Raw genomic sequence first — 56,181 nt, forward strand, 5'->3', positions numbered from 1 at the left:
AACCCGAACCAGCGCCGAGCTGACCCCGGCGGAGAAGGACGCGGACTCCCACCGAGGCCGAGCCCTCCGCCTGCTCCTCCCCGAGCTCCGCAAACTCGCGAGCTGAGCACGCGATTTTTCCCGGTGACTCAGCCGTCGAGCGCGCCGTCCTTGACGGTGCGCAGGAACGCCTGCCACTGAGCAGGAGCGACGGCTAAGTACCCACCATCGCGATCCTTGGTGTCCCGAACTCCGACGGCGTCATAGCCGAGCCCGACCTCGACGCAGTTGCCACCACTGGCCGAGCGGCTGCTCTTGCGCCAGCCGACTTCGACGCAGTTGTTGTTGTTCGGGCTGTAGCTGGACTTCCGCCAGTTCATCATCGCTGGCCTCCGAGACTTCATCGAGCGAACTCGTCAGCGACGCGCAGGATGAACTTCTCGGATTCGACCGGGTCTAGCGCAGCCGCGACGAGCTGTTGCCACAGCAGAGTGTATGCGTGGACGTCCTCGTGTCCGTCCAGGTAGCGGCCGTCTGTGAAGTCTTCGACGTAGACGAATTCGAGTGGTCCGGCGTTGCCCGGCGATGGCACTCGGAGCAAGTTGAAGTCATGCGTCGCACGCGGTGCGGTCGCTGCGTCGAAGGGAAGTACCTGGATCTGCACGTTCTTGAGACGTGCGATTTCGGCCATGTGACGGAGTTGCGCTGCCATCAGCTCACGGCCGCCGACGTGACGGCGCAGCGATGACTCGGACAGCACGAAGCTGACCTGCGGTGCGTTCGGCTTGGTCAGGACTGCCTGCCGCTCCAGACGCGCTTCGATCGCATCCTCTGTGGACTGATCGCTGAGCTGGAGCTGGGCCGTGGTGAACAGCGCCCGGATGTAGTCCTCCGTCTGCAACAGGCCGGGCACGATCTCGGTCTGGTACTGGAAGATCGCGGAGGCGTCGGCTTCGAGGTCGACGGCCATCCGGAAGTACTTGGAGTACACGGAGCGGTAGCCGGACCACCGACCGCGATCTTGGCTGCCCCGCGCCAGATCGAGGAGTTCGTCCAGATCGACGACGTTGGGCACGTGCTGCTCGTAGGCATCCGCGAGCTTCTTCAGCATGTGCTGCGGCAGCGCGGTGTGCCCGCGTTCGATCCTGCTCATCGTGCTGTTGGTCTTCCCGATGAGCTTCCCGGCAGCGTCGAGGTCGAGACCGGTCTGCTCCCGCGCGTGCCGCAGGAGGTGGCCCACGAGAAGTCGCCGGACGGTCGGAGTTGGCATGCCGTAGAGCATCGCACCTGCGTTGGCCAGCAGGGTTACACCCTTTCGCGTGGCAGATGATCGTTCCCCTTGCGCTCCAACTATCCCATCAATCACATTAAAGTGGGATTGCAACAAGTTGGGAGACGGCGATGGCTGGAAGCTTCTCCGAAGTGGACTGGTTCTGGCGCCCGGTCGGCGTGGGGAGGCATGCGTTCGGCGTGGCCGCGAAGCGGGCTGAGCCGCATGACTCGGTGTCCTCGTACTGCGGAGTCGAGGTCGAGGCATGTCAGGTGCAACGGCTTCCGCCGGAGACCGAGTGGGTCCGCGAGGAGACCTGCATGGAGTGCTGGGCACTGATCAGCGCTCGGTGGTCCTGAGTCCCGTGAGCGTTTTGTGGGGCTATGGCACCCCAAAACACTCACGGCAGTTGACCTGCACAAACACGACCTTCAGCGAATAGGTGATGAGGATGTTCTGGCTCCAGGTGTCCACGCTCGTGCTGGTCAACGTGCTGATCGCGAGCATGCTGTTCATCCGCCCGCCGCGAGCGGCACACAGCGGCGCCGGCGATGGCGCGCTCAACGTCTGGCAGCTGATCGACGAAGTCGAAGCCGAACGACAACGACAAGCCGAACCCACCGGCCGCCACCACCTCCGGTCAGGCCCCTGAACCGGTCCGGTGCCCGTTTGCCCCCGACCTCGCGGGCACCGGACCTCCCCGGTGGGCCGGGCGTCGACCCCTCCCCGCGCCCGGCCCACCACCCCGATCAAGCTGTTGTTTCCTGAGCTGTGCGAGCTGCCGGGTCGGTCGGGATATGCTGGTAATAGCTGTGACGGCGTAGCTTCCACAGCGCTTCGTGGTCGACTTGCGGGCGGTCCCGTGTCACGCGAGTTCCGCTCGGCAGCCGCTCAGCGCCGTCGACCACCGCATCGGGGTCTACCCGGACGGTCAGACCCTCGTTGGTCAGGCTCGACAGGTTCACCGCTCGTGCACCGACCAGATCGAGTTCCCGGAGTTCGGGAAGCACGCTGAGCACGCCGAACTCATCCGCCGCGGGTCTGACCTCGAGCGAGGTGAGCTTGGGAAGCAGGTCCAGGTTCAACTGGTCGAGTGCCGTCGTCCCGCTGAGTCCCAGGACTTGGAGGTTCGGGAACCGCGCGGCGATGAACTCCGCTGGTTGTTGTTCGGCCGACAGAATGATGAGCCTGGTCATCTGTTCCGGGCTCGGCAGCTTCGCTAGCGCATCGACGGTGCTGTCGGCTTCGAGCACCAGGTCTCGGAGGCTCGCGAGGTGCTCGAACGGTGTGGCATCGGCATCCGGATGAAGCCCGACGCGCAGGAATTCCAGCCCTTCCAACTCGGTCAGAAACCGGAGCGAGGAGAACCCGCCCTGCTGGTTGAGGAACAGTTTCGTGAGCTTCGGCATGCCGCGGAGCTCCCCCTCGTGTAGCAGTCGATCGCACACCAGGGTGAGTCGCCTCATCTGCGGGTGTCCCGCGATTCCGCGCGCTGACAGAACACGGTTCGTGTGGACCCGGAGGTGGCAGAGGTTCGGCACTTCCGAGGCGAACAGCAGGTCGCCGATGTTGTCGTCCTCGAAGTTGGCCACCGTGTGCTGGAGGTTCCGCAACTCGCCGAGGTGCGGCAGCAGGGTGGCCTGCTGGATCAGGACCGCTCGGCGATGCAGCGGCGCTTCGGCCAGCACTCTCCTCGCATACGTCTCCGGATCGAAGAGCGGCCAGGCGTCGATGAGCTCGTCCTGAACGTCGATCCGGCTGTCGTTCGCGTAGGTCTCCAGGAGCGACAAGGCTTTCGGCCCGTTCACCAGTGCTGCCGTGTACGCGCACGCTGCTGCCTGAGCAGCGGAGATCCCGGCGGTGTCGGTGGGGAGGCGGTTCAGGACAGGCTCGCCCACGGTGGCCAGCGAGCGGCTCTCCCGCGTAGAGCGCGGCGGGACCAACGAATCCAGGCAGTCATCGATGCGGGCGGAGAGTTCTTCCGGTAGTTCGTGCACCGACTCGCAGGCTGCGGCAGCGAGAAGGCGGAGCTTCCGGGCCGTCCTTCGACTGGACTCGTCGGCCCGATCGAGGATTCCGCTCAGCAGTTCAACGCGGCCGGGCCGGTTGAGCAGCCCTGCGGACATCAGGATGGTTTCGCGCCACTGATCGGATTGAGCATTGCTCAGCAGCAGTCCGACGTGGCCGTCGTCGGCGGCCTCGCGGGCGGCCAGGAACTCCTGGAAAGTCCGGTGGACGAAGTCGATGCGGCCTTCAACGGGTTCGCGAATGACGCCACTGCGTTCCACGAGGTTCTTGAGGCATGCCTCCGCATCGACGTCGGCTGAGGTCATCGTGCACATCTTGCGTTCGATGCGCTCGACTGCCGTTGCCCGGCCCAGCTCGGAGCGGCCATTGAGGTTCAGCCAGAACGCCAGGTCCTGCAGTATCAGGAGCTTCTCCGGATACCCCAGCGTGAATTCGCCGTCCGGTGCGATTCCGCGCACTGCGTCGCGCCGGTCCAAGAGCATTTCCAGCGCGGCGGAGTAGAGGTTCTTGCGGTCGCGGGGGAGGTCGCCGCTGCGGTCGAGGTTCAGCGCGCACAGCATGGCGCACATCAGCGGACTGCGTGCCAAGCTGCGCAGGTGCGCGCGGGCGTCCAGCTGGGCGAGCAGGCCGCGATGGCGCCCTTCCACCTCGGCTCGGCTGAACGGCAGGCTGTTCGAGTCGGCCTGGAGCAGGGCCTCGTGCCAGCGGCCGACGAAGTCCTGGATGTTGCTCGGCGTCATCGATTCCAGGTCGATGGACGTGAAACCCTCCGCCTGGAGCCATTTCGTCCCTGCAGCCGCCGGGCGGGAGGTCACGATGATGCGCGTGTTCGGATAGCTCTTGAGCAGTGAGTCCAGCCAGCGTCGGATCTTCGGGCGCTGGCCTTCGGTCAGTTCGTCCACGCCGTCTACCAGCAGCAGCACTCGACCGTCCTGCAGCTGTCGGTGCATCCAGCCGTCCGGGATCGGGCCGAACATCGGGCCGGTCTGGTCGAGGAACTGCTCCGGTTGCGGTAGCGGGGCCCCGCTGTGACTTCGCAGCTTGATCATGACCGGAACGCACCCGTTCCACGCCGCGAGCGAGCCTGTGAACTTCTCGCGGGCGGCTTGCACCACGATCCACCGCAGCAGCGTGCTCTTCCCCGAGCCCGCCTCACCGCGCACGAGAACTCGGTCTGACGCACTCAGGGCACCTTCGACCCGCATCGTGCCGCCGTGGTGGTCTCCGTGCAGGGACCACTGCGAATCGCCGTGGACGTCGCCGTTCACCGTCAGGCTCAGGTAGGCCACGGAGAGCTTGGTCTTGGGACGGAAGTTGCGGATGCTGACGCCGATCAGTTCCAGGTCATCGTGGTGCTTGGCGATCAGGTCGAGGTAGCGGTGGCGGAACTGGTCGTCGTGGGTTGTGCCGGTGGGGGCGTCGAGGCTGGTCAGGGGCATTCGGTCCAGGATCTGGTCGATGCCGGAGAGGGTTGCCGTTGCTCGGCGGAGGGATTCTTCGGAGAGGCGGGAGTCGAATTCCGGGAGTTCTCGAGCCAGGTGGACCAGTTGGACGCAGCTCAGGTCCAGAGCTCGGTCGAAGAGGGCTCGGGCGGGTTCGCTCAGGCCCGCTCGGGTCGGGGCGCTCGGTATCTGCCGCCGCACCTCCTTGGCGAGCTCGGTCGGGTCGAGGTCTGCGCCGAGGAGCGTTGTGTCCGAGAGATCCGCGTCGTCGAGGACGTCCACGACGGCGTCGAGGGCGGCGAGGCGTTCGTTCTCCGCCAGGGTCGAGAACTCTCGGGTGCAGAGTTCTTCGAGGCGTTCGCCTGCGATCTCGCCGACCTCTTCGAGCTTTCGGCGCAGGGCTCGGCGGTCGCGTTCGCGGAGGCCGGAGAAGCGCAGGGCGATCAGGTTTGTGAGGTCCGTGCCTCGGCGGTTCTCCGCCTTCTTCCTGGTCAGCCAGGTTGTTGCCACGTGCTTGACGACGGCGCCGCCGGTGCGGAGGAAGGCGGTTTCGAGTCCGGACATGAGACCCCCTCAGACAGACTCCGTGCGGGATCTTGGCGGAACTCGTCGCCGGTGGGCAAATTCGCTGGTCGGGTCAGGCGACCGCGTAGTCGCCGAGGGCTGGTTCGAGGAGGTCGAAGGCCGGGGGTGCTTCGGCCGCGAGCGTTGCGGCGATCTCGTCGTTCGTGCGTCCGGCGAAGGTGAGTTCCTGGATTCGCTGGAAGAGGGTGCGGTGCACTGCGCCTAGCAGGGCGGCGGCCGTGCGGACGGTGGTGTCGGTTCGTGGCTCGCCCACGGCCTCGGCGAGAGCTTCGGCGAGGGCTTGTTCTCGTTGGTCGTGGAGGCCTCGGAGGCAAGCGGACAGGGTGGGGCTTTCGGCGATCATGCGGCTGAAGTCCGGGCCTGCGAAGCCCGCCACCGGGTTCTGGGTGTCGACTGCCGTGTCGAAGGCCTTGCGGAGCGCGGTCAGCGCGGACTCGCCGGGTTGGCGGGTGACCACCGCGCGGGCCAGCGAGGCGGTGAACTCCTCCTGGTGGTCGAAGACCAGGTCTTCCTTGCGGGCGAAGTAGTTCGTCACCGTCTTCTTGGCGACTCGGGCGGCCGTGGCGATCTCCGCGATCGTCGTCCTCTCGAAGCCCTGCTCGATGAAGAGCTGCGTCGCGCGGTCGGAGATCAGCTCTCGCGTCTCCTGCTTCTTGGCTTCGCGAAGGCCCAGCTGGGCGGCGTCCGGCTCGACTCCCATCGGCAAACTTACCTCCGTCGTAAATTTATGTTGAACCATAGGTGGGTCTCGTTATAATATTACCACCGACGTAAGTTTCACCAGGGCGCGTTGATGAGGAGGGCTGCCTTGCCAGTCACCACCGAGCTCAGCTTCGTCACCCCGAACTGCGAACCGAGGAGTCACTTGACCTCACGCCCGTCCGCCGCTGCTCTGCCGTCTCTCGCTGCTCAGGCGGAGAACCTGATCGAGCTGGGTGTGCACGAGCTCGCGGGTGTGTCCACCGATGAGCTGCGCGCCTTCGCTGAGAGCGGGCAGTGCGACGGTGCGCTGCTCGCCGTGCACCCGGACCGGGCTCCTGCGTCCGCTCTCGCGCCGCTGCTCCGCCACGGTGGCAAGCCCGGATTCGTCGTCACCGACATGCCCGACGTCGACCGCTTCGCTCCTTGCGGCGTCGACGTGCCCGACTCGCCGCTCTACCTCGTGACCGGTGTGGACCGCGGCGATCACCTGGCCAACTGGAGTCCGGAGGAGGCTCTGCCCGCGCTCAGCGCGGAAGGGCGCACTCCGCTGCTGGTTACCGAGGGAATCCACTGGTTGCTCCAGCAGCCGTCGGCCCTCGAGCGCAACCGCTGCTTCATGACCATCGGCTCGCGGCTGCGCAAGGCCAACGGTGCTTACGACTCCCGCACCCCGGCGCTGTGGATCAGCAACGGCACGGGGCGGGACGGCAAGGAGCGGCGCAACGCGCCCAAGGTCGGCTGGTGCTGGTGGAAGAACCGCCACACCTGGCTGGGCTTCGCCTCCGCGACCGGCCGCGAGTCCTAGTCCGGACTTTGGCGATTTCGCGCGAAATCGGCGTTCGGCAGACGTGCGGAGAGACGATTTCGCGCGAAATCGCGTCACTCCGTCGGGACCCAGTTGCCGTGGAAGCCGTTCGGGACGCGGTCCGGGAGCTGGACCTCCGCCACCGTTTCCAGGGTTTCGGCGTCGAGGAGCAGGAGGTCGCTGCGGTGCTCGGCCGCCGAGTAGCGCAGGCCCATCAGGACGCCGTCGTCCTCCGCTGAATCGGCGGCGTTGGGCTCGAAGACGAACTCGCCGACCTGGTTGCCCTCGCCGAAGCTGCGGGTTTCGGTGCGTCCGGAGGCCAGGTCGTGCTTGAACAGGGTGTCGGCGCCGACCGAGTAGCCGTAGCGGTGCTTCTTGCCGAGCAGGCGCTCGTCGACGCGGGGGAACTCCTGCTCGCGGTCGTCCAGGCGCTCTTCGCGGACCCGGCCGGTCTTGAAGTCCACCGTCCAGCGGTCCAGGGTCGGGGCGCCCTCGGACGGGCCCGTCACGTCCGCGTCGAAGACCTTCGCGTGGCGGACCACGTCCAGCACGATGCCGTTCTCGGTGTCGTAGGCGTTGAGCGGGTGGAAGACGTAGCAGGGGCCGACGTCGAACCAGCGGACGTCGCCTCCGGCGCGCGGCATGACGCCGATCCGCGCCGGGTACCGGGGGTTCCAGCGGTACGGGAAGCCGCTGTTGGCCGGGGCGAAGCGGCCCATCCTGGCGGTGATCGGGTCGGGGATGCGGATCCGGCCGATCAGGGCGGACAGGACGAGCTGGGCGGGGCGGCGCAGCCAGCTCGGGGCGACGGTCGCGGTGGCCTGCCGGGCGTCGAAGGTGACCGGGAGGTCGTAGAACACCACGTGGTTCTCGGTCAGCGAGAAGTCGTGCATCATCGGGCTGCCGCCGACCTCGACGTCCACCGTGCGCCGGGCTCGGCCGTCCGCGCCGATCACCGAGTACTGAACGGTGTTGCCGCGGCCGAAGAAGTACGAAACCGCGTGCAGCTCGCCGGTTTCCGGATCGCGCTTGGGGTGCGCGGTGTAGCCGCCGGGCAGCGTGCCGTCGAAGCTGCACGGGCCGATCGTGTCGAGCTCGTCGGTCAGCTCGTAGTTCGTCGCGCCGGCTTCGACCAGGGCCAGGGTGCGGCCGGCGTGGCCGATGACGTTGGTGTTGGCGCCGAGCACGTCCAGGCCGGCGCGCGGGTCGCGGGGACCTGGCGGCTCGCCGAGCGCCCGGCTGACGTGCGGTGAGCGGATCCAGCGGTTGCGGTACCACTCCGCCCGGCCGTCGCGGAGGCGGATCCCGTGCACCATGCCGTCGCCCATGAACCAGTTGTAGGTGTCGGGGTCGATCTCGGCGCTCGGGTTCGGGCCGTTGCGCAGGTAGCGGCCGTCGAGGTGGTCCGGGATCCGGCCGACCACCGGGAGGTCCGCGCAGGTGTGCTCCTGCTTGACCGGCGCGTAGTTGCCCTGTGCGAACGGATTGCTCACGGGAACTCCCTCCGACGTTTGGTAACGGCGTTATAGGAAGATAACAGCGTTACCGAACGGAGTGCAACGGTTCGTCCCGGTGTGATACCGCTCGCCCCGGTGGGAACTTGAGTCGTTCCAGAAGCTAACTTCGGTGGTCGTGTTCACCGAATGGTTCGAGCCGGTCCTGCTCGTCGTGGTCGGCTTCCTCTCCGGCGCGATCAACGCGGTGGCCGGCGGCGGCTCGCTGCTGGTCTTCCCGGCTCTGCTGGCCACCGGGATGCCGCCGCTGGTCGCCAACGTGACCAACTCGGTGGCCCAGGGACCCGGCTTCGTCGGCGCCGCGATCGGTCAGCGCGAGGACCTCAAGGGCGCCCCTCGGCGGCTCTGGCTGACCTCGGCTGCCGCGGTGGTCGGCTCCGCGATCGGCTGCGTGCTGCTGATGGTCATGCCGGGCGAGGTCTTCGACGCCGTGGTGCCCGCGCTGATCGGGCTCTCCGCGGTGCTGATGGCCTTCCAGAACACCATTCGCAAGTGGCTCGGCACGCCCGACGAGAGCGCCCCGGACCGGACGACGTTCCTGGTCCTCGGGATCTTCTTCGCCTCGATCTACGGCGGCTACTTCGGCGGAGCGCGCAGCGTCATCCTGATCGCGATCCTGGTGCTGGCCGCGACCGACTCGATGCGTCGGCTGAACGCGCTCAAGAGCTGGCTGGGCATGATCGGCAGCGCGGTCACCCTGGTCGTCTACGCGCTGATCGCGCCGGTCGACTGGATGGCCGTGCTGATGCTGGTGCCCACCACGGTGCTGGGCGGGTACGTGGGCGGCAAGCTCGCCCAGAAGCTGCCTGCGACGCTGCTGCGCTACCTGGTCGTGGTGATCGCCGCGGGCGTCGCGGTCTACATGGTGCTGGACTGAGAAGGGGCACCGGCCGGGTCGGTGCCCACGTCGTCAGACGCCCAGGTCCTTGCGGAGCCGCTCGACGTGGCCGGTGGCCTTGACGTTGTACAGCGCCTTGGCGATCTTGCCCTCCGCGTCGACGACGAACGTCGAGCGGATCACGCCCTGCACGGTCTTGCCGTAGTTCTGCTTCTCGCCGAAGGCGCCCCACGCCGTCATGACCGACTTGTCCTCGTCGGACAGCAGCGGGAAGGTCAGGCCCTCGGCGTCCCGGAAGGTCACCAGCTTGGCCGGCTTGTCCGGGGAGACGCCGAGGACGTCGAAGCCCGCGTCGTTGAGCACCGCGAGGCTGTCGCGGAAGTCGCAGGCCTCCTTGGTGCAGCCCGGGGTGCTGGCCGCGGGGTAGAAGTAGACCACGACCGACCGGCCGCGGAAGTCGCTCAGCGAGACGGTGTTGCCGTCGGCGTCCGGCAGCGAGAACTCGGGTGCCTTGTCGCCGACCGAGAGTCGGTTCTGTTCGCTCATGCGCCCGACGCTAGCCGATGCCGCCGACGCGGTCCCGCCAGGTGGAGCGACGTCACTGCCCGCTGGCGCCCGCGGCCGGGACGAACTGCGCGACCTGAGGTGTCGGCGCCGGTGTTCGATCACTCGTCACGATGAACCCGCCGACCAGTAGCCCGGCGACCGCCGATGCGGTCAGTGCCAGCGCGCAGGTGGTGAAGAGGCGGATCGACACCGCGGTTTCCTTCCCGGAGAAGTGGATTGGGGCGTTCCGGGCTCGCACGAGCTCCTGGGAACAACGGGATGATCGGATCGGGCGGCTGGATCGTTACCGAACCGGCCTGCCGGGTGAGCGGGCTTCGAGTTGCGGGGGTGGTGACCCACGCGTAGACGGGTGGGTGGCCGTGCCGACAACCCCTCCGGAGGACCCGTCATGCCCACTGTCGCCGATCAGCTCATCGAAGTGCTCGTGCAGGCCGGCGTCCGGCGCATCTACGGCATCGTCGGGGACAGCCTCAACCCCGTGGTGGACGCGGTGCGGCGCACCGAGGGCATCGAGTGGGTGCACGTGCGCCACGAGGAGGTAGCCGCCTTCGCCGCGGGTGCCGAGGCCCAGATGACCGGGCGGCTCGCGGTGTGCGCGGGCAGCTGCGGGCCGGGCAACCTGCACCTGATCAACGGCCTGTTCGACGCGCACCGCAGCGGCGCGCCGGTGCTGGCGCTGGCCTCGCACATCCCGTCCGCGCAGATCGGCACCGGGTTCTTCCAGGAGACCCACCCCGAAGAGCTGTTCAACGAGTGCAGCCACTTCTGCGAGATGCTCTCGCAGCCGGAGCAGATGCCGCGCCTGCTGCGCACCGCCATCCAGACCGCCTCCGGACGTCGCGGCGCGGCGGTGCTGGTGCTGCCCGGCGACGTGGCGGAGAAGCAGGTCCCCTCGTCCAACGGCCTGGGCGTCATCGAGTGCGAGCCGCCCACCGTCGTGCCCTCGGAGGACCAGGTGGTCGCGCTGGCCGAGAAGCTGAACCGGGCGGAGCGGCCGATGTTCTTCTGCGGTGCGGGCACGCGCGGCGCGCACGCGGAGGTCATGGAGCTGGCCGCGCGGGTCAACGCGCCCGTCGGGCACGCGCTGCGCGGCAAGGAGTGGATCCAGTACGACAACCCCTTCGACGTGGGCATGAGCGGACTGCTGGGCTACGGCGCCTGCTACGACGCGATGCACCGCGCCGACCTGGTCGTGCTGCTGGGCACCGACTTCCCGTACGACAACTTCCTGCCGCAGGCCAACACCGTGCAGGTCGACATCGAGCCCGCGCACCTGGGGCGCCGCACGGTGCTGGACCTGGCGGTGCACGGCGACGTCGCCGAGACGATCCGCGCGGTGCTGCCGCACGTCCAGCAGAAGCACGACCGCACCTACCTGGACCGGATGCTGCGCGAGCACGCCGGTCAGCTGGAGCGGGTCGTCGACGCCTACACGCGCAACGTCGAGACCCAGGTGCCGATCCACCCGGAGTACGTCGCCGACGTGCTCGACGACCTGGCCGCCGAGGACGCGGTGTTCACAGTGGACACCGGGATGTGCAACGTGTGGGCGGCCCGCTACATCACGCCGAACGGGCGGCGGCGGGTGCTGGGGTCGTTCGTGCACGGCTCGATGGCCAACGCGCTGCCGCAGGCCATCGGCGCGCAGATCGCCGAACCGGGGCGCCAGGTCATCTCGATGTCCGGGGACGGCGGGCTGGCCATGCTGCTCGGCGACCTGCTGAGCCTGCGCACCCACCGGCTGCCGGTGAAGGTCGTGGTGTTCAACAACTCCTCGCTGGGCATGGTGAAGCTGGAGATGCTGGTGGACGGGCTGCCCGACTTCGGCACCGACCACGACCACGTCGACTTCGCCGCGATCGCCGCGGCCGCGGGGATCCACTCGGCGCGGGTGGAGAAGCCGGGCGAGGTGCGGGAGGCGCTGGCCGATGCGCTGGGCAGGCCAGGGCCCGCGCTGGTCGACGTGGTGACCGACCCGAACGCCCTGTCCATCCCGCCGCGGATCACCGGCGACCAGGTGAAGGGCTTCGCGCTGGCGGTGAGCCGGACGGTGCTGTCCGGCGGGGTGGGGAAGATGATCCAGCTCGCCCGCAGCAACCTGCGCAACGTGCCGCGGCCGTGATCGCGAGGGCCGGTGGGCGTCAGCCGGGGTGCGCCGCGAGCTCCTCCCGTTCCAGCTCGTGGTGCATGCGCAGGTCGAGCTCGGCTTCCAGCTCGTACAGCTTGGCCAGCAGCGGGTCGTCGTGCCCGAGCAGGTCGGCGGCCCAGCCGGTCAGCGAGTCGTCGCGGTGCGGGGTGGACCAGCCGAACAGCAGGGCGAGCATCTCCCGGTGGGACTCCCGCGGTTCGGACGCCGCGGTCAGCGCCAGCCACCGACGCTCGGCCCAGCGCTTGGCCAGCCGGTGGAAGACCGCCAACCGGTGGCGGGCGTCGGCCGGTTCGGTGGCTTCCCGGACTTCCGCGTGCAGCTGCGCCAGATCCAGCCCCAGCACCCGGCATCCGGCGTAGGCCCAGAAGTCGGTGCCGGTTCCGGCGCCTTCGGCCTCCCAGTGCGGATTCCACAGCAGACGCCGGAATTCGGCGGCGGCGTCCTGGCCGTGCATCGCGATGCCGAGGACGAGCCCGCCGCTGCAGTCCGTCGAGGCACCCCGCTCGCCCCAGGTCACCAGCCGTTGCAGCCACGACGGATCCTGCGTCTTCACCGCCAGGGCCGGGAGGAACTCGGGGAAGAACGGCTGCCCCTCGTGCTTCGCCAGGACGTGCGCGATGTCCTCGCGCACGCCGGTGCACGACAGGTGCAGCAGACCGAGTGCCGCGTGCTCCCCGGTCTCGTGATCCTCCGGGTCCGCGGCGTGCGTCCACAACAGTTCCTCGGCATTCTCCAATTCGAGAATCCCCAGTGCGCGCAGCACTTCCCCCGGCACTCCGGGGCGCAGGCGACCCGCGTCAGCGCACTCCGCCAGCAGGCGTTCGGCGAGTGCGGTGTCCCCGTGCCGGGCGAGCACGCGCACCAGTTCGGCGCGTTCTTCCGGGGCTGCAAGGAAGACGGGCAGCAGCGCCTCCGCATCGGCTCGGGACCCGTGCCGGACCACCACGTCCACAGCCGCCGATTCCCAGGATGTGATACCGGATGTGCGGCTCCCGGGGAAGGCGGCGGCCAGCGCCTGCGTCGTTCTGATCACCATCGGATGGTTCCTCCGGAGGAATTTCCTTACCCGTGCAGGTGTACTCCATCCCGGCGATGCTGACCCGTTCAGGGGGAGAACCGTAACCATCTTCGACCAGTATCCGATGTGCATCGAGGCCCCACCGGATCGGCCGGAGCGGGCCGCTCGGCCGGATGTCGTAAGGGTGATGGGGTGGTGACGCAGTGTGGACATCCGGGCAGGATGGGAAACATGACAGTCAGTCCCACGGTGCGTCGCCGCCGCCTTGCTGCCGAGCTGCGGCGACTGCGGGCGCAAGCGGAGGTCACCCAGCAGCAGGCTGCCGGGCACCTCGGCTGCACGCAAGCGAAGATCGGGCGGTTCGAGACCGCCAAGCGCTCTCCCTCGGTCGGCGACGTCTCGGCGCTGCTGGACTTCTACGGGGTCGAGGGGTGCGAGCGCGATCAGCTGATCAACCTCGCCCGCGATGCCCGCAAGCGGGGTTGGTGGCATTCCTACAGCGACGTCCTGCCCGAGTGGTACGAGACCTACGTGGGCCTGGAGGCCGAAGCGTCCTCGATACACACCTACGAGGCCGAGGCGATCCCAGGACTGCTCCAAACACGTGAATATGCGCACGCGATCACGAAGGCGACGCTCATCCGCGCGGATGAGTCGGAGATCAGCAGGCGGGTCGATCTGCGCATCCAGCGCCAGCAGCGGGTGGTGGGGGAGAACCCGCTGGAGTTGTGGGCGGTGGTGGGGGAAGCCGCCCTGCGCAGGCGCGTCGGCGGGCCCGGCGTGCTGCGCAGGCAGTTGGAGCACCTGCTGAAGCTCGTGCAGTTGCCGCACGTGACGCTGCAGGTGATGCCGCTGGACGCGGGCGCCCACCCGGCGCAGGCCGGACCGTTCGTCATCCTGCGCTACTCCAACCACATCGATCCGGACGTGGTCTACCTGGAAACTCACGTAGGCGGGCTCTACCTCGAACGTGAGATAGAGCTGTCGAACTACGTCACGATGATGGACCATTTACGTGCGCATGCGGTAGATCCGGACGGTTCCGTCGAACTGATGCAACAACGCATAGGAGAGTTGTAGAAGATGCCGAATATCACCGACTGGCGCACCAGCACGCGAACCCAAGGCCAGGGGCAGTGTGTTGAGGTCGGCTTCGGAGCCGACTGCGTCGGGGTGCGTGACACCAAGAACCGGGCCGCAGGACAGATCACTGTCGCCGTGCAGCGCTGGCAGGACTTCGTCAGCGGTCTCAAGCACGGCAGCTTCGACGTTCTATGACGCACGTTCCGTGAGTGCGCGACCGGGCTCCAGCGAGTCGCGCGCTCTCCGTGCTTTTCACCCTGGTTTGCGCGGCGGTGCGAGTGGCACCGCCGCGCAAGGCGTTTCAGCGCCGTTCCACGAACGGCGCGAGCAGTCCGGGAAGCGCTTCGTGAGCCAGTTCCAGGCCTTCTGACTCGTCGACGTCGTGCACCTCGTAGATGCTGCTGCCCGCGGCGGTCGTGGCGCCGACCGTCATCAGGCCCGCTCGCCGCTGGAAGAAGGTGCGGCTCAGCTTCCAGCCGATCACCCCATCGCGCTGCAGGACGACGGTGCGCCGGATCCCGCTGCCGTTGCGGGCGATCAGGTACTGCTCGGTCAGCGCGTGGCCGAGGTTGCGGTAGGCGTCCACCGCGAAGCCCAGGAACGCCAGGAGGGCGACGACGATCACGGCGACCGCCAGCGGCACCGGGATCCAGTCGAACACCAACGTCACGACCGCGGCGATCAGGATCGGTGCGGTGAACATCAGCGCCCAGTTGATCCGCCGCCGCAGCGCCGCGCGCGGGTGCCCGCGCAGCGGGACCTCCGACGGCGGCCGCGACTCGCGCAGCACCGCTGCCGAGGCCCGCTGCACCGCGGCGCGGGGTGCCGGTGGCATCAGCGTCTTGTTGTCCGGCTGGTTCTCCTCCTTCTTCTGCTTGAGCCCGGTGGCCACGGCGTTGAGCCGGGCGCCGCCGAACCACCGCAGCAGCAGGGGTTCCACCACCTCGACACCGCGCAGCCGCCGTTCCTCCAGCGAGATCGACCTCGTGGTGAGCAGGCCGCGCTTGACCTGCAGGGTGTCCCCGCGGTCGCGGCTCAGCCGGAAGCCCCACCACATCTCCAACGACAGCGCGAAGGCGCCGAGCACGCCGACCACCAGGGCGGAGCCGGCACCGATCGCGATGACCAGCCACAGCGCCGTGGTCTGCACGGTCTCGCCGACGGCGGCGAAGATCCCGGCCGACAGCAGCAGCTCGCGGAACGACCCGAAGGCCGAGGCGATCGCGCCCCAGACGATCAGGATCAGCGACACCGACAGCGCGGAGTAGCCCAGCCACCCCGGGTTGAGCCGGGCGAGCGTGCTGGTGTCCTCCTGCTCCGGTGCTTCGGCACCGGCCACAGTGGACGAATCGCCGAACAGCAGCTCCTGGCGCAGCGAGTCGGCGTGCTCCTTGGCGAGCGCGTCGAGCTTCAGCTCGCTGCTGTCGCCGCCCTGCCCGCCGGTGCTCACCTTGACCGCGGTGACGCCGAAGACGCGGTGCGCCACGTTGGCGGTGAGGTCGACGCTGCGGATCCGGTCGCGCGGGATCGAGCGGTGGCTGCGGGTGATGGCACCCGTGCGCATCTCGAAGCGCTCCGCGGTGATCCGGTACCAGGTGAACCACCAGCCGACGCCCATCAGCCCGGCGAGCACCGCCGCGCCGGCGACCCACGCCCCGGCGGTGATCAGCATCACCCAGGGGCTGGTGCCGGAGAGGACCATGAGCCCGATGGTCGGCACCATCGGCGCCAGGACCAGGATGGTGTAGGAGGCGATCGCCTTGGGGTCCTGGCGGCGCCACTGCCCATCGATCACGGTGCTCATGTCGCGTCTCCCGGCGTCGCCTGGGTGGTGGCGGTCAGCTGCTCGACCACCGCCTGCGCGGTCGCGCGGTCCAGCCCGTCGATCGACAGCGGACCGGCGGCCGAAGCCGTGGTCACGGTGACGCTGGAGAGGTTGAACAGCTGCTGCAGCGGGCCTCGCACGGTGTCGACGGTCTGGATCCGCGACATCGGCGCGATCCGCCATTCCTGGCGCAGCCAGCCCGCCGCGGTGTAGACCGCGTCGTCGGTGATCTCCCAGCGGTGCACCCGGTACCGCCACTGCGGCATGACCAGGACGTAGGGCACGCTGAGCACGGCGACCACCACGAGCGCCAGCACCAGCCAGAACCGCGCGGGCGGGATGAACACCGCGGTCGCGGCCAGCGCGATCAGCACCGGCACGACCAGCGCCAGGGCCTGCGTCGTCCACCAGCCGATCGCACGGCGCTCCACGCGGTGCCGCGGTGGGCGGAGCCGTATCCGGACGGTGCTCTCGTCGGCCACTGTCGGTCCCTTCCTGCGGTCGGCTGGATCCGGACGCCATTCTCGCAGGCCGGACGTGCCGTTGGTGGTCATGTGGGAAGCCACGGCGTCCTCCTACAGCGATTGCAGTTGCGGCCAGATCTGGTCCCAGGCACCGATCCTGCCGGTGCACAGCCAGATCGGGACGGTGCCGTCGTGCACCTGCCGCACCTCGGCGAAGTGCTCCCGCACGTCTTCCACGTCCCCGACGAGCAGCACCGAGTCGACCTGATCACCGGGTGGGCCGAAGTAGCCGTAGCCCCGGTGCGGGCTGTAGACCTCCGGGAGGTCGTGCTCGGCCCGGCCGACCTCCACCATCGACGCGGAGATGTAGCTGTCGCCGATCACCGCCGTGCGCTCCTGCAGCTGCGGTGGCAGCGCGCTGAACGCGATCGAGGTGTCGCGGGCGAGCACATCGGCGCTCGGCATGCCGAACGCGCTCGTCATCGTGGTCGAAAGCCACAGCGTCTGGCTCACCAGCGCGACGGAGGCGATGTAGGGGAACCATGCCGTCCACCCCCAGCGGGACGGCTTGGTCTCCCGGCGGCGCTGCAGCCCGAGCAGCCCGGCCGCGATCACCACGCCGTACATGCCGACCAAGTAGTAGGGCCGTGCGGCGGTGGCGACGAAGAAGGCGTACAGCAGGATCGAGGTGACCGCGAAGAACCGGTACGGCCGCAGCTCGGCGGAGCGGAACAGCTTCCACAGCCCGATCAGGAACAGCGCTCCACCGGCGACGCCCGCGAACAGCACGAGGCTGAACGCGGTGCCGCTGCGACCGCCCGACAGCATCGGGGACTCGTCCGCCACGATCGCGCCCATCTGCAGCTGCGGCCAGCCGTTGAAGGCCTGCCACAGCAGCGTGGGAGCCGCGATGACCAGCGCGATGCCGACCCCGCCCCAGAACATCGGCCGGCGCAGGACGTCGCGCGGGCCCACCAGCAGCACGCTGATCAGCAGCGCCACGCACAGGATCCCCACCTGGAACTTGGTCTGCAGGGCGATGCCGAGCACCAGCCCGAACACCAGCAGCAGCCGGTCGTCGGCGGCGCCCTGCTCGCGCAGCCGGACCCAGCGGACCAGCAGCCAGCTGAGCACCAGCCACTGCAGCGGTTCGAAGGTGTACGGGGTGACCCAGTGCCCGACCAGCGCGGCCCACATCCCGGTCGCGCCCGCACCGGCGGCCAGCACCTGCGCTCGGCGGTCTCCGCCGAACTCGCGGGCGAGCAGCGCGAACATCACCACGCCGGCGACCGTCGCCAGCACCGCGGGCAGGCGCAGCACGACCATCGAGCCCGGTGCGATCCAGTCCATCGCGGCGGCGATCAGCGGCGCGATCGGCGGCTGGTCGACGTACCCCCAGTCCGGGTGGTACTTGCCCGCCGCGAGCATGTAGACCTCGTCGATCCAGAAGTCTCCGAGCGCGCTCATCACGACGTGCACGACGGCGACCAGGCCGGCGATGGTAAACACCGGCCACTTGGCCAGCGGCCGCAGCCAGGGCTCGGCCGGTGGCCGGGCCTGTGCTGCGAGCACAGCGGATTCCATGATTCCCCCAGGGCTGTCGGGAAGCTTGCATCAATTCAAGCCAGGTCAGCCCTTGATCAACACGGCGCTTGGTAGCGCGTGCTGGATCCGAAAGTCGATGATCGATTCGCCCCGGTGCAACTTTCGTCTAGGCCTGCTCGCCGACCGGATGGTTTCCCGCCGATCCGCCGCGCGTCGTTGTCTACCGTGTTCCAGGTGAACCGCCCGCTGTGGCGGCTGCTGTGGAACACCAAGCGGGAGGCCGCGTTCGACGTGGCGCTCGTGCTCGGGCTGATTCTGCTCGGCCGCGTGTTGCTCGTGATGTACCCCTCCGACATCCCGCCCGGGGCGTACGACTGGATCGGCGGGCCCTGGCTCAACGACATCCTCGTGTGGATCATGGACCTGGCGCTGCTCGTGCGGCGGCGCTATCCGATGGTGCTCATGTCGATCGTCGCGGTGCTGGCGATCGTGCAGCCGCTGATGGTCGAGCTCGGCCCCGGTCCGCTGCTGTTCATCAACCAGACCTCCGACCCCTGGCTGCCCGGGGTCACGCCGTGGGCGATCTACGCCGCCGTCGTCTACACCACGGGCCGCAAGTGGAAGTTCTTCGCCTGGGACCTGATCAGCATCACCGCGCTGATCAGCGTCCGGCCGTGGGACGACCTGTCCACCGACGCCATCGTCGCGGCGGTGCTGTGGACGGTCTTCCCGGCGGTTCTCGGGCTCTACGTGGGCGCGCGCCGGAACCTGGTGAAAGCGCTGCGCGAACGCGCCGAGCGGGCCGAGCGGGAGCAGGAGCTGCTGGCCGAGCAGGCGCGGGCCGACGAGCGGACCCGCCTGGCCACCGAGATGCACGACGTGGTCACGCACCGGGTGAGCCTCATGGTGCTGCAGGCCGGGGCGCTGGGCGTGGCGGCGGAGGACCCGGCGATCCGCCAGGCCGCCGAGGAGCTGCGCACCAGCGGTTGCCAGGCGCTGGAAGAACTGCGGGACCTGGTCGGGGTGCTGCGGCGCGGCTCGTCGGAGCAGGACGCCCGCCCCGACGTCACGCCGCCGACGGACCTGCCCGACCTCGCCGAGCTGATCGGGCAGTCCGAAGCGGTCGGGATACCGGTCGAGTACACCGTGGACGGCGATCCGCGGATGGTCTCCGCCGCGGTCGGGCGCACCGCCTACCGCGTGGTGCAGGAAGCGCTGACCAACGTGCACAAGCACGCGTTCGGCTCCCGGGTGAGCGTCCGGCTGCTGCACAGCGACGACCGGTTGCGGCTGGTGGTCCGCAACACCAGCTCGCCGGACCGGGCCGCGCGGGACCTGGCCGACAGCGGCTCCGGGGCCGGGCTGCTCGGCCTCCAGCAGCGGGTCGAGCTGGTCGGCGGCACGTTCCGGGCCGGGCCCGCCGCCGACGGCGGGTTCGAGGTCGATGTGATACTCCCGGCGTACGTGCCAACTGGGGAGGCGGGCGGCGATGATTGAGCCGATCCGGGTCGTGGTGGTCGACGACGAGCCGATGGTCTGCGCGCACCTGCGCACCATCCTCGGCTCGGCTGAGGACATCGAGGTCGTCGACGACGCGCAGGACGGTGCGGCGGCGGTCGAGGCGGTGGTGCGGCACCGGCCGCACGTGGTGCTGATGGACCTGCGGATGCCCGGGGTGGACGGGCTGACCGGCATCGAGCGGATCTGCAAGCTGCCCGATCCGCCCGCCGTGGTCGCGCTGACCACCTTCGACGCGGACAAGTACGTGCTGCGCGCGCTGCGCGCCGGAGCGGCCGGGTTCCTGGTCAAGTCGACGCCGCCGGGCGACCTCATCGGCCTGGTCCGGGTGGCCGCCGACGGGCACACCGTGCTCTCCGAGGAGGCGCGGAAGCGGCTGGTGGCGGCGTCGGCGGACGAGCAGAGCTCCCGGCAGCGGGCGGTCGAGCTGGTGCGGGACCTGACCGAGCGCGAGGTCGAGGTGCTGACCTGCCTGGGGCAGGGGCTGTCGAACGCGCAGATCGCCGAACGGCTGTACCTGTCCGAGGCGACGGTGAAGAGCTACGTGTCCCGGCTGCTGGTGAAGCTGTCGTGCTCGAACCGGCTGCAGGCCGGGCTGCTCGCCTACGACGCCGGGCTGGTCCCGCGCTGAACTGGGGGTTTCAGCTCCGGGTGGTGCTTTCGGCCGAGTCGCGCGCGGCGAGCTCGTCCGAGAGGTTGAACGATCAACCGGGCAAGCTCCACCGATTGGCCCTGGAATATTCCACCGGGTATCAGATAGACCAGAGGGAGCACGCTCCGCACAGGGCGGTCGGGGCCTTGGAGCGTGCCGGCCATCGGTTCGGGGATCGATGGTGCCACCGGTCGGAGGGGTCCGGCCGCGGTTGGGGGTGTCCCCGGCGCAGTTTCGGGGTGCGCCGGGGACGCTTCTCCGCGCGGCGTGCCGGTCCGAATGCTCCGAACGGCCGCGACGGATGAGTTCCGCGCTGAACTCCTGATGGACGAATCGCGTTGCTCGGTGTCCGATTCGGATCGTCGACGGATTCTCGGCGAGAGCGGTCGCCGATTCTGGTCGAGGTGCCTCGGAAAAGGGGCTTGACGAGCCGTTTCTGCGGCGTTGTCCAGCCGCTGAACTGGGGAAATGTCCTGATGTACTGGTTAAAACGGCAAATTCCGGTGCTTTCCCGGTCGACGTCGACGTGGATATTGTTCGATCGAATAGTCGCTGTGCGTAACCGGCGGTGGGAGGCAGGCCACCGGGTTCCGGTTCGCAGCGGCCGATTTCGGACACGAGGAGAACACGATGGTCGATGCCCCACGTCGCCTGGCCCGGTTCGCCGGGGTCACCGCGATCGCCGTCGCAGCCCTTTCCGCGGCTTCCGTCGCGCAGGCGCAGCCCGCGCAGCCGGCGGACGTCAACCCGTACATCGTCGGCGGCGAGGACGCCAACATCGCCGACCACCCGTTCACCGTCGCGCTGGTCACCCCGAGCGGCCAGCAGTTCTGCGGTGGTTCGCTGGTGGCCCCGAACAAGGTGCTCACCGCTGCCCACTGCACCGACGGCTCGCAGCCGGCCGACATCAACGTGGTCAGCGGCCGCACGGTGATGAGCTCCAGCGAGGGCACCACCTCGAAGGTCACCGACGTCTGGGTGCACCCGCAGTACACCGACGCCACCCAGGGCTACGACGTCTCGGTGCTCACCCTGGAGGCCCCGGTCCAGGAGGCCCCGATCGAGCTGGCCACCGCCGACGACCCGGGCTACGCGCCGGACTCGCAGGCGACCATCCTCGGCTGGGGCAACACCAGCGAGGGCGGCCAGCAGGCGGACAACCTGCAGAAGGCCACCGTGCCGGTGAACTCGGACGAGACCTGCTCCGGCGCCTACGGGGAGTACAGCCCGGACTCGATGGTCTGCGCCGGTGTGCCGGAGGGCGGCATCGACACCTGCCAGGGCGACTCCGGTGGCCCGCTGGTGGTGGACAACAAGCTGATCGGTGTCACCTCGTGGGGTGAGGGCTGCGCCCGTCCGGGCAAGCCCGGCGTCTACGCCCGCGTCGGCGCCTACCACGCCGAGATCCAGGAGCAGATCGGTTCGGCTGCCACTCGCTGACCGAAGCGCTGCCGAAGGGCCGCGGGCGACCTGCCCGCGGCCCTTTCGCATCCCACCGTCCGATGAGGACATCGCGTCAGGTCACCTGCGGGCACCGGTTCGCCGCGCGCCGATGGGGATCGCGGTGGGTTCAGGGTTGCGGGTGGAGCCAGATCGTCAGGTCCAGGGTCGGGTCGGTGTGCTCGGTGGAACCTGGTGCGGCGGCGGTGGATTCGCCGATGTCCGCGGCCAGGACCGCGGTGGCGATCTCGTCGGCGTGGTGGCGGAGGGCTTCGCGGAGCTCGCCGGTCGCGCGCCAGCGCAGGGTGATCCGGTCGGTGATGTCGAGGCCGTCCTGCTTGCGGCACTCCTGGGCGAAGCGGATCACCTCGCGGGCCAGGCCCGCTCGTGCCAGCTCCGGGGTGATCTCGGTGTCCAGCGCGATCGTGACCTCGCGCTGCGATTCGACCACCCAGCCGGTTCGCGGCACCTCGGTGCGGAAGACGTCCTCGCCGGTCAGCGGTTCGGCCCGGCCGTCCACCTCGATCGTCGCGGTGCCTGCGCGCAAGGCGTGGACCAGTTCGGCGGGATCCGCGGCGCTGACCGCGGCCGCCGCCTGCTGGGTGCGGTTGCCGAACCGCTTGCCCAGCGCGCGGAAGTTCGGCTTGACCGACACCTCCAGCACCTCGCCCGCCGATGCCAGCGGTTCCACGCGGCGCACGTTGAGCTCGTCGGCCAGGTCGGCGAGCAGCTCGGGCGGCAGGGCCGGGCTGACGAGCGCTCGCGCCAGCGGCTGCCGCACCTTGAACCCGCTGCTCTTGCGCGCGGCCCGGCCCGCTTCCGCCAGCTGCCGCTCGATGTCCACTTCGGACATCAGGCGGTCGTCGACCAGCCGGAGGTCGGCGCGCGGCCAGCTCGCCAGGTGCACCGAGCCCGGCGCGTCCGGGATGCCCGGTCGGACGACGTCCTGCCAGATCTGCTCGGCGATGAACGGCACGAACGGCGCCAGCAGCCTGGTGAGCACGTCCAGGCAGGCGTGGAGCGTGGTCAGGGCGTTGCGGTCGCCGTCCCAGAAGCGCTGCCGCGAGCGGCGGACGTACCAGTTCGACAGGTCGTCGACGAACGCCGCCAGCGCCCGCCCGGCCGCCGCCGTGTCGTAGTCCTCCAGCCGCGCGTCCACTTCGGCCGCCAGCCGGTGGACCTGCGCCAGGACCCAGCGGTCGAGCACCGGGCGCTGCGCGGGCGGATCGGCGTCGGCCGGGACCCAGTCCACCAGCGCGGCGTAGCGGCTGAAGAACGACGCGGTGTTCCAGCAGGTCAGCAACACCTTGCGGACGATCTCGCGCAGCGGGGCGTGGCCGATCCGCCGTGCCGACCACGGCGATCCGGTGCAGAGCATGAACCACCGCAGCGCGTCCGCGCCGTGCTCCTCCATCAGCGGCAGCGGTTCCAGCACGTTGCCCAGGTGCTTGCTCATCTTGCGGCCGTCCTCGGCCATGATGTGCCCCAGGCAGACGACGTTGTCGTACGCGGAGCGGTCGAACAGCAGGGTGCCGATGGCCATCAGCGTGTAGAACCAGCCGCGGGTCTGGTCGATGGCCTCGCAGATGTACTGCGCCGGGTAGCTGCGGGCCAGCTCGGCGACGCTGCCCGGCCGGTGCGGATAGCCGAGCTGGGCGAAGGGCATCGAACCGGAGTCGAACCAGGCGTCGATCACCTCCGGTACGCGGGCGGCGGACTTCCCGCAGGCGCAGGGGAATTCGATCTCGTCGAGGTACGGGCGGTGCGGGTCGAGCGCGGTGAGGTCCCGGCCGGTGCGCTCGCCGAGCTCGGCGCGGGAGCCGATCGGCGTGACGTGGCCGTCCGGGCAGCGCCACAGCGGCAGCGGCGTGCCCCAGTAGCGCGTCCGGGACAGCGCCCAGTCCACGTTGTTGGCCAGCCAGTCGCCGTAGCGGCCGTGCTTGACGTGCTCGGGGTACCAGTGGGTGCGCTCGTTCTCGCGCTGCAGCGCGTCGCGGATCGCGGTCGTCCGGATGTACCAGGACAGCTGCGCGTAGTACATCAGCGGTGTGTGGCAGCGCCAGCAGTGCGGGTACTGGTGTTCGAAGGTGTTGTAGCGCAACAGGAGTCCGCGGTGCTGGAGGTCGTCGACGAGCACCGCGTCGGCGTCCTTGAAGAACATCCCGCCGACCAGGCCGACGTCGGCGGCGAACCGGCCGTCGGTCCCGACCGGGTTGACCACCGGCAGACCGTGCTCCCGGCAGACCGCGAGGTCGTCGGCGCCGAACGCGGGGGCCTGGTGCACCAGGCCGGTGCCGTCCTCGGTGGAGACGTATTCGGCTGACACCACGAAGTGCGCGTCCGGGATGTCCACCAGCTCGAACGGGCGGCGGTAGCGCAGGCCCGCCAGCGCGGTGCCCGGCACGGTCGCGAGCACCTCGCCGCCGGTGCCGAGCACTGCCTCGACCAGCGGTTCGGCCACCACGAAGGTGCCCTCGACGGTGCGCACCACCTGGTAGTCCACCGCCGGGTGCACCGCGACCGCGGTGTTGGACACCAGCGTCCACGGCGTGGTCGTCCAGATCAGCAGGTCGACGCCGCGGTGCCCGGCCAGCGCTCCGTCCACCGGGAACCGCACGAACGCCGACGGGTCGTGGGCGGGTTCGTAGCCCTGGGCGACCTCGTGGTCGGACAGCGTCGTCTGGTCGCGTGGGCAGTACGGGGCCACCCGGTAGTCCTCGACCAGCAGGCCGCCCTCGAAGATCCGCTTCAGCGCCCACCACACGCTGTCGACGTAGTCCGGCGACATCGTCCAGTAGGCGGTGGACAGATCGATCCAGTAGCCCATCCGCCGGGTGACCGCCTCGAACTCGCCGACGTAGCGCTGCACCGAGGCGCGGCAGCGCGCGTTGAACTCGGCGATGCCGATCCGCTCGATGTCGGGCTTGCCGCTGATGCCCAGCTCCTGCTCGACGGCCAGCTCCACGGGCAGCCCGTGGCAGTCCCACCCGCCGCGCCGCGGCACGTGGCAGCCCTTCATCGTCTTGAACCGCGGGAAGACGTCCTTGAACACCCGCGCCTCGACGTGGTGCGCGCCGGGCTGCCCGTTGGCGGTGGGCGGGCCCTCGTAGCACACCCAGCGCGGGCCGTTCGCGGTCTGCGCCAGGCTGCGCTCGAACACCGCGTGCGCGCGCCACCGCTCGATGATCCGGCGCTCCATCGCGGGCAGGTCGATCGACGGTTCGAGCGGGCGGAACGGTGATCCGGGCTGCGCCATGCCCATATGCTCACACCGCTCGGGCCCGCGAGCGACTCGCGATCCACTGTGGACGTTGCGGAGGAGCTGCGCGGGGTTCGCGAGCCCGCTGTACTGTTCAGTAGGCCGCAGCAGCCGATGCGGCCGGAACGGAGCAGGAGGAAGTCGGGTGAAGTCGGAACCCGCCACGGCCGAACCAGCGGGCAGCGGGCCCAACGTGGTCAAGTCCGCCGATCGTGCGCTGGTCATCCTGGAACTGCTCTCCCGGGGACGGCACCGGCTCAGCGACATCGCCGAGACGCTGCGGCTCCCGCTGTCCAGCGTGCACGGTCTGCTCGGCACGCTGGTGCACCGCGGCTTCGCCGAGTTCGACCCGACCACCCGCACCTACGGGCTCGGGCTGAAGGCGTGGACGGTCGGGCAGGGCTACACCGGGCACCGCGACATCGTGGGCCTGGCGCTGCCGCTGATGGACCGGCTCGCGCAGCGCACCGGGGAAACGGTGCAGCTGTCCAGGCTGGACGGCACCGAGAACGTCTACATCGCCATCGCCGAGTCGCCCCAGCCGATGAAGCTGGTGTCGGCGGTGGGCATGCGGCTGCCCGCGCACGCGATCGGGCTGGGCAAGGCGCTGCTGACCGGGCTCCCGCAGGACGAGCTGGCGCGCCGCTACGAGGGCGTGGAGCTGGAGGGCTTCACCGCGAACACGGTGCGGGAGCTGCCCGAGCTGCTGGCCGAGGTCCAGGAGGCCCGGGCTCGCGGTTACGCCGCCGACGACGAGGAGTACATCATCGGCTGCCGCTGCGTGGCGATGCCGATCCGCGACCACTCCGGTGACGTGGTCGCGGCCCTGTCGGTCTCCGCGCCGACGCCGCGCTGCGGGCCGAACTGGACCGAGGAGACGCGGGCCCCGCTGGCCGAGGTGGTCGACGCGATCGAGCAGCAGCTCCGCCGCTGATCAGCCGAACTGGACGGAGCGCTTGGCCAGGCCCATCCAGAAGCCGTCGATGGCCATCTGCTGCGCGGTGAGGTCGTCGGCCGCCGCGCCGAGCGTCACGAACAGCGGTGCGAAGTGCTCCGTGCGCGGGTGCGCGAGCCGTCCGGCCGGGGCCTTGTGCCGGAAGTCCAGCAGGGCGTCGACGTCGTTGGCCTCGAGCGCCTGCCGCCCCCAGTCGTCGAACTCCGCGGACCAGCTCGGCGTGCCCGGTTCGCCGAGCGCCGAGAGGTTGTGGGTGAAGAACCCGCTGCCGATGATCAGCACGCCTTCGTCGCGCAGCGGCGCCAGCGCCCGGCCCAGGTGCATCAGCCGTTCCGGTTCCAGCGTCGGCATCGAGATCTGCAGGACCGGCACGTCGGCGTCCGGGTACATCTCCACCAGCGGCACGTAGGCGCCGTGGTCGAGGCCGCGGTCCGGGAAGTCGTGCACCGGGGTGTCCGGGCCGCGGAGCAGGGCGCGCACGCGGGCGGCCAGCGCCGGTGCGCCGGGGGCCGCGTACTGGACGGCGTAGTAGTGCTCGGGGAAGCCCCAGAAGTCGTAGATCAGCGGAACGGTGCTGGTGGCGCCGATGGCCAGCGGGGCTTCCTCCCAGTGCGCCGAGATGATCAGGATCGCCTTCGGCTCCGGCAGCCGGGCCGACCAGGCGGCGAGCTGGCCAGGCCACTGCGGGTCGTCGGCCAGCGGTGGCGCGCCGTGGCTGAGGTACAGGGCGGGCATCCGGGACATCGCGCACTCCTCGTTCGAATGAGGGTTTCCAACCTCGTTTTGCGTGGCGGTGCGGGTGGCGGAACCTCAGAGGCCGCCTGGCTGCGGGATCCCGTTCTTATGTATGTCCGATACACGGCGAACGGGCTGTCCTCGCCAGGCGACCTCTGAGAACCCGCGGCGGTGCGGGTTGCGAGGGTGGGTTATGCGCCTGCGGCGCATGCGACACCTTCCGCAGTCTGACTGCGCTGATCATCGCGGCTGCGGCCACCAACCAGGATGAAAAGGCTCAATGCGCACTCCACTCCGACCATAGCTGGTAGTTCAAATTTGAACAAGCTAGGCTCGGTGGCATGGCTGAACCGCGCTGGCTGGACGACGAGGAGATGGCGGCCTGGAACGCCTTCGTGGAGGCGAGCAACCTTCTCGCCCGCAAGGTCGAGCAGCAGCTGCGCGAGCAGGTCGGGCTGTCCCACCCGCAGTACGAGATCCTGGTCCGGTTGTCCGCGGCGCCCGGTGGCGAGCTGCGCATGACCGAGCTCGCCCAGCTGGTGGTGACCTCGAAGAGCGGCCTGACCTACCAGGTCACCCAGCTGGAGAAGGCCGGTCTGGTGCGGCGCCGGACCTGCGAGTCCGACGACCGCGGCGTCAACGCGCTGCTGACCGACGCCGGGCGGGAGAAGCTGCGCGCGGCGGCACCCGGGCACGTCGCCGTGGTGCGCTCGAACCTCATCGACGTGCTCGACCGCGATCAGCTGCGGGCCGTGGCCGCCGGGCTCGGCGAGGTCACGCGGCACCTGCGCACCTCCGGCTGAGCTGCGTCCGACCCCCGGACGGGTCTTGCTTCAGCGCGTCTCGCAGTGGAAGGTCGTAGGGCTGCCGAGCCGCGCCGGCCGCACCCGGCCTAGCCGGTGCGCTCTCGGCAGCACTGCCGAGACGAAGGAGTGAGATGAGGTTCCTGAGGTTGGGCCCCGCCGGGGCGGAACGACCGCACGTGGCAGACGACCAGGGCCGGCTGTTCGATCTGCACCCGATCACCACCGACATCGACGGGCGGTTCCTGGCCGCCGGTGGCATCGCGCGGGTGCGCGAGGCGCTGGCCGCCGGTGAGCTGACCGCCGTCGACGACCCCGGCGACGGCAGCGGCCAGCGGGTGGGCGCCCCGATCGCGCGGCCGATGGCCGTGCTGTGCATCGGCCAGAACTACGCCGCGCACGCCGCCGAATCCGGTTCGGCGCCGCCCGAGGTGCCGATCCTGTTCTTCAAGCACCCGAACACCGTCGTCGGGCCGCACGACGAGGTGCTGATCCCGCGCGGTGCCGAGCAGGTCGACTGGGAGGTCGAGCTCGGCGTGGTGATCGGCCGCCGGGCCCGCTACCTGGGCAGCGCCGAGGAGGCGCTGGCGTGCGTCGCCGGCTACGTGGTGGCCAACGACGTCTCCGAGCGGGCCTTCCAGAAGGAGCACTCCGGCGGGCAGTGGTCCAAGGGCAAGTGCGCGGAGACGTTCAACCCGGTCGGCCCGTGGCTGGTGCCCGCCGACGAGGTCGCCGACCCGCAGGCGCTGCGGTTGCGGACCTGGGTCAACGGAGAGGTGCGGCAGGACTCCAGCACCGCGGACATGGTCTTCGGCGTGGCCGAGATCGTCCGGCACCTCTCGCAGTACGTGACGCTGGAACCGGGTGACCTGATCAACACCGGGACCCCGGAGGGCGTGGCGATGTCCGGGCGGTTCCCGTACCTGGCGCCAGGTGACGTGCTGGAGCTGGAGATCGACGGCCTGGGCAGGCAGCGCCAGCAGGTGAAAGCCTGTCTTTGAACTTGTTCTGCGTAGCGGTGCCGGTAGCGGAACCTCAGCGTCCGCCTGGCTGCGGGATCCCGTTCTTATGTATGTCCGATACACGGCGAACGGGCTGTCCTCGCCAGGCGAACGCTGAGAACCCGCGGCGGTGCGAGCTGCGAGGGTGGGCTAAACGCCTCCGGCGTTTCAAAGACAAAGAACCGAAGTGACGAAAACGGCGGTTCGGCACCCTCCCCTCGGTGCCGAACCGCCGTTGTCTCCCAGCGCCGACCCCCAGTGCGGCGCTGCAGATGACCCGATCAGCGAGCGAGCTTGCGCGCCTTGGCGAAGCGGCCGTTGGCGGGCAGCCAGCACAGCACGACGGTGAGCACGATGGCTGCCATCGCGATGCCGCTGGTCACACGGGCCATCGCGGGCAACGCGTCGTTGACCACGGCGAGGTTCACGAACAGCCCGAAGACCGCGAAGATCGTGTACAGGATGCGCGCGTACTTGGCGCCGTTGATGGCCAGCAGGCTCCAGAGCAGCAGCGGCAGCGAGAACACCACCACCAGGATGCCCTTGAGGGCGACCGTGGCCGACACGCTCGCGAGCACGGTGTCCCACATGCCGAAGTCCACGAGCGCGGTCTTGAGGTCGGTGATCTCACCACCGGACAGCGAGGCCAGCGCCTCCATCTCCGAGTCCAGACCCAGCGAGCTGGGGTCGGACGCGAGGATCTCGTTGAGCATCGTCTCGCCGATCGGGCCGGCGTTGCTGATGAGGTAGATCGCCCCGATCAGGCCGGAAACAGCGGACAGCACGCCGACGACGACCAGCGCCAGCAGCGTGCCGGGGCGCTTCAAGCCGACCGGGGCCTCGGTCTGGTTCGGGGTTGCGGTCTGGGGATACGTCACGACTTGGGTTCTCCTTGCCAGGGCATGAAAAAGGGGGGTGTGGTCGAGCGGATTCGCGTCACCGGCCGGAGCGGGTGCTGGTGCGGACCGCCGAGCCGGTGGCCGGTGCGGCCACCGCGCGCCGTCGGCGGTCCTCGCCTCCGCGACGTGCAGTGCGGGCCCACGCACTGCGCGGGAAGGCGTCGTTCGGCGTCGCGCCACGGGGCGGCGCGACGGTGGTGCTGCGCATGGTGCTCGCGAATCCTCTCCGGGGCAGGCGGCGGCTCACGCATCCGCGCACCTGCGTTCGTGCGAACTGCCCCGAATTCACCGGCCGGTCGCGAGCCGGACCGGGGGCGATCACCGAAGGACCACCGTTGGGGCGAGGCAGATCATTGCACCGCGCCGCACGGGGTTTCCAGCGATTCGGGAAAGAATTCCGCAGATTATTTGTTCTGGCGTGGAGATCAGTTCCGCGCACTACACTTCGGCGCAAACAGGAGAGTCGAAGGAAGCATGCCGTGCCGTTAGTCGGAACCGCCAGTCTGTCCGCGAGCGACCTGCGCAGCAGATTGCTCGAATCGCCAGGTGCTCTGCTGGACACCACGATGGATCAGCTGCGCACCCTGGTGCTGGTGCGCGAGGTCGGAACCGCCCTGGCCGCAGCGCGTTCGCTGGGGCGCGAGCAGTCGAGCGTGCAGAAGCAGCTCGACACGCTCAACCGGAACTTCGAGCAACTGTGCGGTGAACCACTGGTGATCAAGCAGGGGCGCGGGAAGTCCGTCCTCTTCACCGATTCCGGAGAGGCGTTCGTGGAGATCGCGCGGAACACGCTGCGCGACTGGCTCGACGGGGTGCACGAATCGCGGCGGCTGCGCGGCGAAACGATCACTGTCGGCACAACTCGTTTCACTCTCGGTTTCCTCGCCAATGCCGGTGAGCACGTCGCCGCGGAATTCGCCGAGCGCGGTGTGGACTTGCGCGTGACGCACCTGCGAACCCGCGAATTGATCAGCGCGCTGCAGACCAAGCAGGTGGATCTGGTCTGCGGCAGCGTGCTGGTCGGCGAGCCGGGCGAGGACGTGCTGGCCGACGTCGACGTGCTGGAGTGGCGGCGCAGCGGGCTGAGCCTGGTCACGAACCTGCCGGTGGGCAAGCTGCCGAACCGGCCGATGCTGGCCAGCCAGCTGCACTCGCTGCCACTGGTCATCCCGGCCAGCGGACTGATCTCCGGGTTCCTGCGCGGCTGGTTCGGCGCCGACTACCGGGAGCGGCTCGACATCGCCGCGGAGATCGACGACGTGCGCTACGGGTTCGACCTGCTGCGCTCGGAACTGCTGCACGGCTGCATGATCGTCACCCGCGGCGTGGGCGAGGCCGCCGACGACGGCAGGCTGCCGGAGGGCCGGGGGCTGCGCACCATCGACCTGGTCAACGACGTCGGGCCGAAGATGCACGTGCTGGTGGGCGCTTTCACCCGGCGCGGGGAGCGGCAGGGCTACGACGCCGATCACCCGCTCAACCTGCTGTGGGCGGCGCTGGAGCTGGAGAACGCCAAGTGGAAGCGCGGTGAGAACCGCCCCGCGGTGGCGTCCTGATTGCGCCGTTCGGGGGCAGCGAACGTGAATGTCTTTCAATTCCAGTGCGGGGTGGCTAGCGTCCGGATCGCGTAGATCGACCGGGAGGATCTGGCATGCCGCGTCCCACCGCCGCTCTCGTCGCCACGGCCGCGATCGCGTCCCTGCTGGTCGCGCCGCAGGCCGCGGCCGAACCGGTTCCGGAGCCCGCGCCGGACTACTGCCGCGAGCAGTGCCACGACGTCCTGCCGCCCGGGCAGAACGGCAACGCCACCTTCGCCGAACTCGTCGCGCACATGCTGCTGGGCACCCGCCCGAAGCACTCCGCCGACCAGCTGGCCCGCTACGATGCGCTCGTCGACGGCTATCCGCGACTGACCACCGGCACGATCGAGGAGTTCTTCAACGACAACTCCTTCGGCGTGCGGCCCGACGACGTCGAGCGGACCTACCGGCCGCGCGAGGACGTCACCATCGTCCGCGACAAGACCGCGGGCGTTCCGCACGTCTACGGGACCACGCGCTCGGGCACCACGTTCGGCGCCGGTTACGCCACCGCCGAGGACAAGCTCTTCCTGATGGACGCGCTGCGCCGGGCCGGACGCGGTTCGGTGACGCCGTTCGCCGGTGGCGCGCAGGCGAACCGGGAGCTGGAGCAGCGGTTCTTCGCCGCATCGCCCTACACCGAGCAGGAGTTGCAGCAGCAGATCGATTCAGTCGCGAGCCGCGGGGAGCGCGGCCGCCAGGCGCTGGCCGACGCGCAGTCCTACGTGGACGGGATCAACGCCTACATCGAGGAGTCCCACCGGGGGCGGTACTTCCCCGGCGAGTACGTGGCCACCGGGCACGTCGACCCGATCACCAACGCCGGTCGCATCGAGCCCTTCGAGCTGACCGACCTGGCCGTGCTGGCCTCGCTGGTCGGCGCGCAGTTCGGCGGTGGCGGCGGCAACGAGGTGCAGAACGCGATCGCGCGCATGTCGTTGCACGAGCGGTTCGGCCCGGAGCGCGGCGAGGAGATCTGGGCGGCGTTCCGCGCGGAGAACGATCCGGAGGCCATCAGCACGCTCCACGATGGACAGTCCTTCCCGTACGGCGTGGCGCCGGAGAACCCGGAAGGCGTGGTGCTGCCGGATCCCGGATCGGTGATCGAGCAGCAGCTCGTGTTCGACCCGACCGGATCGGCCGCCCAGCCCGCGGAACCGGCTGCCCGGCCGGAGAGCCGCAACCCGCCGCCGGCCACCGACGACCCGGTCGAGAGCCTGCGCGGGATCTTCGACGACGGCCTGTTCCCGGCGGGCATGGGCGAATCCCGCGGCATGTCCAACGCGCTCGTCGTCTCCGGCGCGCACACCGAGAGCGGCAACCCGGTGGCCGTGTTCGGGCCGCAGACCGGCTACTTCGCGCCGCAGCTGCTCACCCTCCAAGAGCTGCAGGGGCCCGGAATCTCGTCGAAGGGCGCCTCGTTCGCCGGACTGAGCTTCTACACCCTGCTCGGCCGCGGTCAGGACTACGCCTGGAGCGCCACCACCGCGTCCCAGGACATGATCGACACCTACGCCGTGGAGCTGTGCGAACCGGACGGGAGCCCGGCGACCGTGGACTCCGACGCCTACCGGTTCCGCGGCGAGTGCGTGCCGATGCAGCAGATCGAGCGGGAGAACTCGTGGAAGCCCAACCTCGGTGACAACACGCCCGAGGGCTCCTACCGGCTGGTGTCGTTCCGGACCGCCTACGGCCCGGTGACCCACCGCGGCACCGTCGGCGGCGAGCCGGTCGCGTTCGCGCTGGCCCGGTCGACGTTCCTGCACGAGGTGGACTCGATCATCGGGTTCCAGAAGTTCAACGACCCGGGCGCGATCACCTCGGCGCAGGACTTCCAGCGCGCGGCGCACGACATCAACTTCACCTTCAACTGGTTCTACGCCGACGCCGACGACACCGCCTACTTCAACTCCGGCGCCAACGTGGTGCGCGAACCGGTGGTCGACCCGAGCATGCCGATCGCCGCCGACCCGGCCTACGAGTGGCAGGACTGGAACCCGGACGGCAACACCGCGGCGCTCGCGCCGTTCGAGCAGCACCCGAACTCGGTGAACCAGGACTACTACGTCAGCTGGAACAACAAGCAGGCGCCGGGAACCGCGGGCGACCGGGCGGAGAAGGGCGCCGTGCAGCGCGGCGACCTGCTCGACACCCGGGTCCGCGAGCGCATCGAGGCGGGCGGGAAGTTCGACCGGGTCTCGCTGACCCGGGCGATGGCCGAAGCGGGCGTCACCGACCTCCGCGCCGAGCGGGTGCTGCCCGACCTGCTGCGCCTGATCGACCGCGAACCCGTCACCGACCAGCGGACCGCGGTGCTGGTCGACCGGCTCCGGACCTGGCTGGCCGACGGCGGCAAGCGGATCGAGACCGAACCGGGCAGCAGGCAGTACGAGCACGCCGCGGCGATCGAACTGCTGGACGCGTGGTGGCCGCGGCTGGTGCGCGGCCAGTTCGAGCCCTCGCTGGGCGCGCCCGCCTACCGGGCGCTGACCGGGGTGATGCAGATCAACGAGTCGCCGTCGGGCTGGCAGAACGGCGATCCGGACCTGCACGTCGGTCAGGGCCACCAGGGTTCGGCCTTCCAGTACGGCTGGTTCGGCCAGGTCTCCAAGGACGTCCGCGCGGTGCTCGGCGAACCGGTGCCGGGCGGCTTCGGCGAACCGCTGTGCGGCGGTGGCGATCCGGCGGCGTGCCGGCAGGTGCTGCTGGACACCCTGCGCCAGGCGGCGCAAACCCCGGCGGAGCAGACCTACCCGGGTGACGCGGACTGCGCGGCGGGCGACCAGTGGTGCGCGGACGCGCTGGTGCACAGCAAGATCGGCGGCATCGCCCAGGAGAAGATCAGCTGGCAGAACCGCCCGACGTACCAGCAGGTCGTGGAGTTCCCGGCCCGCCGCTGATCGGTCGGAAGTGGGAGCTGTTCCGCAGGTGATGGTCCGTGAGCGTTTTGTGGTGTTATAGCCCCACAAAACACTCACGGATCCTGACCAGCGGAAACGGTGCTCGGCGTGGGAACATCGCGGTAACTGCGAACGGGAGGTTGTTGTGGGCGATCTGGGCGCTGTGCTGCGGCGAATCGACGACATCCGGGACGATCTCACCGCGCTCTACGAGGATCTGCACGCCCATCCCGAGCTGTCCTTCGCCGAGCACCGCACCGCGGCCGAGGTCGCGCGACGCCTCGAAGTGCTGGGCCTGGAGGTCACCACCGGAGTGGGCCGCACCGGCGTCGTGGGCGTGCTCCGCAACGGCGACGGCCCGACGGTGCTGCTGCGCGCGGACTTCGACGCGCTGCCGGTGCAGGAGCAGACCGGGCTCGACTACGCCAGCACCCAGCGCGGCACCGATCCGGACGGCCACGACGTGCCGGTGATGCACGCCTGCGGTCACGACATGCACGTCACCTGCCAGCTCGGCGCGCTCGACCTGCTGGTCAACGCCCGCGAGCAGTGGTCGGGCACGGTGGTGGCGGTGTTCCAGCCCGCGGAGGAGATCGGGGCCGGCGCGCAGGCGATGCTCGACGACGGTCTCCTGGAGCGCTTCCCGCGGCCCGACGTGTGCCTGGGCCAGCACGTCTTCCCGTTCCCGGCGGGCACCGTGGGCGTGATCAGCGGGCCCAGCATGTCGGCGGCCGACGGTCTGAAGATCACCATGTTCGGCCGCGGCGCGCACGGCTCGCAGCCGGAGAACGCCATCGACCCGGTGGTGATGGCCTCGGCGACGGTGCTGCGGCTGCAGACCGTGGTGTCCCGCGAGGTCTCCGCCCGCGACACCGCCGTGGTCACCGTCGGCTCGATCCGGGCGGGCACGAAGGACAACATCATCCCCGACCAGGCCGAGCTCCGGGTCAACATCCGCTCCTTCGACGAAGCCGTCCGCGAGCGGGTGATCGCGGCGGTCAAGCGCATCGTGCGCGCCGAAGCGATGGCCTCCGGCGCCGAGCGGGAACCCGAGTTCGAGCGGCTGACGGACTTCCCGGTGCTGGTCAACGACCCGCAGGCGACCGACCGCACGACCAAGGCGCTGTGCGAACAGCTCGGGACGGAACGGGTCCTGGCGCTGGAGCCGGTCACCGGCAGCGAGGACGTCGGCCTGTTCGGCACCGCGGCCGGAGTGCCGACCTGCTACTGGTTCTTCGGCGGAGTCGAGCGCGGCAAGTACCTGGCGGCCCGCGAAGCGGGCACGCTGAGCCGGGACGTCCCGTCCAACCACTCGCCGTTCTTCGCCCCGGTCGTCGAACCGACCCTGACCACCGGGGTCACCGCCATGGCCACCGCAGCCCTCGCCTGGCTCGACCCGCGCTGAAAACCCGATCAGGGCAACGAGGTTCCGCCCTCGGTCGGTGCGGGGCTGCGATCCGGGTGCTCAAAGGCTGTACGCGGTGCAGCAAGTCCTACGGCCGTCCGAACAGGGCGGCCGTAGTTGTGCCTGTACGCGCTATTCCGTCGGGACCAGGGGTTGGAGGAGGGTTCGGACGAGGTCGGGCGGGGTCGGGTTGGGGGTGTCGGTGAAGTGGGTCAGGAAGGCGCTCTGGAAGCAGGCTCCGAGGAGCAGGGCCGCCGTTGAGTCCGGGTCGGCTTCCGGGTCGAGGGCTCCCGCCTGCTGTTCCGCTCTCAGGTAGGCCGCGAGGGATTCGCGGACCGCGTGCGGGCCCAGGCCTCGTTCCTGCAGCGCGTCGCGGTGGGCGGTGAACAGCGTCTGCTCGGAGAAGACCGAGGCCGCCATCGGGAAGGTCTCGGTGTAGAAGTCGAGCGCCTCGGTCGCGACCTCTTCGAGGACCGCTCGCAGCTCGCCCTTGCCCGCCCGGTCGGTCAGGCCGGTGAGCAGCGCGCGGAGGTTGCCCGGTGCGCGTTCCTGGAGCACCGCGAGGAACAGGTCGGTCTTGTCTCGGAAGTGCTTGTACAGCGCGGCTTCCGAGAACCCGGACTCCTTGGCGATCTCCTTGGTGGTGGCGCGCGCCATGCCGCGCGTGCGCATCACGTGCGCGGCGGCGTCGAGCATCCGGTCCCGGGTTCCCACGGCGGCCTCCCTCGGTTGACAGGTTGGTGAGCGCTCGCTGACCATAGTAGTTAGTGGGCACTCACCAACCAAGGGGTGGAGCGATGCGGATCACGATCTTCGGGGCGACCGGCGGAACCGGGAAACACCTGATCGAACAGGCGCTGGCGGCCGGGCACCAGGTCACCGCGGTGGTGCGGGACCCGGCGAAGGTGACCCGCGAGCACCCGGAGCTGACGGTCGTCCGGGCCGACGTCATGGACGCCGCCGGCATCCGGCCGCACATCGCCGGCCGGGACGCCGTCATCTCCGCGATCGGCTCGACGAGCGTGCGGAACCCGACCGCGGTGCAGACCGACAGCACGATCAGCATCCTCGACGCGATGGGCGCGGCAGGCGTCCGCCGCTTCCTGGTGGTCAGCAACGGCGGCATGATCACCGAAGGCGACGACCCGCTGACCAAGCACCTGGTCAAACCGATCATGTGGCGCTTCCTCAAGCACCCGTGGACCGACATGCAGCGCATGGAGGAGATCGTGCGCGCCAGCGAGGCGGACTGGACGATCATCCGGCCGCCGAGGCTCACCGAAGGCCCGCGCACCGGCCGCTACCGCAGCGCGGTGGAGCGCGCCGTCCGCGGCGGGATGAAGATCTCCCGCGCGGATCTGGCGGACAGCATCCTCCGCAGCCTGGACGACGATTCCTCGATCCGGAGCGCGATCGCGGTCGCCGACTGAGGAGTCACTCGGCGAGTCGTTCGGCGGGGATGCCGAGCGCGGTCAGGAAGGCCGTCGCGGCCGGGGTCCGGGTGGTGCGGCTCCAGGCCACGTACTCGATGCGGGCGGGGGCGTCGGTCACCGGGATCGTCGTCACGCCGGTGAACCTCGGCACGTAGGTGGAGGCCAGCATCGCGATGCCGAGCTGCTGCTGGACGAGCTGGACCATCAGATCCGCCGTCGGGATCTCGAAGGCCACCTCGCGGTCGAGGCCCGCCGCGGCGAAGGCCTGATCGGACTGGGCCCGTCCCGCGCTGCCGGTGGGGAAGTCCACGAAGCGCTCGGTGGCGAGCCGGTGGAGGTCGACGTTCTCGCTGGTGGCGAGCGGGTGCTCGGGCGCGACCACCGCGACCAGCGGATCCCGCGCGAACTCGAAGCTCTGGACGCCCTGCGGCCGGACGGTGGCCGGGAGGCCGAGGAACGCCACGTCGAGGGAACCTTCGCGGATCTGCTCGGTCATGACGTCGCTGCTGCCCACCCGCAGGCCGATCCGGACGTCCGGGTGGCGCTGGTGGAACTCGCGGAGCACGACCGGGAGGTCGACCGCGGCCACGGTGGGGATCACGCCGATCGCCAGTCGCCCGCGCACCTCGCCGATGGCCGCGGCGACCTCGGCCGCGGCGCGCTCGGCGGCGTCGAGGCACTGGCGCGCTGCGGGCAGGAACGCCTCGCCCGCCGGGGTCAGCCGAACCCGGCGGCTGGTGCGGTCGAAGAGCCGGGCGCCGAGCTCGCGCTCCAGCCGCGCCACCTGGTGGCTCAGCGCGGATTGCACGACCAGGCATCGCTGCGCGGCGCGGGTGAAGCTGTTCGTCTCGGCCACGGCGACGACGTAGCGCATCTGCTGGAGTTCCACCGATCCATCGTGCATCGAGATGGATCGGATGACAAACATGTGTTGGACTCATCGATGCTGGTCGGCAGAGACTTGAGGCATGATCCAGAAGAACGTCGTGCTGACCGCGCTGGCCCCGGCCGTGTGGGGCACGACCTACGTGGTGACCACGGAGCTCCTGCCGGCCGGGCACCCGCTGTTCGCCGGGTTGGCCCGCGCGCTGCCCGCCGGGCTGATCGCGCTGGCGCTGACGCGGGCGCTGCCGCGCGGCGCGTGGTGGGGCAAGGCCGCGCTGCTCGGCGTGCTGAACATCGGCTTGTTCTTCCCGCTGCTGTTCATCGCCGCCGAGCGGCTGCCCGGCGGGGTCGCCGCGACCTTGGCCGCCGTGCAGCCGATGATCGTCGCGGTGCTGGCCGTGGTCGTGCTGAAGGAACGGCCGTCCGCGCGGCGGTTCGGCTGGGGCGCGGTCGGTGTCGTGGGCATCGGTCTCGTGGTGCTCGGCCCGGACGCCGGTTTCGACGTCGTCGGGATCATCGCGGGCCTGGCCGGTGCGGTCGGGATGGCGCTCGGGGTGATCCTGACCAAGCGCTGGGGACGGCCGCCCGGCGTCGGCCCGGTGGCCTTCGCTGGCTGGCAGCTGACCGCGGGCGGGCTGTTCCTGGTGCCGGTCACGCTCACCTTCGAGGGCCTGCCGCCCGCTGTCGACGTGCCCGCGCTGCTCGGATACCTGTGGCTGGGCGGGGTCGGCGGACTGCTCGCCTACGTCGTGTGGTTCCGCGGGATCGGCGTCCTGCCGGTCACCTCGGCCGCCCTGCTCGGCCTGCTCTCGCCGCTGGTCGCCGCGCTGCTCGGCGCGGCGCTGCTCGGACAGCTGCTGGGCCCGGTCCAGCTGCTCGGTTTCGCCTTCGCGCTGGCCGCGATCGTCGCGGCTCAGCTGCCCGCTCGAACTCCCGTCCTGGAAAGGGTCGCAGCATGAAGATCACCGTCATCGGAGCCACCGGAATGGCCGGTTCGCGAATCACCGCCGAAGCCGTCCGGCGCGGCCACCACGTCACCGCCGTGTCCCGCAGCGGCGCCCCGCTGCCCGGAGCGACGGCGGTCCGCGCCGACGTGACGGACGGGGAGCGGATGCGCGACCTGTTCGCCGGGGCCGACGCGATCGTCGGCGCGACCCGGCCGGCGCCGGGGCAGGAGCACGTCGTCGGCGAGACCACGACGGCGCTGCTCGACGCGGCCACCGGTGCCGACCGCCGGGTTCTCGTCGTCGGCGGCGCAGGTCCACTGAGGACTCCCGGTGATCCGGACCGGCTGGTCGTGGACGATCCCGCCTACGTGGCCGCAGAATGGCGCACGATCGCCGCGGCGAGCGTCGCCCAGCTGGAGGTCTGCCGCGCGCACCAGGCGGACTGGACCTACCTGAGCCCGCCCGCGGTGCTCGAACCCGGCGAGCGCACCGGCCACTACCGGCGCGGCGGCACGACCCTCCTGGTCGGCCCCGACGGCACCTCCCGCATCTCCGCCGAGGACTTCGCGGTGGCGGTCCTCGACGAGCTGGAGAACCCGAGCGGTGCCAAGCACTTCACCGTCGCCTCCTGAACGGGGCTGGTGCGCGGTCGGCTCCGTTTCACCTGTTCAGCGCCCGTGAGTGGTTTGTGGGGCTATAGCACCCCAAACCGCTCACGGGTCTCCACCTGCGGAAACGGAGCCGGGGAAGGGACATTGCCGTGTTGTGGGCCCCGGGCTGCGAGCGTCCAGGCGCCGGATCAGGGGAGCATGCGGTGGATCTCGGCGGCCACGAGCTCGGGGTCGCCGGTCGGCACGAGGTGGCCGGAGTTCGGGGCGTAGACGTGGCGGCCGAGGCGGTGCTGTTCGGCGCGGTGCTCGTGGGATGCGTTCAGCGCGGCGCGGATTCGGGCGTTCATGCCCGTCGAGGTGCGGCCCGCGGAGATCACCGTGACCGGCACGTCGAGCGGGTCCAGCGGGTCGTCGCGCAGCGCGGTCATGTCGGCGACGACCGAGGCGAGTTCGGCGGCGCGGGTGCGGATCGTGCCGACGGTGAAGCCTTCGGCGCGCATCTCCGCCTTGGCGTCGTCGGGCAGCGGCGCGAGCAGGTCGCGGTGGGCGAAGGCCAGGAGGCCGAGGCGGGCGAGCAGGCTGCTGATGGCCTGGCCGATCTTCTCCGCGCGGCGGACCGACGGGTGGAAGAACAGGTCGCACGCTTCGTCGGTGTGGTCGAGCAGCACCAGCCCGGCGATCCGCGCGGGGTTCGCGGCGGCGGCGATCCGCACGATCGGACCGCCCCAGCTGTGCCCGACCAGCACGAACGGTCCTGGGCCGAGGTGGTCGAGCAGGTCGCCGAGGTCGGCGGCGAGCCGCTGGAGCGTGCGCGGGTGGCCGTCGGGCGCGCTGCGCCCCAGGCCGCTGCGGTCGTAGACGACGGTCGGAGCCCGGTCCGCGACCGCGACCTGCGCGGGCGCCCAGTACGAGCGGCTCGCGGCCAGCCCGCTCTCGAACACCACCGTCGGCGCGTCCGGTGCTCCGGGGCGCCGCATGTAGAACAGCTCCCGGCCGTCGCGGGTCGTCGCGGTGCCGGGCGCGCCCTGGCTGTGCTCGACTTCCGCTCCGCTTCGCGGTCCCCCCACGCGAACCTCCTCCGAGCTCGATTCAAGTTAGCCTAGCCTAATTTGTCGGCCCGCTGGGAAGATCCGGTGAATCGAGGACGGCATGTGTCCTAGCCCGTCCATAGCGTTGCGAGCATGGTCAACGCAGTGCACATCCGCCCCTTCCGCATCGACGTTCCGCAGGCTCGGCTGGACGACCTCCAGAACCGGCTGGCCGGGACGAGGTGGCCGGACGAGCTGCCGGGAGTCGGGTGGAGCCGCGGCGTTCCGGTGGCCTACCTCAAGGAGCTCGCCGAGCACTGGCGCACCGGCTACGACTGGCGGGCGCACGAGGCGGCGCTCAACGAGCACCCGCAGTTCACCGCGGACATCGACGGTCAGAACCTGCACTTCCTGCACGTGCGCTCGCCGGAGCCGGACGCCACGCCGCTGCTCCTGCTGCACGGCTGGCCGGGCGGCGTGACGGACTTCCTCGACGTCATCGGCCCGCTGACCGATCCGCGGGCGCACGGCGGCGACCCGGCCGACGCCTTCCACCTGGTCGTCCCGTCGCTGCCCGGCTTCGGCTTCTCCACGCCGCTGGCCGGTCCCGGGATGAACGCGGCGCGGATCGCCGGGATCCTGCTGCGGCTCATGGCCGAACTCGGCTACCACCACTTCGGCGTGCAGGGCTACGACACCGGAGCCTGGGTCGGTCCGCAGCTCGGGCAGCAGGCGCCGGAGCGCGTGCTCGGCATCCACCTCAACGCGCTGATCACCTTCCCGGCCGGGATCGAGGGCGAGTTCGACGGGCTCACCGAGGTCGAGCAGCGGCGCTGGGAGGCGATGCAGGACTTCAACGACGGATACCTGCAGTGCAACGCCAAGCGGCCGCAGACGGTGGCCTACGGCCTGCACGACTCACCGGTCGGGCAGCTCGCCTGGATCGTGGAGAAGTTCAAGGAGCTCACCGAGCCCGCCGACGGACTGCCCGAGGACAGCATCGACCGCGACCGCATCCTCACCGACGTCACCCTGTACTGGCTGACCGGCACGGCGGCCTCGGCGGCGCAGATCTACTACGAGGAGATCTCCGCGAACGACTGGGGCACGCAGCGCGCGACCGTGCCGACCGGGGTGCTGGTGTCCGCCCACGACGTGACCATCCGCCGCTGGGCCGAGCGGGACCACCACGTCGTGCACTGGGCGGAACTGGGCAAGGGCGGCCACTTCCTGGCGATGGAGGAACCGGAGGCGCTGGTCGAGGACGTCCGGACGTTCTTCCGGAAGCTGCGTTGAGCGGCGGTCGTGAGTGCGCGGAGCCGGTCTGCGCACTCACGGCTGCGCGCTCATCCGCCGTGCTGCTCGGCGATGCGCTCGCGCATCCGCTGCTCGGCCTCGCGCAGCTCCGGGGTGAACTCCTCGCCGAAGTCGGCCTCCTCGGCGACCTTGCGGATCTCCACCTCGCCGCTCTGGAAGGGGATCCGGCGCGCCCAGCCGATCGCCTCGTCGCGGGAGGCGACGTCGAGGATCCAGTACCCGGCGACCAGCTCCTTGGTCTCGGTGAACGGCCCGTCGACGACGGTGGTCCTCCCCTTGCCGGAGAACTTCACGCGCGCTCCGGTGCTGCTGTCCAGCAGCCCGTTGCCGTCGACCATCACACCGGCCGCGACCAGTTCCTCGTTGAACCGCGTCATCTCCGCGAGCTCCTGCTCGGTCGGCATCGTGCCGGACTCGGACTGCTCGTCGGACTTGATGATCACCATGTACTTCATCGCGGTCTCCTCCTGGAAGTCGGTTCCTGCTTCACCGACGCATCGAACGAGCCGGGCCGGGATCGACACCTCGCGACGAATTCTCCGGAAGTTTTTTCCGCGGCGCGGCCCTGGTCAGCTGTCCGCTCCCGCCGGTCGGCGCTTGACCAGCAGGAACACCACGGCGGTCAGCAGCAGGAAGGCGGGTATCAGCAGCAGTGCGTCCGGTGTGGTCGGCTGCGCGGACCAGCCGGTGTCGCGGCTGGCGCCCTCCAGGGTGATGCGGGCGACGGTCAGGTACGTCAGGTGCACGGCGATGGACGCCCACAGCGACCCGGTGGTGATGCGCGCGATCAGCAGCACGGTGCCGAAGACCGGGAACAGGACCGCGTAGGCGACCGGATCCTGGCCGGGCGGGGCGAAGCCCGGCGCCGGCGGGTTGTCGCCCAGCAGCGTGCCCACCGCGAAGTTGACGACGGTCGACCCGGCGCCGACCAGGCAGAACAGCAGGACGGTGGTGAGGAATGCCGTCCACCGGCGCAGCGCCCGGCTGAGCGAGGCGTAGACGTACCCGCGGAAGACCAGCTCCTCCGGGAAGGCCTCCAGCGCCAACGCGATCAGTGTGTTGACCAGCAGGAACTGCGCGAGCTTCGCCGCGTCGAGCGGGCCCCACTCGAACCAGCCCGCCCAGGTCCCCAGCCCGAACACCACGGCCGCCGAGCCGCCGGTGATCGCCACGCCGAGCGCGAAGGTCCGCAGGCCCGCTGCCCAGCCGGTCAGGCCGAGCCCGGACATCGGTTCGCGGTCCACGGCGCGGCGCAGCAGCGCGATCAGCGACACGGCGATCAGCAGGCACAGCGCTGCGATCAGGACCTGCCGCGAGGTGTCGCTCATGCCGGTGCGGCTCTGCGCCGCGTGCGCGATCGCTCCTGCCGAGCCGAGCGCCACGGCCATGGCGCAGGTGCCCAGCACGCCCCGGGTGAGCGCTCCCGCTCGCGTGGTCCGCCTCGGCGCGTCGACCAGCGCCTCCGTGGACGGCATCGCTCCTCCTTTTTAGGTCAGGTGTACAAAATACGATTTCGGTCGACTGTACAGAAAAAGATCCGCGCGGCGGGCTCGGGTAGAAAAGTCGGGGGAGGTGCGCGTGCCGAAGATCGTCGACCACGAAGAACGCCGCTGGGAGCTGGTGCGAGCGGTGTGGGCCGTCATCCGCGAGCGGGGCGTGTCGGGAGCGTCGGTGCGCGCCGTCGCCCGCCAGGCGGGCTGGTCGCCGAGCTCGGTGCAGTACTACTTCTCCAGCCAGTCGGAGCTGCTGCTGTTCGCGCTGCGCGCGATCTCCGAGGTGGCGGAGCGCAGGCTGCTGGCGGCGGACCTGCCCGGCGATCCCCGCGACCGGGCGCTGGCCCAGCTGGAACGGCTGCTGCCGACCGATCCGGACGCGCACGTGGCCACCGAGATCTGGGTGGCGTTCCTCTCGCTGGTCCTGGTCGACGACGAGGCCAGGGCGCTCAACTCGGGGGACGCCCACGCGGTGTCGGCCCTGTGCCGCGAAGTGCTGGACGCGATGGCCGCGGCCGGGCTGGTCGCCGAGCACCGGGACCTGGAGCTGGAGACCCGCTTGCTGCACGCGCTGTTCGACGGCATCGCCCTGCACTCGGTGACGGCTCCCGACCTGATGCCCGCCGACCAGATCAGGCGGCTGCTCGAATACCACCTGGACCACCTGCGGTGATCGGTTTGGGCGCGTCGGGGCGGCGTGGCACGATTCGGCACGTGGTCAGCACCTCCGCCGAAGCCCAGCGCCTGCGCGATCTCGCGCTGCTGCGCCGGGTCCGCGACCGGATCGACCGGGAGTACGCGCAACCGCTGGACGTCGAGGCGCTCGCCCGCGGCGTCGGGATGTCCTCCGGGCATCTCAGCCGCCAGTTCCGCCGCGCCTACGGGGAGTCGCCGTACAGCTACCTCATGACGCGGCGCATCGAGCGGGCGATGGCGCTGCTGCGCCGCGGTGACCTGAGCATCACCGATGTCTGCTTCGAGGTCGGCTGCTCCTCGCTGGGCACCTTCAGCACCCGCTTCGCGGAACTGGTCGGCATGTCGCCCAGCCGCTACCGGCGGGAGGCGGCGGCCGAGACCGAGGGGATGCCGTCGTGCGTGGCCAAGCAGGTCACCAGACCGATCAGGAATCGAGAAGCGCGGTCCTCGGAGCGCACCTAGCGTGGCTGCCATGGACATCACCATCATGGAGACCTTCCTCCCGCACGAGGACCACGAGGCCACGCTGACCTTCTACCGCGACGTGCTCGGCTTCGAGGTGCGCAAGGACGTCGGGTACCAGGGCATGCACTGGATCACGGTCGGCCCGCCCGGCCAGCCCGGCACGTCGATCGTGCTCTACCCGCCGGCCGCCACCCCGGGCCTCACCGACGACGAGCGCCGCACCATCGCCGAGATGATGGCCAAGGGCAGCTACGCGATGATCAACCTGGCCACGCCGGACCTCGACAGCACCTTCGAGAAGCTGCAGGCCCGCGACGTCGAGATCGTGCAGGAGCCGACCGACCAGCCGTACGGGCGGCGCGACTGCGCCGTGCGCGATCCCGCGGGCAACATGATCCGGATCAACGAACAGTCCTGAGTCAACGTTTCCGCTGGTCACAAGCCGTGAGTGCTTTGTGGGGCCATAGCACCACAAAACACTCACGGACGCGTGCCAGCGGAACCAATGTGATAGGCGGAGCATTGATGAGCACGGCCACGACGAACGCGCTGCACGTCGCGGACAGCCACGACCTGATCCGCGTGCACGGTGCGCGGGTGAACAACCTCAAGGACGTCAGCGTCGAGATCCCGAAGCGCCGGCTGACGGTGTTCACCGGGGTCTCCGGCTCGGGCAAGAGCTCGCTGGTGTTCGGCACGATCGCCGCCGAGTCGCAGCGGATGATCAACGAGACCTACAGCGCCTTCGTGCAGGGCTTCATGCCGACGCTGGCGCGGCCCGACGTCGACGTGCTCGACGGCCTGACCACCGCGATCATCGTCGATCAGGAGCGGATGGGCAGCGATCCGCGTTCCACCGTCGGCACCGCCACCGACGCCAACGCGATGCTGCGCATCCTGTTCAGCCGCCTCGGCACGCCGCACATCGGTTCGCCCCAGGCGTTCTCGTTCAACGTCGCCTCGATCAGCGGCTCCGGCGCGGTGAAGTTCGAGCGCAGCGGCAAGACGGTGAAGGAGCGGCGCGACTTCAGCGTGCTCGGCGGCATGTGCCCGAACTGCGAGGGCCGCGGCTCGGTCAACGACTTCGACCTCGCCGAGCTCTACGACGCGGCCAAGTCCATCAACGAGGGCCCGTTCAAGGTTCCCGGCTACGGCTCCGAGGGCTGGTACGGCCGGATCTTCAGCGGTTCCGGGCTGCTCGACCCGGACAAGCCGATCCGCGACTACAGCGCGGAAGAACTGCACGTCCTGCTGCACAACGAGCCGGTCAAGATCAAGGTCGACGGCGTCAACCTGACCTACGAGGGCCTGATCCCGAAGCTGCGCAAGACGATCCTGGCCAAGGACCGGGAGTCGATGCAGCCGCACATCCGGGCCTTCGTGGACCGGGCGATCACCTTCACCGACTGCCCCGAGTGCGGCGGCACCCGGCTCAACGAGACCGCGCGGTCGTCGAAGATCGCCGGGATCAGCATCGCCGACGCGTGCGCCATGCAGATCAACGACCTCGCCGAGTGGACCCGCGGCCTCGACGACTCGTCGGTCGGCCCGCTGCTCGAAACGCTGCAGCAGACGCTGGACTCCTTCGTGGAGATCGGCCTCGGCTACCTCTCGCTGGACCGCCCGTCGGGCACGCTGTCCGGCGGCGAGGCCCAGCGCACCAAGATGATCCGCCACCTCGGCTCCTCGCTCACCGACGTCACCTACGTCTTCGACGAGCCCACCATCGGCCTGCACCCGCACGACATCCAGCGGATGAACGACCTGCTGCTCCGCTTGCGGGACAAGGGGAACACGGTGCTCGTCGTCGAGCACAAGCCGCAGACCATCGCGATCGCCGACCACATCGTCGACCTGGGCCCGGGCGCGGGCACGGCGGGCGGCACGATCTGCTTCGAGGGCGACGTCGACGGGCTGCGGGCCAGCGACTCCACCACCGGCCGCCACCTCGAGGACCGCACCAAGCTCAAGGGCGAGGTGCGCACCCCCACCGGTCAGCTGGAGATCCGCGGCGCCGCCACGCACAACCTGCAGGACGTCGACGTCGACATCCCGCTCGGCGTGCTCTGCGTGATCACCGGCGTGGCGGGCTCCGGCAAGAGCTCGCTGGTGCGCGGTTCGGTGCCCGCCGACGCCGGGGTGATCGAGGTGGACCAGACCCCGATCCGCGGGTCTCGGCGCAGCAACCCGGCGACCTACACCGGCATGCTGGAGCCGATCCGCAAGGCCTTCGCCAAGGCCAACGGCGTGAAACCGGCGCTGTTCAGCGCGAATTCGGAGGGCGCCTGCCCGGCCTGCAACGGCGCGGGCGTGATCTACACCGACCTGGCGATGATGGCCGGTGTCGCCACCACCTGCGAGGAGTGCGAGGGCAAGCGGTTCCAGGCGGCGGTGCTGGAGTACCGGCTCGGCGGCAAGAACATCAGCGAGGTGCTCTCGATGTCGGTCGCGCAGGCCGAGGAGTTCCTCGGCGAGGGCGAGGGCCGCATCCCGGCGGCGCACAAGATCCTGCAGCGCCTCGTCGACGTCGGGCTCGGCTACCTCCGCCTCGGCCAGCCGCTGACCACGCTGTCCGGCGGCGAGCGGCAGCGGCTCAAGCTGGCCACGCACATGTCCGAGAAGGGCGGCGTCTACGTCCTCGACGAGCCGACGACCGGCCTGCACCTCGCCGACGTCGAGCAGCTGCTCGGCCTGCTCGACCGGCTGGTCGACTCGGGCAAGTCGGTGATCGTGATCGAGCACCACCAGGCGGTGATGGCGCACGCGGACTGGATCGTCGACCTCGGTCCCGGAGCGGGCCACGACGGCGGCCGCATCGTCTTCGAAGGCACCCCGGAAGCCCTGGTCGAAGCCCGCTCCACGCTCACCGGCGAGCACCTCGCCGACTACGTCGGCGCCTGACCGCGCCGGCGCGCCGGGATCTGGGGGTCCCGGCGCGCCGGTGGATCAGCTGGTTTCGGCGGTGAGGGCCTTGTCGAGGATCTCCAGGCCCCGGTCGATCTCCGCGTCGGTGGCCGTCAGCGGCGGGGCGATGCGGAAGGTGCCGCCCATGCCCGGGAGCTGGACGATGTTCATGTGCAGGCCGAGGTCCGCGCAGCGGCGGGTGACCGCCGCGCCCAGCTGGTCGGCTCCGCCGGGGCCTCCGACCAGTTCCAGGCCCACCAGCAGGCCGCGGCCCCGGACGTCGCCGATCACCTCGTGCCTGCTCGCGAGCTCGTCCAGGCCGCCGCGCAGGCGGTCGCCGAGCTCGCGGGCCCGCACGTCGAGGCGGTCGCGGGTCAGCACGTCCAGGACGGTGTTGCCGACCGCCGCCGGGAGCGGGTCGTTGACGTGCGTGGTGAAGAACAGGTAGCCGCGTTCGTGCGCCTCCTGCTCGATCTCCGCGCTGGTCAGCACGGCTGCGAGCGGCAGACCCGCGCCGAGGGTCTTGGACAGCGTGAGGATGTCCGGGACCACGCCGTCGCGCTCGAAGGCGTACCAGTCGCCGGTGCGGCACAGGCCGGTCTGGGCCTCGTCCAGGATCAGCAGCATGCCGCGCTCGTGGCACTTGTCCCGCAGCGCGGCCAGGTAGCCCGGCGGGAGGTCGACGACGCCGCCGCTGCTCAGGATCGGCTCGACCAGGCAGGCCGCGAGGCTGCCCGCGGACTGGGCGTCGATCAGGTCGAAGGCCAGGTCCAGCTGGCGGCGCCAGTCCAGGTTCCCGTCGGCGTCGACGATGTCGGGGCGGAACCGGTCCGGGACCGGCAGCGCGAAGTTGCCGGGAGCGGGCGGCCCGTATCCGGCGCGCCCGGCGCTGTAGGTGGCGTTCGCGGCGGCCTGCGTCATGCCGTGCCAGGACCGCGCGAACGAGACGATCTCGTACTTCCCGGTGACCAGCTTGGCCATCCGCAGCGCGGCCTCGTTCGCCTCCGCCCCGGTGGTCAGGAACACGGCCTTGTCCAGCGGCGCGGGCAGCGTCCCGGCGAGCCGCTCGGCGAGGTCGAGGACCGGACGGCTCAGCATCCCGCTGTAGAGGTGGTCGAGCCGCTCGGCCTGCCCCCGGATCGTCGCGACGATCTCCGGGTGCGAGTGCCCGAGGATCGCGCTCATCTGCCCCGAGGTGAAGTCGAGCAGCTCACGCCCGTCCTCGGTGACCACAGTGCTCCCCGAAGCCCGGTCGACGACCCCAGGACTGAACCCCCCGCGCCCCGAGTAGCGAATCAAGTGCCGTTCCAGTCCGATCTCACCCATACCCCGGACGCTACGGACCCGAACTCCCCGAAGTCCACCCCGGGAAACCCCCGGTGAAGGGCACCTTTCAGCAACTAACTTGCCTAAAGGTGCCCTTCACCGGGGGCCATCACCCGTTGGGGAGCGGGTGAAGGGCACCCTTCACCAACTAACTCGGCGAAAGGTGCCCTTCACCTCGAAAGGTCCGCGGTGCGGAGGGGCGGATGAGTGGGGGTGAAGGGCACCTTTCGCCAACTAACTCGGCGAAAGGTGCCCTTCGCTCCTGCTCGATCGGGTGGTGCCGTTCGGCGGGTCAGTTCTCGCGGCGGCGGCGGGCTGCGGCGGCGATCACCGGGCCTGCCAGGAGGAGGGCCGCCGCCGCGAGGGCGCCTGCCAGCCAGAGGGCTCGGGTGGCCGGGGCCGGGTCGGGCACCGCTGGTTTGGGGACCGCCAGGGCTTCTGGGAGCGGGGTTGCCGGTGGGTCGGTGTTGGGGATCGTGGTGACCGCTGCGAAGGGGTCGACCACGCCGTAGCCGATGACCTCGTTCGGGAGCGGGGTCGAGGGGTGGTCCGCTGCGTTGAGGAGGCGGGCCGCCACCTCGGGGGCGGGTAGCGCGGGGTGGTAGGCGCGGACCAGGGCGGCTGCTCCCGCGACGTAGGCCACCGAGAGCTCGTTGCCGGAGGAGAGGCGGTGGCCCGCTCCTTGCGGGGCGACTCCCACCAGCTGCTGTGCCGGGGCCGCGATCGCCGGGTCCGCGCCGTAGGTCGGCGACTGGACCGGGCCTTCCGGGCCGACGGGTGCTACCGCGAGGACGCCGGGAATCCTCGCGGGGAAAGCGAGTTGGCCCTTCTTCGGCACTGCGGCCGGTGCGATGACCAGCACGTCCCGTTCGGACGCGTAGGCGATGGCGGCGCGCAGGTCGGGCATGTCCAATGTGGCCACCAGGCCGACGGCCACCACGCGGGCGCCACCGTCGACGGCGGCCTTGATGCCCTTGGCGATCGAGTTCGCCAAGCCCGCGTGGTCCTGGATCTTGGGCGGGTCGTCGCTGACCCGGACCGGGAAGATCTTCGCCTCCGGCGCCACTCCGGCGAACGGGACGTGCGGGTCGCTGCTCGGGCGGGCCGCGATCAGCGACGCGAGGAACGTGCCGCGGCCGAAGCAGTCCCCGTTACCAGGGCCTCCTCGCAGATCCGTGCCGGACAGGACCGCGCCGGACAGCGCGGGGGCGGTGGCGCTGACGCCGGTGTCGACCACGCCGACGATCACGTCGCCCCGGGTCAGCGGCCAGGCCCGATCGGCCGCCATCCGCTCCTGCGCCCAGGACGCGGTCGTCACCGGCGTTTCCGACGGTGGTGTGCACTGGCCGATCGGCTGGGCGACCGCGACCGCCGGTGTGGTGGCGGCGGCGATGCCCAGGACCGCGGCCAGCGCCAGCCCGCCTCTCCGCGATTTACAGTGGTGGTTGCGGTTGGGGGCGATCTTGCGTTTCGGGGTTTCTTGTGGCGGGGTTGCGTCACGTTCCCCTGAGGTGCGGTTGAGCAGGGCTCGGGAGGCCCCCGGGTTCGGTCGAGCCGCTGGTGTGGGGCTGCTCATGCCGGTTCCTCCGTCCAGCCGATCTGCAGGCCGGTGCCGTCGCGGCGGGTCACCAGGACGGCGCGGCCGGGCGGGAGCTGGCGGCCGCGGGCGCCGTTGAGCAGCGGCATCTCGTTGGGCGGCATCGACAGCGCCAGCTCCGGGGTGTTCGACTCCTGCAACCGGCGGGTCACCGGCTCCATCGAGGTCCGGCTCGATCCCGCCGCCGCGCGGGCCATCACCAGGTGCAGGCCGATGTCGCCCGCCTGCGGGACCAGCTCCACGAGCGGGTCGAACGGCCCGCCCATCGGGCCCAGCATCAGGTCGTAGTCGTCGACCAGCACGAAGATCTCCGGCCCGCTCCACCAGTCCCGCCGCCGCAGCTGCGCCGGGGTGATGTCGGTGCCGGGCACCCGCTCCTTGAGCTCCTCGGCCAGCTGCCGGATCAGCGTCTCGGCCGCGGGCGTGGACACCGCGGCGCCGCGGCGGTAGGGCTCCGGCACCGATTCCAGCAGCGTGCGGCGCGGATCGACGACCAGGACCTGCGCCTGCTCCGGCGAGTACGCGGTGGTGATCGCGTTGGCGATCAGGCGCAGCGCCGCGGTCTTGCCGCTGCCGCTGTCGCCGACGACGGTCAGGTGCGGGCGGCTGCCGAAGTCGTGCCACACCGGCTGCAGGTCCAGCTCGCCCGCGCCCAGCGCCACCTTCGGACCTGGCCGCGGTGCGGGCAGGTCCGCCGCGGGCAGCACGGCGGGCAGCATCCGCACCACCGGCGCGCCCCGGTGCGGCCAGCTCTCGGCGACCGCCGCGCACAGCTCGCGGGTCGAGTCGGCGAGCTCTTCGGTGCCCGCGACACCGTCGATGCGCGGAACACCGGCCAGGAAGTGCATCTGGTCGGCGGTCATGCCGCGGCCCGGGATCTGCGGCACCTCCGCGGCCTTGCGCATGTTGATCATCGAGTCGATCGAGTCGCCGAGCCGCAGCTCCAGCCGGGTGCCGAGCTGGTCGCGCAGCGCGCTGTGCACGTCGGACCAGCGGTTCGTGGTGAGCAGCAGGTGCACGCCGTAGGCGAGGCCGCGGGCGGCCAGCGCGCGCAGCGCCATGTCGTGCTGCTCGAACTCCGAGCGCAGCGCGCCCCACCCGTCGACGACCAGGAACACGTCGCCGTGCGGGTCGTCGGCGAACTCGCCCTTCGCGCGCCGCTCGCGGTAGGCGGCCATGCTCTCCACCTCGTGCTCGGCGAAGGTCTTCTCCCGCTCCGCCAGCAGGGTCTGCACCTCGGCGATGGTGCGGGCCACCCGCTCGGCCTGCAACCGCCCGGCCACGCCGCCGACGTGCGGCAGACCGTCCAGTGCGGACAGCGTGCCGCCGCCGAAGTCGAGGCAGTAGAACTGGGCCTCGGCCGGGGTGTGGGTGAGCGCGATGGCGGCGATCAGGGTGCGCAGCAGGTTGCTCTTGCCGGACTGCGGACCGCCCGCGATGCCGACGTGCCCGCCTGCGCCGGACAGGTCGACCACCTGCAGGTCGCGGCTCTGCTCGAACGGCTTGTCCACCACGCCGACCGGCACCACCAGCCGGCCGCAGCCCGGCCAGCTCGGCGCGGTCAGCCCGCGGTCGGGATCGGGCAGCAGCGGCGGCAGCAGCTGGTCCAGCGACGGCGGATCGGCCAGCGGCGGCAGCCACACCTGGTGCGCGGGCGGGCCGTGCCCCATCAGCTTGTCCACCGCCACGGACAGCACCGACTCGCTGGAATCGGCGTCGTCCGGGGCGGGCGCGGGTTCCGGGGCGGGCGCGGCGGGCACCGGCAGCTTGCCCACGTTGAACGGCACGACCTGCCGCCGCACCTCCTCCTGCCGCTGCTCGCGGGTGCGCCTGCGGTGCTGGCCCGACACGTAGGCGGCCTTGAAGCGGATCAGCGTCGCCACATCGCTGCGCAGGTAGCCGTTGCCGGGAGCGCTCGGCAGCTGGTAGGCGTCGGGCACGCCGATCACCGAACGGCTCTCCATCGCCGAGAACGTGCGCAGCCCGATCCGGTAGGACAGGTGGCTCTCCAGCTTGTGCATGCGGCCGTCCTCGATGCGCTGGCTGGCCAGCAGCAGGTGCACGCCCAGCGACCGGCCGAGCCTGCCGATCATGACGAACAGCTCGCCGAAGTCCGGGTTGGACGCCAGCAGCTCGGAGAACTCGTCGACGATCACGAACAGCGTCGGCAGCGGGTCGAGCGGAGTGCCGGAGAGCCGGGCCTTCTCGTAGTCCAGCAGCGAGCTGTAGTTGCCCGCCGCGCGCAGGAACTCCTGGCGCCGCACCATCTCCCCGTGCAGCGCGTCCTGCATCCTGGTCACCAGGGTCGCCTCGTCGGCCAGGTTGGTGATCACCGCGGAGACGTGCGGGAGCTGGTCCAGGCCGAGGAACGTCGCGCCGCCCTTGAAGTCGACCAGCACGAAGTTCAGCGTCTCCGACGAGTGCGTCATCGCCATGCCCAGCACCATCGTGCGCAGCAGCTCGCTCTTGCCGGAACCGGTGGCGCCGATGAGCAGCCCGTGCGGGCCCATCCCGCCCTGCGCCGACTCCTTGATGTCCAGCTCGATCGGCGCGCCGTTCTCGGTGATGCCGATGGGGATCCGCAGCCGGTCGCGGGTCAGCCCGGTGCGCGCCGCCGCGGCGGGATCCCAGGTGTCCAGGTCGGAAATGCCCAGCAGCTGCGGGAGTTCGAAGTTCGCCACCATCGGCTCGGCCACGTCGGTGGTGCCGCCGAGCCGGTACGGCGAGATGGTGCGCGCCAGCGTCGCGGCCTTCGCGGTGGGCAGCAGGTCGGGCGCGCAGAGCTTGGTGCGCACCTCCTGGCCGGTGCGGTCGGTGCGAACCATGTCGACCTGCTCGGCGGAGACGTCCAGCCGCAGCGTGGTGCGCCCGGCGCCGCCGGTGAGCGCATCGGAGACGTCGAGCACCACGGAGTTGTGGTAGCCGGTGCCCGCCAGGCGCGACTCCGAGGGCACGTCGACGCCGTCGAGCACGATCACCACGTAGGGCTCCTCCGGGTTCGGCGAGGACGCGGCCTCGAACCGGCCCCGCTCGCCGAGCTCGGCGTCCAGCAGCTCGGTCAGCGCGTCCACCCCGTCGGCCAGCAGCCGGACCTGGCCCGCGCCGTCCTGCTCGACCGGGTGCTGCGCGTGCGGCAACCACTTCACCCAGTCCCACAGGTGCACCCGGCCGGGCGCCGCGCACACCACCACGCGCAGGTCCTCGGGGGAGTGGAAGGTGACCAGCTGGGCGAGCACGGACCGGGTGACCCCGCGGATCGCCTCCTCGTCACCGGCGAAGCGCACCTTGGCGAACCCGCGCAGGAACAGCGAGGTCGGCAGGTTGGCGACGGTGCTGTGGGCGTTGATGAACTTCCGGAGCGCCCGCGCGGACAGCGGTTCGAGGTCCGAGATCGGCTTGGTGCTCAACGGGTTCATCCGGATGGCGAGGCGCTGCGAACCGGTGCCGATGCGCACCTCGGCGAAATCGCCGTGCGCGGCCCGGCGCTCCCACAACCGGCCGGTCATCGCCACCGACCACAGGCTGCTCGGATCGGGGTGCCGCCAGGACAGCGACTCCCGCTGCTTCGTCGCCGCCGCGCGCACCTGGGCCCGGACCTGCCCGAGGTAGCGCAGGTAGTCGCGCCGCTCGCCGCGCATCTTCTGCCGCCGCTCGGTGCCGCCGCGCGCGAGCTGGACCAGGAACATCAGCAGCGCCATCACCAGCATCAGCCCGAACATGCCCATGCCCAGCAACGGGTTCCGCGGCCCGATGTAGATCAGCATGAACACGCCGCTGCCGAGCATCATCGGCAGCATCATCATCGACGACAACCAGTCCCGGCCCACCGTCTCCGGCAGCGCCGGAGGCTCCTGCAGGGACAGCTCCCCGCTGGGCATCTCCGGCGGCTGCTCCCGGTTCGGCCTGCGGAACAGGGTGGTGGTCATGGTGGGCGGCTCCTCGCTGCTGGGGTCCACCCCCAACACGGCCAACACCCGCCGAGCCGTTCAGTCGGACCAGCGGTCGTGAGTGCCAAACGGTGCTGGAACACCGTTACGCACTCACGACCAACCCACCACCATCACAGGTCGTAGCGCCCGGACCGGGTGGCTGCGAGGAAGTTCTCCCAGCGCGAAGCGGTGACGACCAGGGTGCCGCCGTCGCGGTCCTTGGTGTCCCGGAACCCGGTCCATCCGGTCCCCACGGCCACCTCGACGCAGTTGCCGCCGCCGTTGCTGTAGCTGCTCGTCTTCCAGTTCGTCCCAGCTGGGTCAGCCGTTGGCATGTCGTTGTCCTTCCGGCCAGCGAGTAGCAGTGACTCGATGAAACTCGCCGACTCGGCTGGAGACAAGAGAATTCATCAAAAGCAGTAGTGGCCGACGTCGTCGTGAACGTGCCCTCTCGACGTACAAAGGTGCCCCCGGGAATCGCCGGGGGCACCTCCGTGGCGTGATCAGTTCTCGAAGCGGTCCGACTTCACCGAGTCGATGAAACTTGCCAATGTGGACGGACGCATCAGCAGTGCGTCGCCGTTCGGGTTCTTGGAGTCCCGGATAGCAGCGACACCCGGAAGGTTGGTCGCCACCTCCACACACTGGCCTTGTGCTGATGAATGACTAGACTTGCGCCAGTGGGCGCGGGTGAGATCCATAGTCGCTCGCTTTCACTTCAACCGATGTACTGCAAGATCAAGCGGGCACTGTCAGGCACAGTCAGTGCCCGCTCCTGCAGCGCATCAAACAGCTTACCCAGCGAGTTCACGGCCTCTGGGTCGTCCACCAAGTGGCCACCGACGTTGTACTCCTGATATCCGGTCTGCGGCCATGTGTCCGGCGGGAAGGCCAGAAGGGCGAATCCGCCTGCCATCGCGTGGTGCATGCCTAGGTTCATCGGCACGATCTGGATGTTCACGTTCGGCAGCTCGCCGACTTTGAGCAAGTTGTTCAGCTGTTCGGGAGCGATATCGGGTTCCGCTGCACAGCGCTGAATCGCTGCCTCCGAAATCAGAGCCTCCAGCCGCAGCGGGTTGTTCTGATCGGTCAGACGATCCTGACGGCGCAAGCGTGCACTGACTCGCTTCTCCACCTCAGCGCCCGTGAAGTTCAGGTCGCCGATCGTTGCGATGCGCCGAGCGTACTGCTCTGTCTGAAGCAGGCCTGGAATCAACTCGACTTCCCAGTTCCGCACCAACGTCGCGTCGGCTTCCAGCATGACGTAGCTCGCCAGCCACTTCGGCAGGCGGTAGGTCTGCCACCACCCCGCCTGCTGAGCTTCGGAGCGCGTCTCCAGCAAGGCGTCGCGAACGTCGGTCGGTACGTCGTACATGTTGCACATGACCAGTACGTCCGGGCGGGTGGGCAGATTGCGCCCGCTCTCCAAGTGGCGCACCCGGCCGGGCGTGCAGTCGAGCTCGGCGGCGACGTCCTCGCGGGAGACTCCAGCCTGCTCCCGCAGCTCTTCAAGCCTCTTGCCCAGCATCATCCGGCGCAGCGTCATGCGGTCACTTTAGGCGCAGTACGCGTACCGATCGAATCACCCGATCGACACCTCCCAGTTCAGTACACGTACTGCACGGGATGTGCGACAGTACGTGTACTGATCCAGTTGGTACTTGTTCCTGGCGGAAGGAGCTGGAATGTTGGTTGGTGGGGCGAAAATCGGTCGTTGGCAGCCGACTTCCGTTGGGCGGCACGGCTTTGACGCTGCGGCGCGGCGGGCCGATCCGGGGCTGGTCGTCGAGGCGCTGTGCGGGGTCGAGGTCAGCACCGACGAGTTGCAGCAGATCGCTCCGGAAGTCGCCTGGATACGGGAGAAGACGTGCATGGACTGCTGGCGGGTCCTCGCGGCCCGGCAGCAGTGACGACAACCCGGGATCGATGGCGGAAGGACCGACCGTGTTCTGGATTCAAGTTTCGGTGCTCGTGCTGATCAACGTCTTCATCTACGCACTGGTCTTCGCCCGGCTACCGCGTGCTCGCCACAGCGGAGTTGGTGAAGGCGACTGCAACGTCTGGCAGCTGATCTCGCAGGTCGAAGCCGAACGGCTGGCTGAGCTGGAGGACTCCGGCGGTGGTCGACATCGCCTGCGGGAGCCCGCTTAGCCCAAGAGCGGGCCGGTGCGGTGAATCCCCGACCTCCGCACCGGCCCACCCGGTGGCCGGACGTGTTCCCCCTCCCTCGCGTCCGGTCACCTCCGATGAGAGCGGCTCGGTGTCATGCCCCCGACCACCACCGAGCCCGCTCGGCCGGGCCGGTGCGCCCTTCCTCGGCGCACCGGTCCGGTCTGCTCCGCGGTCCGAGGACCTCGCTGCTCTGCAGCTCCGTGTTGAGCGTGTGGCGATTTCGCGCGAGATCAGCACCACGTCCGCGTGCGAAAGGACGATTTCGCGCGAAATCGCCACCAGCCCGGGGCCCGACCGGAGCAGGGCGGCTGCTGGTGGGGGGTTTCCCGAGGGGTGCTGAACCTTCGGGGTCGGCAGGGCCGTGGTGGGGGTATGGCGGCGACGAACGGGAACGGGGCTGCGACGAGTCAGGCGGCT

General features: G+C 70.1%; 52 protein-coding genes and 1 pseudogene. 27 read left to right on the top strand and 26 right to left on the bottom strand.

Features of this window, described 5'->3' with window-relative positions:
• A pseudogene (locus OU416_RS37670) lies at positions 1–106 on the top strand (non-canonical purine NTP pyrophosphatase); the annotation flags it as partial.
• 22 nt (positions 107–128) lie between these two features.
• Here the strand turns inward: OU416_RS37670 and OU416_RS37675 are convergent.
• On the bottom strand, positions 129–362 hold the full coding sequence (locus tag OU416_RS37675) for a DUF397 domain-containing protein (RefSeq protein ID WP_270931875.1): 234 nt from the start codon (positions 360–362) through the stop codon (positions 129–131).
• Between the two features lie 17 nt (positions 363–379).
• The gene (locus tag OU416_RS37680) at positions 380–1,261 is read right to left on the bottom strand and encodes a helix-turn-helix domain-containing protein (protein ID WP_270931876.1); all 882 of its coding nucleotides are present in this window, start codon (positions 1,259–1,261) and stop codon (positions 380–382) included.
• 119 nt (positions 1,262–1,380) lie between these two features.
• Between OU416_RS37680 and OU416_RS37685 the strand changes: the two genes are divergently transcribed.
• Both OU416_RS37685 and OU416_RS37690 read left to right on the top strand, forming a co-directional pair.
• The gene (locus OU416_RS37685; RefSeq protein ID WP_270931877.1) at positions 1,381–1,608 is read left to right on the top strand and encodes a hypothetical protein; all 228 of its coding nucleotides are present in this window, start codon (positions 1,381–1,383) and stop codon (positions 1,606–1,608) included.
• Positions 1,609–1,700: 92 nt separating this feature from the next.
• The gene (locus OU416_RS37690; protein ID WP_270931878.1) at positions 1,701–1,901 is read left to right on the top strand and encodes a hypothetical protein; all 201 of its coding nucleotides are present in this window, start codon (positions 1,701–1,703) and stop codon (positions 1,899–1,901) included.
• A gap of 97 nt (positions 1,902–1,998) precedes the next feature.
• Here the strand turns inward: OU416_RS37690 and OU416_RS37695 are convergent, their stop codons facing one another.
• Positions 1,999–5,283, bottom strand: coding sequence for an NACHT domain-containing protein (locus OU416_RS37695; RefSeq protein ID WP_270931879.1), 3,285 nt, complete (start codon positions 5,281–5,283; stop codon positions 1,999–2,001).
• Positions 5,284–5,356: 73 nt separating this feature from the next.
• Positions 5,357–6,004 (bottom strand): TetR/AcrR family transcriptional regulator, encoded by a 648-nt coding sequence (locus tag OU416_RS37700; RefSeq protein WP_270931880.1) that lies wholly within the window; start codon positions 6,002–6,004, stop codon positions 5,357–5,359.
• Between the two features lie 165 nt (positions 6,005–6,169).
• On the opposite strand from OU416_RS37700, the gene OU416_RS37705 reads away from it, so the two are divergent.
• Positions 6,170–6,811, top strand: a complete 642-nt coding sequence (locus OU416_RS37705) for a DUF5701 family protein (protein ID WP_270931881.1) — start codon at positions 6,170–6,172, stop codon at positions 6,809–6,811.
• Positions 6,812–6,885: 74 nt separating this feature from the next.
• Here the strand turns inward: OU416_RS37705 and OU416_RS37710 are convergent, their stop codons facing one another.
• Positions 6,886–8,304 (bottom strand): carotenoid oxygenase family protein, encoded by a 1,419-nt coding sequence (locus OU416_RS37710; RefSeq protein WP_270931882.1) that lies wholly within the window; start codon positions 8,302–8,304, stop codon positions 6,886–6,888.
• Positions 8,305–8,443: 139 nt separating this feature from the next.
• Between OU416_RS37710 and OU416_RS37715 the strand changes: the two genes are divergently transcribed.
• The gene (locus OU416_RS37715) at positions 8,444–9,202 is read left to right on the top strand and encodes a sulfite exporter TauE/SafE family protein (protein ID WP_270931883.1); all 759 of its coding nucleotides are present in this window, start codon (positions 8,444–8,446) and stop codon (positions 9,200–9,202) included.
• Positions 9,203–9,235: 33 nt separating this feature from the next.
• Here the strand turns inward: OU416_RS37715 and bcp are convergent, their stop codons facing one another.
• On the bottom strand, positions 9,236–9,709 hold the full coding sequence (gene bcp / locus OU416_RS37720) for a thioredoxin-dependent thiol peroxidase (RefSeq protein WP_270931884.1): 474 nt from the start codon (positions 9,707–9,709) through the stop codon (positions 9,236–9,238).
• Between the two features lie 52 nt (positions 9,710–9,761).
• Complete coding sequence (locus OU416_RS37725; RefSeq protein ID WP_270931885.1) at positions 9,762–9,920, bottom strand: hypothetical protein; 159 nt, start codon at positions 9,918–9,920, stop codon at positions 9,762–9,764.
• 198 nt (positions 9,921–10,118) lie between these two features.
• Between OU416_RS37725 and OU416_RS37730 the strand changes: the two genes are divergently transcribed.
• Positions 10,119–11,852 (top strand): pyruvate dehydrogenase, encoded by a 1,734-nt coding sequence (locus tag OU416_RS37730; protein WP_270931886.1) that lies wholly within the window; start codon positions 10,119–10,121, stop codon positions 11,850–11,852.
• Between the two features lie 19 nt (positions 11,853–11,871).
• Here the strand turns inward: OU416_RS37730 and OU416_RS37735 are convergent, their stop codons facing one another.
• Positions 11,872–12,915 carry a hypothetical protein gene (locus tag OU416_RS37735; RefSeq protein WP_270931887.1) on the bottom strand — a complete coding sequence of 348 codons (1,044 nt, stop codon included), beginning with the start codon at positions 12,913–12,915 and terminating at the stop codon, positions 11,872–11,874.
• A gap of 213 nt (positions 12,916–13,128) precedes the next feature.
• Here OU416_RS37735 and OU416_RS37740 point away from each other — a divergent pair, with 213 nt between their 5' ends.
• On the top strand, positions 13,129–13,977 hold the full coding sequence (locus OU416_RS37740; protein ID WP_309599282.1) for a helix-turn-helix domain-containing protein: 849 nt from the start codon (positions 13,129–13,131) through the stop codon (positions 13,975–13,977).
• A 3-nt stretch (positions 13,978–13,980) separates the two neighbouring features.
• Entirely contained in the window at positions 13,981–14,175 is a 195-nt protein-coding gene (locus tag OU416_RS37745) for a DUF397 domain-containing protein (protein WP_270931889.1), read from the top strand.
• Positions 14,176–14,281: 106 nt separating this feature from the next.
• On the opposite strand, the gene OU416_RS37750 is transcribed toward OU416_RS37745, so the two are convergent.
• From OU416_RS37750 to OU416_RS37760, 3 genes are read right to left on the bottom strand one after another with little or no spacing between them, the layout of a single operon-like run.
• Positions 14,282–15,784: a PH domain-containing protein gene (locus tag OU416_RS37750; protein WP_270931890.1), complete on the bottom strand. Its 1,503-nt coding sequence runs from the start codon at positions 15,782–15,784 to the stop codon at positions 14,282–14,284.
• Positions 15,781–16,371: a PH domain-containing protein gene (locus OU416_RS37755; protein ID WP_270931891.1), complete on the bottom strand. Its 591-nt coding sequence runs from the start codon at positions 16,369–16,371 to the stop codon at positions 15,781–15,783. The genes OU416_RS37750 and OU416_RS37755 overlap by 4 nt, the downstream gene beginning before the upstream one ends.
• Before the next feature lie 9 nt (positions 16,372–16,380).
• Positions 16,381–17,853 (bottom strand): glycosyltransferase family 39 protein, encoded by a 1,473-nt coding sequence (locus OU416_RS37760; RefSeq protein WP_270931892.1) that lies wholly within the window; start codon positions 17,851–17,853, stop codon positions 16,381–16,383.
• A gap of 195 nt (positions 17,854–18,048) precedes the next feature.
• Here OU416_RS37760 and OU416_RS37765 point away from each other — a divergent pair, with 195 nt between their 5' ends.
• The 3 genes from OU416_RS37765 to OU416_RS37775 all read left to right on the top strand — a co-directional run bounded on the left by OU416_RS37765 (position 18,049) and on the right by OU416_RS37775 (position 21,424).
• On the top strand, positions 18,049–19,311 hold the full coding sequence (locus tag OU416_RS37765) for a sensor histidine kinase (protein ID WP_270931893.1): 1,263 nt from the start codon (positions 18,049–18,051) through the stop codon (positions 19,309–19,311).
• Positions 19,304–19,963 (top strand): response regulator, encoded by a 660-nt coding sequence (locus OU416_RS37770; protein ID WP_270931894.1) that lies wholly within the window; start codon positions 19,304–19,306, stop codon positions 19,961–19,963. The genes OU416_RS37765 and OU416_RS37770 overlap by 8 nt, the downstream gene beginning before the upstream one ends.
• Before the next feature lie 651 nt (positions 19,964–20,614).
• The gene (locus OU416_RS37775; RefSeq protein ID WP_270931895.1) at positions 20,615–21,424 is read left to right on the top strand and encodes a S1 family peptidase; all 810 of its coding nucleotides are present in this window, start codon (positions 20,615–20,617) and stop codon (positions 21,422–21,424) included.
• 130 nt (positions 21,425–21,554) lie between these two features.
• Here the strand turns inward: OU416_RS37775 and ileS are convergent, their stop codons facing one another.
• On the bottom strand, positions 21,555–24,680 hold the full coding sequence (gene ileS, locus OU416_RS37780) for an isoleucine--tRNA ligase (protein ID WP_270931896.1): 3,126 nt from the start codon (positions 24,678–24,680) through the stop codon (positions 21,555–21,557).
• 148 nt (positions 24,681–24,828) lie between these two features.
• On the opposite strand from ileS, the gene OU416_RS37785 reads away from it, so the two are divergent.
• Complete coding sequence (locus OU416_RS37785) at positions 24,829–25,617, top strand: IclR family transcriptional regulator (protein WP_270931897.1); 789 nt, start codon at positions 24,829–24,831, stop codon at positions 25,615–25,617.
• Here OU416_RS37785 and OU416_RS37790 read toward each other — a convergent pair whose 3' ends face one another.
• Entirely contained in the window at positions 25,618–26,382 is a 765-nt protein-coding gene (locus OU416_RS37790) for a dioxygenase family protein (protein WP_270931898.1), read from the bottom strand. It lies immediately after the preceding gene.
• A gap of 332 nt (positions 26,383–26,714) precedes the next feature.
• Here OU416_RS37790 and OU416_RS37795 point away from each other — a divergent pair, with 332 nt between their 5' ends.
• Together OU416_RS37795 and OU416_RS37800 are read left to right on the top strand one after the other, a co-directional pair.
• Complete coding sequence (locus OU416_RS37795; protein ID WP_270931899.1) at positions 26,715–27,176, top strand: MarR family winged helix-turn-helix transcriptional regulator; 462 nt, start codon at positions 26,715–26,717, stop codon at positions 27,174–27,176.
• Between the two features lie 134 nt (positions 27,177–27,310).
• Complete coding sequence (locus tag OU416_RS37800; RefSeq protein ID WP_270931900.1) at positions 27,311–28,177, top strand: fumarylacetoacetate hydrolase family protein; 867 nt, start codon at positions 27,311–27,313, stop codon at positions 28,175–28,177.
• A 281-nt stretch (positions 28,178–28,458) separates the two neighbouring features.
• Here OU416_RS37800 and OU416_RS37805 read toward each other — a convergent pair whose 3' ends face one another.
• Positions 28,459–29,055 (bottom strand): hypothetical protein, encoded by a 597-nt coding sequence (locus OU416_RS37805; RefSeq protein ID WP_270931901.1) that lies wholly within the window; start codon positions 29,053–29,055, stop codon positions 28,459–28,461.
• Positions 29,056–29,113: 58 nt separating this feature from the next.
• The gene (locus OU416_RS37810; RefSeq protein WP_270931902.1) at positions 29,114–29,284 is read right to left on the bottom strand and encodes a hypothetical protein; all 171 of its coding nucleotides are present in this window, start codon (positions 29,282–29,284) and stop codon (positions 29,114–29,116) included.
• A gap of 271 nt (positions 29,285–29,555) precedes the next feature.
• Here OU416_RS37810 and OU416_RS37815 point away from each other — a divergent pair, with 271 nt between their 5' ends.
• From OU416_RS37815 to OU416_RS37825, 3 genes are all read left to right on the top strand, one after another.
• Positions 29,556–30,632: a LysR family transcriptional regulator gene (locus OU416_RS37815; RefSeq protein ID WP_270931903.1), complete on the top strand. Its 1,077-nt coding sequence runs from the start codon at positions 29,556–29,558 to the stop codon at positions 30,630–30,632.
• A 95-nt stretch (positions 30,633–30,727) separates the two neighbouring features.
• The gene (locus OU416_RS37820) at positions 30,728–33,556 is read left to right on the top strand and encodes a penicillin acylase family protein (RefSeq protein ID WP_270931904.1); all 2,829 of its coding nucleotides are present in this window, start codon (positions 30,728–30,730) and stop codon (positions 33,554–33,556) included.
• Between the two features lie 145 nt (positions 33,557–33,701).
• Positions 33,702–34,961: an amidohydrolase gene (locus tag OU416_RS37825; RefSeq protein WP_270931905.1), complete on the top strand. Its 1,260-nt coding sequence runs from the start codon at positions 33,702–33,704 to the stop codon at positions 34,959–34,961.
• 132 nt (positions 34,962–35,093) lie between these two features.
• Here OU416_RS37825 and OU416_RS37830 read toward each other — a convergent pair whose 3' ends face one another.
• Positions 35,094–35,675 carry a TetR/AcrR family transcriptional regulator gene (locus OU416_RS37830; protein WP_270931906.1) on the bottom strand — a complete coding sequence of 194 codons (582 nt, stop codon included), beginning with the start codon at positions 35,673–35,675 and terminating at the stop codon, positions 35,094–35,096.
• A gap of 83 nt (positions 35,676–35,758) precedes the next feature.
• Here OU416_RS37830 and OU416_RS37835 point away from each other — a divergent pair, with 83 nt between their 5' ends.
• Positions 35,759–36,391, top strand: a complete 633-nt coding sequence (locus OU416_RS37835) for an NAD(P)-dependent oxidoreductase (RefSeq protein ID WP_270931907.1) — start codon at positions 35,759–35,761, stop codon at positions 36,389–36,391.
• A 4-nt stretch (positions 36,392–36,395) separates the two neighbouring features.
• Here the strand turns inward: OU416_RS37835 and OU416_RS37840 are convergent, their stop codons facing one another.
• Positions 36,396–37,283, bottom strand: a complete 888-nt coding sequence (locus OU416_RS37840; RefSeq protein ID WP_270931936.1) for a LysR family transcriptional regulator — start codon at positions 37,281–37,283, stop codon at positions 36,396–36,398.
• A 79-nt stretch (positions 37,284–37,362) separates the two neighbouring features.
• On the opposite strand from OU416_RS37840, the gene OU416_RS37845 reads away from it, so the two are divergent.
• Positions 37,363–38,238: an EamA family transporter gene (locus OU416_RS37845; protein ID WP_270931908.1), complete on the top strand. Its 876-nt coding sequence runs from the start codon at positions 37,363–37,365 to the stop codon at positions 38,236–38,238.
• On the top strand, positions 38,235–38,858 hold the full coding sequence (locus OU416_RS37850) for an NAD(P)-dependent oxidoreductase (RefSeq protein WP_270931909.1): 624 nt from the start codon (positions 38,235–38,237) through the stop codon (positions 38,856–38,858). The genes OU416_RS37845 and OU416_RS37850 overlap by 4 nt, the downstream gene beginning before the upstream one ends.
• 167 nt (positions 38,859–39,025) lie before the next feature.
• Here OU416_RS37850 and OU416_RS37855 read toward each other — a convergent pair whose 3' ends face one another.
• Positions 39,026–39,904, bottom strand: a complete 879-nt coding sequence (locus OU416_RS37855) for an alpha/beta fold hydrolase (protein ID WP_270931910.1) — start codon at positions 39,902–39,904, stop codon at positions 39,026–39,028.
• 114 nt (positions 39,905–40,018) lie between these two features.
• On the opposite strand from OU416_RS37855, the gene OU416_RS37860 reads away from it, so the two are divergent.
• The gene (locus OU416_RS37860; RefSeq protein WP_270931911.1) at positions 40,019–41,161 is read left to right on the top strand and encodes an epoxide hydrolase family protein; all 1,143 of its coding nucleotides are present in this window, start codon (positions 40,019–40,021) and stop codon (positions 41,159–41,161) included.
• A gap of 50 nt (positions 41,162–41,211) precedes the next feature.
• On the opposite strand, the gene OU416_RS37865 is transcribed toward OU416_RS37860, so the two are convergent.
• A complete protein-coding gene (locus tag OU416_RS37865; protein ID WP_270931912.1) occupies positions 41,212–41,637 on the bottom strand; it encodes a YciI family protein in 426 nt (141 codons plus the stop codon).
• A 114-nt stretch (positions 41,638–41,751) separates the two neighbouring features.
• Positions 41,752–42,657, bottom strand: coding sequence for a CPBP family intramembrane glutamic endopeptidase (locus OU416_RS37870; RefSeq protein ID WP_270931913.1), 906 nt, complete (start codon positions 42,655–42,657; stop codon positions 41,752–41,754).
• Positions 42,658–42,760: 103 nt separating this feature from the next.
• On the opposite strand from OU416_RS37870, the gene OU416_RS37875 reads away from it, so the two are divergent.
• From OU416_RS37875 to OU416_RS37890, 4 genes are all read left to right on the top strand, one after another.
• Positions 42,761–43,348 (top strand): TetR/AcrR family transcriptional regulator, encoded by a 588-nt coding sequence (locus OU416_RS37875; RefSeq protein ID WP_270931914.1) that lies wholly within the window; start codon positions 42,761–42,763, stop codon positions 43,346–43,348.
• Positions 43,349–43,389: 41 nt separating this feature from the next.
• Positions 43,390–43,833 carry a helix-turn-helix transcriptional regulator gene (locus OU416_RS37880; RefSeq protein WP_270931915.1) on the top strand — a complete coding sequence of 148 codons (444 nt, stop codon included), beginning with the start codon at positions 43,390–43,392 and terminating at the stop codon, positions 43,831–43,833.
• Positions 43,834–43,843: 10 nt separating this feature from the next.
• The gene (locus OU416_RS37885) at positions 43,844–44,254 is read left to right on the top strand and encodes a VOC family protein (RefSeq protein WP_270931916.1); all 411 of its coding nucleotides are present in this window, start codon (positions 43,844–43,846) and stop codon (positions 44,252–44,254) included.
• A gap of 107 nt (positions 44,255–44,361) precedes the next feature.
• Complete coding sequence (locus OU416_RS37890) at positions 44,362–46,737, top strand: excinuclease ABC subunit UvrA (protein WP_270931917.1); 2,376 nt, start codon at positions 44,362–44,364, stop codon at positions 46,735–46,737.
• 45 nt (positions 46,738–46,782) lie between these two features.
• Here the strand turns inward: OU416_RS37890 and OU416_RS37895 are convergent, their stop codons facing one another.
• From OU416_RS37895 to OU416_RS37920, 6 genes are all read right to left on the bottom strand, one after another.
• The gene (locus OU416_RS37895) at positions 46,783–48,066 is read right to left on the bottom strand and encodes an aspartate aminotransferase family protein (protein WP_270931918.1); all 1,284 of its coding nucleotides are present in this window, start codon (positions 48,064–48,066) and stop codon (positions 46,783–46,785) included.
• 292 nt (positions 48,067–48,358) lie between these two features.
• Complete coding sequence (locus OU416_RS37900) at positions 48,359–49,642, bottom strand: S8 family serine peptidase (protein ID WP_270931919.1); 1,284 nt, start codon at positions 49,640–49,642, stop codon at positions 48,359–48,361.
• Complete coding sequence (eccCa, locus tag OU416_RS37905) at positions 49,639–53,589, bottom strand: type VII secretion protein EccCa (RefSeq protein WP_270931920.1); 3,951 nt, start codon at positions 53,587–53,589, stop codon at positions 49,639–49,641. The genes OU416_RS37900 and eccCa overlap by 4 nt, the downstream gene beginning before the upstream one ends.
• A 134-nt stretch (positions 53,590–53,723) precedes the next feature.
• Positions 53,724–53,927 carry a DUF397 domain-containing protein gene (locus OU416_RS37910; RefSeq protein ID WP_270931921.1) on the bottom strand — a complete coding sequence of 68 codons (204 nt, stop codon included), beginning with the start codon at positions 53,925–53,927 and terminating at the stop codon, positions 53,724–53,726.
• 168 nt (positions 53,928–54,095) lie between these two features.
• A complete protein-coding gene (locus OU416_RS37915; protein ID WP_270931922.1) occupies positions 54,096–54,293 on the bottom strand; it encodes a DUF397 domain-containing protein in 198 nt (65 codons plus the stop codon).
• A gap of 17 nt (positions 54,294–54,310) precedes the next feature.
• On the bottom strand, positions 54,311–55,138 hold the full coding sequence (locus tag OU416_RS37920; protein ID WP_270931923.1) for a helix-turn-helix domain-containing protein: 828 nt from the start codon (positions 55,136–55,138) through the stop codon (positions 54,311–54,313).
• 139 nt (positions 55,139–55,277) lie between these two features.
• On the opposite strand from OU416_RS37920, the gene OU416_RS37925 reads away from it, so the two are divergent.
• Both OU416_RS37925 and OU416_RS37930 read left to right on the top strand, forming a co-directional pair.
• The gene (locus OU416_RS37925) at positions 55,278–55,502 is read left to right on the top strand and encodes a zinc finger protein (protein ID WP_270931924.1); all 225 of its coding nucleotides are present in this window, start codon (positions 55,278–55,280) and stop codon (positions 55,500–55,502) included.
• A gap of 34 nt (positions 55,503–55,536) precedes the next feature.
• Positions 55,537–55,743: a hypothetical protein gene (locus tag OU416_RS37930; RefSeq protein ID WP_270931925.1), complete on the top strand. Its 207-nt coding sequence runs from the start codon at positions 55,537–55,539 to the stop codon at positions 55,741–55,743.
• The last annotated feature ends 438 nt before the right edge of the window (positions 55,744–56,181 follow it).

The organism is Saccharopolyspora indica (assembly GCF_027853965.1).
In the GTDB taxonomy this organism is placed as follows: Bacteria; Actinomycetota; Actinomycetes; order Mycobacteriales; family Pseudonocardiaceae; genus Saccharopolyspora; species Saccharopolyspora indica.

What these genes read in the sequence shown, in the direction of transcription:
- OU416_RS37920 (WP_270931923.1), bottom strand. Translation starts at nt 55,138, where the DNA reads ATGACGCTGCGCCGGATGATGCTGGGCAAGAGGCTTGAAGAGCTGCGG.
- bcp (WP_270931884.1), bottom strand. Translation starts at nt 9,709, where the DNA reads ATGAGCGAACAGAACCGACTCTCGGTCGGCGACAAGGCACCCGAGTTC.
- OU416_RS37750 (WP_270931890.1), bottom strand. Translation starts at nt 15,784, where the DNA reads ATGAGCACCGTGATCGATGGGCAGTGGCGCCGCCAGGACCCCAAGGCG.
- OU416_RS37730 (WP_270931886.1), top strand. Translation starts at nt 10,119, where the DNA reads ATGCCCACTGTCGCCGATCAGCTCATCGAAGTGCTCGTGCAGGCCGGC.
- OU416_RS37910 (WP_270931921.1), bottom strand. Translation starts at nt 53,927, where the DNA reads ATGCCAACGGCTGACCCAGCTGGGACGAACTGGAAGACGAGCAGCTAC.
- OU416_RS37700 (WP_270931880.1), bottom strand. Translation starts at nt 6,004, where the DNA reads ATGGGAGTCGAGCCGGACGCCGCCCAGCTGGGCCTTCGCGAAGCCAAG.
- OU416_RS37795 (WP_270931899.1), top strand. Translation starts at nt 26,715, where the DNA reads ATGGCTGAACCGCGCTGGCTGGACGACGAGGAGATGGCGGCCTGGAAC.
- OU416_RS37835 (WP_270931907.1), top strand. Translation starts at nt 35,759, where the DNA reads ATGCGGATCACGATCTTCGGGGCGACCGGCGGAACCGGGAAACACCTG.
- OU416_RS37860 (WP_270931911.1), top strand. Translation starts at nt 40,019, where the DNA reads ATGGTCAACGCAGTGCACATCCGCCCCTTCCGCATCGACGTTCCGCAG.
- OU416_RS37895 (WP_270931918.1), bottom strand. Translation starts at nt 48,066, where the DNA reads ATGGGTGAGATCGGACTGGAACGGCACTTGATTCGCTACTCGGGGCGC.
- OU416_RS37800 (WP_270931900.1), top strand. Translation starts at nt 27,311, where the DNA reads ATGAGGTTCCTGAGGTTGGGCCCCGCCGGGGCGGAACGACCGCACGTG.
- OU416_RS37695 (WP_270931879.1), bottom strand. Translation starts at nt 5,283, where the DNA reads ATGTCCGGACTCGAAACCGCCTTCCTCCGCACCGGCGGCGCCGTCGTC.
- OU416_RS37810 (WP_270931902.1), bottom strand. Translation starts at nt 29,284, where the DNA reads ATGCGCAGCACCACCGTCGCGCCGCCCCGTGGCGCGACGCCGAACGAC.
- OU416_RS37690 (WP_270931878.1), top strand. Translation starts at nt 1,701, where the DNA reads ATGTTCTGGCTCCAGGTGTCCACGCTCGTGCTGGTCAACGTGCTGATC.
- OU416_RS37760 (WP_270931892.1), bottom strand. Translation starts at nt 17,853, where the DNA reads ATGGAATCCGCTGTGCTCGCAGCACAGGCCCGGCCACCGGCCGAGCCC.
- ileS (WP_270931896.1), bottom strand. Translation starts at nt 24,680, where the DNA reads ATGGCGCAGCCCGGATCACCGTTCCGCCCGCTCGAACCGTCGATCGAC.
- OU416_RS37740 (WP_309599282.1), top strand. Translation starts at nt 13,129, where the DNA reads ATGACAGTCAGTCCCACGGTGCGTCGCCGCCGCCTTGCTGCCGAGCTG.
- OU416_RS37900 (WP_270931919.1), bottom strand. Translation starts at nt 49,642, where the DNA reads ATGAGCAGCCCCACACCAGCGGCTCGACCGAACCCGGGGGCCTCCCGA.
- OU416_RS37890 (WP_270931917.1), top strand. Translation starts at nt 44,362, where the DNA reads ATGAGCACGGCCACGACGAACGCGCTGCACGTCGCGGACAGCCACGAC.
- OU416_RS37745 (WP_270931889.1), top strand. Translation starts at nt 13,981, where the DNA reads ATGCCGAATATCACCGACTGGCGCACCAGCACGCGAACCCAAGGCCAG.
- OU416_RS37680 (WP_270931876.1), bottom strand. Translation starts at nt 1,261, where the DNA reads ATGCTCTACGGCATGCCAACTCCGACCGTCCGGCGACTTCTCGTGGGC.
- OU416_RS37845 (WP_270931908.1), top strand. Translation starts at nt 37,363, where the DNA reads ATGATCCAGAAGAACGTCGTGCTGACCGCGCTGGCCCCGGCCGTGTGG.
- OU416_RS37685 (WP_270931877.1), top strand. Translation starts at nt 1,381, where the DNA reads ATGGCTGGAAGCTTCTCCGAAGTGGACTGGTTCTGGCGCCCGGTCGGC.
- OU416_RS37925 (WP_270931924.1), top strand. Translation starts at nt 55,278, where the DNA reads ATGTTGGTTGGTGGGGCGAAAATCGGTCGTTGGCAGCCGACTTCCGTT.
- OU416_RS37850 (WP_270931909.1), top strand. Translation starts at nt 38,235, where the DNA reads ATGAAGATCACCGTCATCGGAGCCACCGGAATGGCCGGTTCGCGAATC.
- OU416_RS37735 (WP_270931887.1), bottom strand. Translation starts at nt 12,915, where the DNA reads ATGGTGATCAGAACGACGCAGGCGCTGGCCGCCGCCTTCCCCGGGAGC.
- OU416_RS37915 (WP_270931922.1), bottom strand. Translation starts at nt 54,293, where the DNA reads ATGGATCTCACCCGCGCCCACTGGCGCAAGTCTAGTCATTCATCAGCA.
- OU416_RS37790 (WP_270931898.1), bottom strand. Translation starts at nt 26,382, where the DNA reads ATGTCCCGGATGCCCGCCCTGTACCTCAGCCACGGCGCGCCACCGCTG.
- eccCa (WP_270931920.1), bottom strand. Translation starts at nt 53,589, where the DNA reads ATGACCACCACCCTGTTCCGCAGGCCGAACCGGGAGCAGCCGCCGGAG.
- OU416_RS37885 (WP_270931916.1), top strand. Translation starts at nt 43,844, where the DNA reads ATGGACATCACCATCATGGAGACCTTCCTCCCGCACGAGGACCACGAG.
- OU416_RS37770 (WP_270931894.1), top strand. Translation starts at nt 19,304, where the DNA reads ATGATTGAGCCGATCCGGGTCGTGGTGGTCGACGACGAGCCGATGGTC.
- OU416_RS37775 (WP_270931895.1), top strand. Translation starts at nt 20,615, where the DNA reads ATGGTCGATGCCCCACGTCGCCTGGCCCGGTTCGCCGGGGTCACCGCG.
- OU416_RS37820 (WP_270931904.1), top strand. Translation starts at nt 30,728, where the DNA reads ATGCCGCGTCCCACCGCCGCTCTCGTCGCCACGGCCGCGATCGCGTCC.
- OU416_RS37870 (WP_270931913.1), bottom strand. Translation starts at nt 42,657, where the DNA reads ATGCCGTCCACGGAGGCGCTGGTCGACGCGCCGAGGCGGACCACGCGA.
- OU416_RS37675 (WP_270931875.1), bottom strand. Translation starts at nt 362, where the DNA reads ATGATGAACTGGCGGAAGTCCAGCTACAGCCCGAACAACAACAACTGC.
- OU416_RS37865 (WP_270931912.1), bottom strand. Translation starts at nt 41,637, where the DNA reads ATGAAGTACATGGTGATCATCAAGTCCGACGAGCAGTCCGAGTCCGGC.